Origin of the sequence: Streptomyces sp. NPDC005820 (assembly GCF_040630255.1) — a bacterium.
GTDB lineage: Bacteria > Actinomycetota > Actinomycetes > Streptomycetales > Streptomycetaceae > Streptomyces.
The window spans coordinates 107947-164120 of record NZ_JBEXXE010000019.1 but is presented as its reverse complement, the minus strand read 5'-3'; the positions used below and the strand labels follow the sequence as shown (position 1 = coordinate 164120).

Below are 56174 nucleotides of genomic sequence, written 5' to 3'. Positions count from 1 at the left end.
CTGCCAGACCGCGGAGCCGACCGAGCGCACCGGGGCGGTCTGGGTTCCAGCCCGCAGTCGGCGCATCTCGGTGCGCATCGTGACCAGGGCGTCCTTGCCCGTGGTGGGGTTGGAGAAGCGGATTCCGGCGTGGCCTGGCTCGATCACACCAGGCGCATCTTCGTTCTCCAGTTCCAGCTGCGCGTTCAGGGCGGCGTCGGTGTGTTCCCAACGATAGGCGGCCAAAGGTGAGTTGGGGCGGTCGGGCTGGCTGATCGGACGCAGTCCGGGGTGAGCCCATAGTCGCTCAGCCCGCGAACGCCGCGGGGTGGCGGCGGTGGAGAGTTCGTCAGGGCCGAACTCGAAGAATCCGGCGTCGAGTTGCGAGACGAGTGGGATGTCGAGGCCGTCGAGCCAGGCCATCGGTTCTTCGCCGACGTTCTGGTGTTCGTGGAAAGCCCAGCTCGGCGTGAGCAGCAGATCACCCCGTCGCATCGCCACCGCGTCACCATCAACGTTGGTCCAGACGCCTTCGCCCTCGAGAACGAACCGAAAGGCGCCCTGAGAATGCCGGTGCGAGGGCGCAGTCTCATGCGGCCCCAAATACTGGATCGCGGTCCACAGGGTCGGAGTGGCATAGGGAAGCCCAGGAAGACCTGGGTTGGACAGGGCCATGGCGCGGCGCTCACCACCACGCCCTACCGGCACCAGTTCCCCGGAACGCCGTGCCATGGGGAGCAGCTGCGCCCACCGCCACAGGTGCGGGATCGCCGCGGGCCGGGGCGACATCGGCATGAGGTTCTCAACCTGGGTCCACAGCGGTATGAGACCTACTTCTTCGAATTCTGCGTACAGCTCGTCGAGCAGCTTCTGCTCGGCCTCGCTGGTGGTGTCGGTCACAGAAACCTCCACGTTGTGTGTTCGGCAACCGCCGGAAGCGCATTCGATTCCGGTGCCCCGACGCTACGCGGGTATTTCCTCTCAAAGGAATTAATGACACCCACAATTCCACTGTGAAGAATTCAGTAGCCGTTCATCCAGTTCCACGTCTCCCGTGAGCGCCGCCGGCAACGCCCTGCGGGGCGTCCGGCTGCTGCACGAACTCGACGAACTCCGAGTAACCGGGCTCGTCGCCGAGGGCTTCGCTGTGCAGGACCGCCACAAGGTCTACCGGCCAGGGCCGACCCTGCAGGCGATCCGAGGAACCGGTCAACCCCACACCCCGATCTGATCGCTGTCGCCCACCCACTACCTGCGCGGACGGCGTGGAGGGCCCCGAGGCGCTGCGTGTCAGCCACCGCACCGGCACGCCCAAGAGAGCGAGCATGGAGTGCACGCCGTCGGCACGTGTGTGCGCGACCGTACAGGCGTCGCCGTAGCCGTGGCGGCTCCCTCCGTCCGATGCACCCGCGCTCAGCTCGCGGACCTGGCTCAGCCACTGCTCGCAGCTGTGCAGGAAATCGGTCGGGAAATGTGACGCGCGGCGGCCGGCCATCGGACCGGTCTCCCGGGAAGCAATCCGCTTGGCGGCCGGTGCCAGCCCTGGCACCACGAAGGCGCTGGTCTCGGTCACGCCAACAGCAGTTCACCAAGCCTCACCGGTCGGAGGGCTCCCGCGGCAGCCACAGGAGCATCAGCACCACAGCGGCGGCCATGACCCCCGCTCCTGCCCGAAACACCAGCGCGTACCCCGCCGTCAGCGCGCGAGGGTTGCCGCTGCCTCCCGTACGGGCCGCCGCGATCGTCGACATGATCGCGAGTCCCAGTAAACCGCCCCAGCATCATCAGGATTCCCGGCAGTACGATGTCGGTGAGATAGTCCCCCTTGGAAGTCATCTCGGACTGCAGGAAAAAGCCCGCCGCCGCCACCGCCGCGCCGATTGCCGCCAGGTTCCGTGGCCCCAGCACCCGCAACCGTCAGGGAACTCGGCACCTGCGCGAGACCCGCCTGGAGCGGTGTATACCCCAGCACGTTCTGGGCGTACAGCGTCACGAAGAACCACATGCAGAACACCGCGGTCCCGTTCAGGAACATGGCCACATTCGCCGACGACACCGACCGCAGCCGCAGCAGCCCGAGCGGCATCAGCGGAGCCGCCGTACGCGCCTCGACAAGCAGGAACGCCGCGATCAGAGCCAGGCCGGCGACCAGTGGCAGCAGGGTCGAAGTCGCCGTCCAGCCCTCAGAGTCGGACTGCGAGATCCCGTACGCGAGGGTCGCGAACCCAGCCGTCACCAGCACCGCGCCCGGCAGGTCGAGGCGCCGCCCGTCGCCGTTGCGACTCTCCGTCAACCACCGCAACGAGCCGGCCAGCACCATCGCCCCGACCGGGACGTTGATCAGCAGCACCCGCCGCCATGACACCCCGTCCACCAGCGCACCACCGACCAGGCCGCCCGCGGCCCCACCGCCCGCACCCACCGCGCTCCACGTCGCGATGGCACGCATCCGCGCAGTGCCGTTCGGGACGGCGGAGGTGACGATCGTCAGGGTCGACGACGCAAGCACCGCGGCTCCGAGCCCCTGCACGGCCCGCGCGATCAGCAACTGCCACCTCGTCGGCCCGGCTGCCGCCGCGAGTGCCGCTGCGGTCCTGGCGGCGGCCTGCCCGTCGCGGTCGGCGCTGCCGGGCCACGCACGCCGAGGCATCCCCGTCCTTGAGGAACCCGGTGTCATCGACGATCACGGTCGGCTCGATCACCTGCTGCATCCGCCAGACGAGGCGGACCCGTACATGCGCCGCCTCCCACGGGCTGGTGGTGATGAAGTGGGCCAGTGCGTGCCGGTTGCCGTCCTTGCCCAGCCGTGCGGCCATCGGTTCGACCGACTTGCGCCGCCCGTCCAGCACCGTGCGAACGGTTCGAACATCTCCGCCGCGAAGTCCTTCAGATCGCACCGGACCGCGGCCAACTCCCCACCCAGCACACCCGCTCAGCGACACACCCGATCAAACGGACACGCCACCGGCGAACGAACCTGAACAAGCACCACTAGGCTTTCGCGCCGCGGTCGGTGACAGCGGATTGCTCTTGTCGTTGCTCTGGCTCCCAGGCGTGCGCCCAGGCGGTGATGCCCTCGACGACGGCGCCGAGCGCACGACCCTTGGGCGTGAGCCGGTAGCTGACTCGTGTGGGGGGTCCCTGGTCGACATGCCGTTCGACGATGCCCTCGTGCTCGAGCTCGCGCAGTCGCTCGGTGAGCATCCGCGAGCTCACGCCGGGGATGGCGTGCTTGAGGTCGTTGAACCGCTCGATGTCGTGGAGCAGGGCTCGGATCACCGCTCCCATCCAGCGGCTACCGATCAGCTCGACAGCATGCAGGTAGCGAGGGCAGAACGCGTGCGGTGCGATCGACTCCATGCCTACTAGGTTACCCCATGGCTCTAAGTTATTGAACAGAACTAGGTTGACATTAGTAACCTGCTCTCTTAGCGTTCGTGGCGTAACCCATCCAGCTTCGGAGGAATCACATGTCTCACATGGATCTGCACACGCCTGAGAACAGCGCGATCGTGCTCATCGACCACAACCTCGGCACGTCGCTGTCGGTGCAGTCGATGGACCGCCAGGCGCTGGTCAACAACACCGTCGCCCTGGCCAAGATCGCCAAGCGGATGAACGTGCCGCTCGTCGTGACCAACGGCCAGGACACCGACCCGTCGTCGACGTTGTTTCCCGAACTGCTCAGCGTGCTCGGCGAGACCCCGGTCATCGCCCGTTACGGCACCTTCAACGCCTGGGACGACGCCGACTTCGTGGCTGCGATCGAGCGCACCCAGCGCGGCAGGCTCGTCCTGGCCGGTCTCTGGACCGAGGTGTGCGTGATGTTCCCGGCGCTCTCGGCCCTCGACGCAGGCTACGAGGTCTCCGTCGTGGTCGATGCGTCGGCCGGCGAGAGCGTCCAGAGTCAGGACGCGGCGCTGCGGCGCCTGGTCCAGGCAGGCGCCGTGCCCACCACCTGGTTCTCCCTCGCGGCGGAGTTCGCGCGCAGCTGGGCCAACGTCGACAAGGCGGTCGCCCTGAGCGAGATCGCTGGTGAGCACCTGGCCACGTTCAGCCTCACGAGCCAGTACTTCCAGCACACGCTGACGGTGCCGTCGGCACTCGCCACCGCCTGAGCAGGTCAGCGGGGGCACCATGGCCATGGTTGGCCCGTCCTGGTCACTTTCCGGGCGGGCCTTGTGCTCCCGTGGAAACGGGGTCGCGTCCTTCGTGCTGACGGCGCGATCTTCCCGCTATCTGAGGTTTTCGCTTCGGGGTGTGGTGACCGCTGGTGGGTGTGTCCAGGTGTCATGCGGTATTCCGTGGGTGACCGTGAAGCAGCGGGTACAAGGACCTGCGCTGGCGGGGAACGGGCACGGCGCCCACCGCCGCTCCGCGGCCGACTGCGCCGCCGTGTGCCGAGGCGCTGCGCAACGGCGACTGGCCCGAGGCGGTGACACGGACACCCATCTGGTCGGCTGCCATGATCCAGCGCTACGCCGAGGACGGCGGTGCGCACGAGACTCGTGATCGCCGAAGTCCAGGTACCGGGCGGTCGTGGTCCTTCTCCCCAATGATGAGACTCGCTCTCCATGCCGTTCCTGGCCTGCGGTATCGGCCGCCGAAGCAAGCCCCGGACGGAACAGGCGACGACCCGCCGAGCAGTTTGAGCATGACCCCTGTGTTTCGGCGCATCTCGGCTGGCCCTGCATCAGGCTCGGCTGAGCCGGCAGGCCAACACCACCTTCGCCGAGGACGCCTCACAGCTTCGGACCGGCAGCGCGCCCCGCACCATGGCGACCTGGCGCAACCTCGCCATTGGCGCCTTACGCATCGCCGGCACCGACAACATCGCCGCTGCACTCCGCGCCAACTCCCGCGACCCGAAACGCCCGCTCGCACTCTTCGGCCTCCCGTGATCACGAACCTGACGCCACGCGACTCATCCGAAGCCCTGCCCGGTCGCGGCCCCCGAAGTCGGCAAGCGCCACGTCGAGCGGCGCCTGCGGATCAGGGCTCAGGGACAGGCGTTGTCCGAGAAGACCTCGATCTTCACGCCTGCTGTGCGCCGGTGCTGATCTGCTGGGTGAGCTTCAGCAGTTCTTCGACGTGGTAGAGCTCGGTGATCTTGCCGTCGACGATGCGCATGATGTCCTGGCCGTTGATGTCGACCGGGTTGCCGCTGGCGGGGAACCCGAAGGCGTCTCCGGTGTGGGTCGCGGTCATCCGCCAGTGGAGGACAATCCAGCCGCCGGGAAGCTCCTGCTGGAAAAGGATCCGGTGCTGTGTGTCGGTGAATCCGTCGCGGACCGCGGCGATCGATGCCCGCATGCCGTCGATACCCGAGGCGGCGTCGCTGGCGGGGTTGTGGTCGATCACATCCGGGGCGAACACCTCGTCTGCCCCGGCGACGTTGCCCGTGTCGTAGAGCTCCAGCTCGCGCGCGGCGACCCGCAAGGCGGTGCTCGTCGTCGAGCGCACGATCTCGCTTGCGGTGTTGTTCGTAGTGATTGCGGTCATGAGGCCCTCCAAGGCATGTGGTGCGGGCGGGCTGCCCCGACTACAGTTCCCCAAGGGAACCAGTTCCCTCAAATGAACTAATGGGGAGAGCATGAGTGATCTGGATCACCTTCTGCCGGAATGTCCGATCGCCCGGTTCCTGACCGTGCTGGATGGGACCTGGGCGACGCTGATCGTGCGGGAACTGCTGACCGGCCCCAAACGCTTCACCGAGTTGCGCGCCGCGCTACCGGGGATCAGCCCCAAGACCCTGTCCTCACGGCTACAGCGATTCGTCTCCGCTGGACTGGTCACCCGTACCGCCTACCCGGAGATCCCACCCCGGGTGGAGTACCAGCTCACCGAAGCAGGCACACGACTTCAGACCGTCTTCGACGCCATGGCCGCCTGGGCCGAACAAGACCTTCCGCGCACCGGCATCTTCCGCGTCACAGACCGCTGACCCGAAACGCCCGCTCGCGCTCTTCGGCCTCCCGTGATCACGAACCGGGCATCACACAACTATGCCGAAGCCCTGGGTCCGGACTGGCGAGGTAGTCGCACGCGAAGATGGTGCGCACCGCGCGGCCGAGTTCTTCGAGCGCGGCGTAGGTGGGGTGTTTGGGGCCGCTGCGGGTGAAGCAACGCAGGACCTGTTTCGCCTCCGTGGTGCCCAGACGCAGGGCGGTGGCGTACTTGACCATCTGGGGTCACCGGGCGACACCAATTCCGGATCCTCGCGTCCAGCCAGCGTCCAGAATTCGACGTCCAGACGCTCGCACAGCCCACCCACGACGTCACCCTCCAGCCGCAGGCCGATACGTCTGCGCAGGTCAAAGCGACCCCAACACACACTGACGGCCACGGAGTTGAACTCACGAGCAGCGGATTCAGCCCCGTAACCCAAAACCCTGAATCCACACCCTTGATGAGACGTTTCCGCAGGTCACAGGGGTGCTCGGTGGGGCGGGTGGGACTCGAACCCACGGCCGACGGATTATGAGTCCATTGGGGATCTTGGCGGGCCTTGTCGATCATTGCCGATTCACGCCGTTCTTGCAGGTCAGACGTGCTGATCCGTGTCAGCCCCGTGCAGTGCTTGTCGGCCTGTTCCTGTCCTTGTGGCCCCTCAATGGCCCCTGGCGGCCTTCGAGAGGGACGCTCGCGACAAGAACCGCCTCGTCCGCCCAGTTCAGCCAAGAGGATGGAACCTTCGCCCAGCGGAGTCCCTTTCCAACGCGCGGCGAATCAAGGGCAGGTGGTTAGCCCCCAGGTACGCAGGGCCGACGGCACGGCGGGCGGAAGAGCTGCGGTCGCGCCGACCTCGACCTGCTCCGCCGACGCATACTCGTCGCGGACTGATCCTGTCCGTGCCCGTCAGACGGACAGGCGATCGACCAACAGCCCACCTCGGGAAGTCAGTCCCACCACGAAACGACAGAAAGGACCCGCTCCGAGGCTCCTGCATAGCACTTGCGCAGGGCATCGAAATGGTCCTTCAGGCACGTTCTGGGTCCGTCGACGAGGCCTTCGGCTCCGTAGCCGATCAACGCTCCCGCCTCACGCATGTCGAGTGGCAGCACGCCAGAACGGCCTGGAGGTCGATCTCCCTGAGCAGGCCGGAGACTTGTCTGACTGCCAACGGTTCAAGGGCGGGCCGGTGCAGGCCCGAAAGGCCAGATGGCATGAGGGTGAGCGTTGAGGAAACCGACATCGATCGCCAGACCGCCGTCGGTGGCCCGCTTGAGCGCGGCGAGGTGCAGTTGCGTGACCGGGTCCGCGAGGCAGACGGACGCAACCCTGAACCGAATGCCGGACTGATCGACTCGCAGTCCGTGCGCACTGCCGACACTGTCCCCTCCGCTACAAGAGGCTTCGATGCGGGCAAGAAGGTCAAGGGCCGCAAGCAGTTCATCGTCACCGGCACCCGCGGCCTGCTCCTGGCCGTCCACGTCGTCGCCGCGAACATCCAAGACCGCGACGGCGCCAGGCGTCCGCTGCCGTGGACCCGCCTCGACCGCCCGGGGGTGAAGAAGATCTGGGCGGACCAGGGCTCCGCCGGACGCCTGGTCGATTGGACCGCCCGCTTGTACGCACCGCAGCCGGACAAGCTGTTTGACTCAGCTGAGCGATTCGAGGTCGTCGGGCGTGCCGTCAAGGGCAGGACCACAGCCTGGGGGGCCTCAGGCGTCTGCAGCGCGGACGCGGTCGGTTCCGTAGGCATCAGACCGCCTCGTTCACCGTCATCCAGCGCCACTGGGTGAACTGCTCCAGGTTGGCGGTTCCGCCGATGCGGGAGCCATTGCCCGATACTCCCATCCCGCCGAAGGGGGCGTTCGCGGCGTCCTTTGCGGAGACGTCGTTGAGGTGCACCATGCCGGTGCGCAACTGCTCGGCGATGGCCGCGGCACGCGGCACCGAACGGGAGTGCACAGCCGCTGTCAGGCCGTATTCGGTGTCGTTGGCGATCTCGACGGCCTCCGTGTCGGTGCGGAACGGAACGACGGGGGCGACGGGCCCGAAGATCTCCTCGGTGAAGACGGGCATGGTCCGCTCGACGTGATCCAGGACGGTGGGCGGGTAGAACAACCCGTCGCGGCGTCCGCCGGCCAGCACCCGTGCCCCGGCGGCCACGCTCTCGTCCACGATGCGCTCGATCCTCGCGGCCTGGCGCTCGCTGATCACGGGACCGAGGGCCACGCCCTCCTCGCGGGGGTCGCCGACCCGCAGCGCCTTGGCGTGCCTGATCAGTGCCTCGGTGTACGACTTCATGAGGTCGACATGGACCAGATGGCGCCCGGCGGCTACGCAAGCCTGCCCCTGGTAGCCGAAGGAACTCATCGCCCCGGCTGCCGCGGCGGCGTCGACGTCCGCGTCGTCGAGGACGACGATCGAGTTCTTGCCGCCCAGTTCCAGGGCCACCCGCTTGAGCCCTTCGCCCGCGGCGCGGGCGACCACCCGACCGGCCTCGGTGGAGCCGGTGAACGAGACCATGGCGACGTGGGGATCAGCCACGACCGCCTCGCCGATGCCGGGGCCTCCGGGCAGGACGTGGAGCAGCCCCTCGGGCAGTCCGGCATCCTCGAACAGTCGCGCCACGACGACGCCGCCGGACACCGGCGTGTGGGGGTCGGGTTTGAGCAGGACGGCGTTGCCCAGCACAAGGGCGGGCGCGAGGGCCCGAATGGCGAACAGCAGGGGGGCGTTCCAGGGGTTGATGACGCCGACCACCCCCAGCGGTACCCGCCATGCGTAACTGGCCCGGCCGGTCGGCGGGCCCAGGATCTCGCCGCGGGGCAGCGACGCGAGCCCGGCGGCCTGCGCCAACTGGCTGAGCCCGGCCACGATCTCGTAGTCGCCCTTCGCCGGGACGCCTCCGGACTCCCTGACGATCCACTCGCGGATCGCCCCACTGTTGTCACGCAGTGCCCGGGTGGCACGGAGCAGGACCTCGGCGCGCACCTGGGCCGGCGCCTCGGCCCAGGCCCGCTGAGCCCGTGCGGCCAGGGCACCGGCCCGGGCGACATCCGCGGGCGCCGCCACGCCCACCTCCGCCAGCCGCTCTCCCGTGGCGGGTTCGTTCACCGGTTGAGCCCCGCCCTCGGACTGCCGCCAGCCGCCGCTGTAGATCTTCCCGGCCCATTCGGCCGCATCGAGCCACGTCCCCTCACCGATGGTGCTCATGACGCGACCCTCCATCATTGACACATTAATGGCTTTTTGCGGCTATACCCTTATTGATCATAATATGATCTGCTCTTCCGGCCTTGGTTTGCTCCTGGCCGGACCGGAGCGCACGGTGGAACGACCGAGGCGAGAGCGGATGAGCGCGATGACGGGTTCTGAAACCGCTGCCGGCGACGACCGGGCGGCGTGGCGACCGGATGGCCCCGTCGACGAGTCGGCCACGGCCAGAGCCAGCGTGGATCCGAACGGCATCGTGACCGGATGGAGCGAGGGAGCGCGGCGGCTCCTCGGATACCGGGCCGCGGAGGTCGTCGGCAGGCCTGCGGCGCGGCTGCTCGCCGGGAAGCCGCCCGCCGAGACACTGCGGTCCCTGCGGACGCTGCCGAGGTGGAACGGGGCAGCGACACTCCTGCACCGGGACGGCCACCGCCTCGCGGTGAACCTGCTGGCCCATCGCCGGGAGCCCGACCGCGAAGAGGGAAACGGGGACGGCGAGTGGCTCCTGGTCTCCCCCCTGGTCCGCCCGTCGGCGCCTCTCCAGGACGACGCACTGGTGATGTGGGCGTTCACCCAATCCCCGTCCACGACGGCGCTCTACGACGCCGGCCTGCGGCTGCGACGGGCGAACGCCGATATGGAACGTGCGATCGGCCTGCCCGAAGAGGCAATGCAGGGGTTGCGCGTGTCGGAGATCGTGGTTCATCCGGAGGGTGACCGGACGGAACAGTGCATGCGGCGGGCGCTGGAAACCGGCGAAGAGCAGCAGCTGCAGCAGATCCTGCACCTGGCGGGCCACGAGCGCGAGAGCGTCTGGGCGACTTCACTCACCCCTGTGCTGGACGCCGAGGGGACCGTACGGGGAGTGCTCCTTTCCGCGCACGACACGACCGAGGAGCATCTGGCCCGAAGACGTCTGGCCCTGCTCAACGACGCCAGCATCCGCATCGGCAGCACCCTGGACCTCGCCCGGACCGCGCAGGAACTCGCCGACGTGGCCATCCCGCGGCTTGCGGACTTCGTCACCGTCGACCTGCTCCCCGCCATCGAAGGCGGCGACGACCCGCGCGCCGGCTCGCCGCCCAGCCCCGTCATGCTGCGCCGTGTCGCCTTCCAGTCCGTTCTGGAGGGCTCCCCCGAGGCCGTGGTGGAGCGCGGAACGGTGGCCGCCTACCCGGACGAATCCACTGCGGCCAGGTGCCTGACCAGCGGTCGGCCGCTGATCGAGAACGTGACCGCCTCCGCGATACGCAAGGTGGCGAGCCAGACCCCGGACCGGGCCGAGCGCATGCGACGCTACGGCTTCCACTCAGTGCTGGCCGTGCCGATGCGCGCTCGCGGCATCACGCTCGGCGTAGCCACGTTCTCCCGCCACCGGAGCCCCGAACCCTTCGCGCAGGACGACCTGCTCCTGGGCCAGGAGATCACCGCCAGGGCCGCCGTCTGCATCGACAACGCCCGCCGCTACACCCGCGAGCGCCGCACCTCCCTCACCCTGCAGAGCAGTCTCCTGCCACACCGGCTGCCCCCGCAGGCCGCCGTCGACGTCGCCTCTCGCTACCTGCCCGCCAGCACACGGGCCGGCGTCGGCGGCGACTGGTTCGACGTGATCCCGCTGTCCGGCGCCCGGGTCGCCCTCGTCGTCGGCGACGTCGTCGGCCACGGCATCCAGGCCTCGGCCACCATGGGACGGTTGCGCACCGCTGTACGCACCCTGGCCGATGTCGACCTCCCGCCCGACGAACTGCTGACCCACCTGGATGACATGGTCATCCGCCTGTCCGCTGAGGCCGACAGCACGGCCGACACCACCGCTGACATCGGAGCGACCTGCCTGTACGCGGTCTACGACCCGGTTTCCCGACGCTGCACCCTGGCTCGCGCGGGCCACCCCGTACCCGCGCTGGCGCCCCCGGACGGCGCCGTGGAATTCCTCGACATCCCCGCGGGCCCGCCACTGGGGCTGGGCGGCCTGCCCTTCGAAGCCGCCGAGATCGAGCTGCCCGAAGGCAGCCTCCTCGCGCTGTACACCGACGGTCTCGTCGAGGCCCGGGGCCGCGACATCGACGAGGGTCTCGACGCGCTGCGTGAGGCGTTGTCCCGGTCGGCTCCGTCCTTGGAGAGCACTTGCGACACCGTGCTCCAGACGCTTCTCCCGGACCACCCCGCCGACGACGTGGCGCTGCTGATCGCCCGTACCCGCGCCCTGGACGCGGCCCATGTCGCCACCTGGGACGTGGCGCCCGAACCCGCGGCGGTCGCCGAGACCCGCAAAAATGCCTGCCGGCAGCTGGCCGCCTGGGGCTTGGACGAGGCCGCCTTCGTCACCGAACTGGTCGTCAGTGAACTGGTCACCAACGCCATCCGCTACGGCGGCGCCCCCATCCAGCTCCGGCTCATCCGCGACCGCAACCTCATCTGCGAGGTCTCCGACGCCAGCAACACGACCCCCCACCTGCGCCGCGCCCGCACCTTCGACGAAGGTGGCCGCGGCCTGCTCCTCGTCGCCCAGCTCACCCAGGGCTGGGGCACCCGCCAGACGCACACCGGTAAAACAATCTGGGCCGAACAGGCCCTCGCCATCACCACCTGACAGCGAAGCGAATCAGGTTTTCACGGGCGCGCGGAGAGCGGGGCGGGCCAGCGTGCGGAGCAGAGCGTGATGGGTGTCCCGCCGAGTGGTATCGCCGGTTGAGGGTCGTGAACGCGCGGGTGTCTGCCACTGGCGTGTGCTTTCACTGGCGGCAACTGCTCTTTACCGCATTGCAGGTCCAGCGGCCAGTCGGGGGCGACGTCGCCTGTGGCGGCCACGGAGAGCAGCGCGTAGGTAGCCGTGCCTCGAACTGCCCGTTCGCCACGGAGAATTGCGCGATGGCCGGCCCTTGTTGCAGGCGCCCGTCTCCAACCCCACCTGCCCGACACCGCACTCCGGCATCGGCATCGGCATCGGCATCGGCATCGGCACTGTACGCGATCCAGATCGTGTGCTGACCGCACACGGCTCAGCCCTGATGAACGCAGTGCGCCGTCCATGGGGCAGTTTCCTTTTCGGGCCATTTCCCTGGCCCCGGGCCCGTGTGCCAGACGCAGCGGCATCCGCGCCGCCTCCAGCGCCGGCCCGACACTCGACCGTCCGCGCGGTGGACGGCAGCCCATGGCGCGGAACCAGCAACCGGGACAACAAAATCGGTCCGGAAACACTCTCGGCCTGACCCCGGCCGCGCCCTCCCGGCCCCTGTGCGGCCCCTGAGTCTTGGCATCGACCCTCAGGGCGGTCGCCCGGACGGCGAGCAACAACCTCGAACACCTACTCCGCCGCAGCTCAGAGGGTTGGAGCTCCCCCGACCGCCGTTGGACTCCAAACCCACGAGCAGCGGATTCAGTCCGTTCAGGGAAAGTTGACGATCCGACACCCGAAAATGAACGTTTCCGCAGGTCAGAGACCTGCACAGGTGGGGCGGGTGGGACTCGAACCCACGGCCGACGGATTATGAGTCCTTTGAGGATCTTGGCGGGCTTTGCCGACCCGTGCCGATCCATTACGTTTTCGCAGGTCAAGCGGGCTAGTTGGTGTCGGTCCTGTGCGGTCTTTGTCTATCGGGTTCCAGTCCTTGTGGCCCCTGGATGGCCCCTGAGCATCCTTCAGGGCCGCTCGGAGCCCGCGGCGGCCGACATCCGCTCAGCTCTGCGTAAAGTCGGCGCCATCGCGCAGCGGATCTCCCTTCCAACGCGCAGAGGCGCCGCCGCGGTACTCGGGGGCGGAGTCGACGCCGTCCAGGCACGCGGGCATGCGCATGTCCCAGGACCCGGCACAGGGCGCGCGAGTCCGTGGCGCTCAAAGGGCGTGTCGCAGGGCGGCCAGATCGCGAAACTGATCGACTCAGCCGCCGCTCTTTCGCCGGAACGACCGCTGGCTCGCAGCCGGGCCGTGCGCCCCACGGGCCTTCGACGCATCAACGTCCGCAGCAAGGCCGGCGGCGTCCACCTGTGCACCGCGCTTGCGCGCCAGGGCCTCCCGGAACTTGCGCTTGAGGTCGTACTGGCCGTCGCTGTCGGGCACCAGAGCGGACGTCTCGGGGGCAGCCGGCTCCGAACCTTCTGTGGATGCAGACTCTTCGGTCATGGTGACCTCCTGGGTTCGGGCAGTGGGAAGCACAGCTTGTCATGCCGAGCGCAGTGCGGGGCGTCGGCACCGTCATCATGGCTTCGGCTTCGGCGGGTATCCCCTCGCGACCGGGCACACCACGAGCGCGTTCAACTCGTAGGTGTACGCACGGGAGGGCCTCGAGCCGGGCTGGCTGTTCTCCATCGCGTGGACAGGAATATTCGGCTGTCAGGGCAGCGACTCTCAGCCGCCGCGACGCATCAGGGCCGCCTTGCGGGCCTCCGCGAGCTTGCGGGCCTCGACGACCCTTCGTGACTTGCCGCCGGCGCCGCGGGAGGTGTCCTTGCTCGTGCCCAGGCCGCGGAATGGAGCGTTGGTGTTCTTGGGCCTGGGTGCGGCGGGCCCGCCGTCGAGCGGGGTGCCGGATGGGGCCTTGGCCCCGGTGATCCGGCTCAGCTCCGCCTCGCCCGAGCGCACCTTGGTGATCGTCGGCTCGAAGCCGGCCTCGGCCATCAGCCGGCTCATCTCGCGGCGCTGGCCCGGCAGCACCAACGTGACGACGGTGCCGGACTCACCGGCTCGGGCGGTGCGACCGGCGCGGTGCACATAGTCCTTGGGGTCGGTGGGCGGGTCGACGTTGACCACGAGATCGAGGTCGTCGACGTGCAGCCCACGGGCCGCGACATTGGTCGCCACCAGGACGGTGATCTGGCCGTTCTTGAACTGCGCAAGGGTCCGTGTGCGCTGCGGCTGGGACTTGCCGCTGTGCAGGGCCGTGGCATGCACTCCGCTGGCCCGCAGATGCCGGGTGAGCTGGTCGACGGCGTGCTTGGTGTCCAGGAACAGCAGTACGCGGCCGTCGCGGGCGGCAATCTCCGTGGTGACGGCGTACCGGTCGGGGCCGTGGACGACCAGAACATGGTGGTCCATCGTCGCGACCGCGCCCGCGGAAGGATCGACCGAGTGAACGACGGGGGCGTGGAGGTAGCGGTGGACGAGGTGGTCGACGTCGCGGTCCAGAGTGGCCGAACAGCATCCGCTGGCCCTCGGGGTGCACCTGGTCGAGCACCTCGGTGACTTGCGGCAGGAAGCCCATGTCGCACATCTGGTCGGCCTCGTCGAGGACGGTGATCCGTACCCGTCCCAGGCGGCAGGCTCTGCGCTCGATGAGGTCATGCAGACGGCCGGGGGTGGCTACGACGACCTCGGCCCCGTCGCGCAGCGCAGCGGCCTGCCGGCCGAACGACATGCCGCCGACGACCGTGGCCATCCGCAGCCTGAGCGCGTCGGCGTACGGCGCGAGCGCGTCGGTGACCTGTTGGGCCAGTTCCCGGGTGGGTACCAGGATCAGGGCGAAGGGCTGCTTCGATTCCGCGCGCCGCCCAGCCGTCCGTGTGAGCAGCGGCAGGCCGAAGGCGAGCGTCTTGCCCGATCCGGTGCGCCCCCGCCCCAGGATGTCGCGTCCCGCAAGGGCGTTGGGCAGCGTGGCCGCTTGGATCGGGAAGGGCTCGCGCACACCGAGTTCGCCAAGGGTTCGCAGCACCTCAGCGGGCAGGTCCAGGCCGGCGAAGGAAGCGACCGGGGGCACCATTGGGGCAGTGGTAACGGGCAGGGAGAGCTCGCCGTTGGAGGTGCCGGGGCGGTCGGGGTGATTCATGAAGAGCCTTCCGTATGGGGAACGTACCGAGGAAGGCCCGGTAGGAATGAGCAGCGGACGCAGTAGGTGACAAGCTGACCGTCGTCCGTGTACAGCGTGTCGACGGGCATGGGGACGTCGATCGGCTCGCCCGCCTTGCTGCCGAGCCTGCTGCCGTGGAGGGTGATGGTGATGCTGTTCGCCTCGTACTCATCCCTGGCGCCGCCGGCGACAAGCAGAGCGGCGTACGCCTCCTCACCCGGAGTGATGGTCATGGGTTTCCCCGGGGCCGGGCTGCTGTCTTTGATCACAGGGGTCGGGGCCTGGGCATCACCGATCTTCACGTAGGGATAGTGGTAGACGTTGCAGTTCTTGTCGCCGGCGTTCTGGACGGTGATGAGGAGGTGCCTGGCGTCCTTGCTGTCCGCGGGCTCCTTCGTGGCGGAGACTGCGAGTTCGTCTGCGGTGCAGGCGGCGATGGTGCCACTGTGGCCGTTCCCGCCGCCGTTGTCGTCGCTTCCGCCGGTGTCGTCCGAACCGCCGCCCGGCTTCGCCGAAGCCGTCTCACCCGGCTTCGCCGAACTCGTCGCGCTCGGCCGGTCCGAGGGCTTGGCGTCGTCCGAGCCCTCCGCCGCGCCCGGCTCGCAAGCCGTGGACGCGAGCAGCGCGGCGGCGGCGGCCGCGGCCCCGAGGACGCCGGACTTCCAGCCCCGGGGCTCTTGTGGTCCTTGCGGGCAGCAGCATTGATGGTGTTCCCCCGTAGTCGGCCGTACGCGTCCACTCTCGACTCTCCATTGCGAGCAGAGTCTGTGCCGGCCATCGCCTTCAACGCGCGTGCCTCATAAGTCTGTTACCGGATTCCGCGAGCCTCGCCGGAGGCACTCGCCGATTCCCGGCAGCCTGACGGCGCACTATCCGGTATCGCAGTCCTGGGCCGTGATACAGCGGCAGAACTACCCGACGTACTGCGTAAAAACGCCCGGTGCGCAGTACCCGACGTGGATGCTGCCGTCGCCGGCCCGGACCAGTATGCATTCCTGGAGTTCCCAATAACGCAGGCTGGAGGCGAAGTTGTAGGGGCCTATCGGGACGGTCTTGCCGTAGCCGCGGGTGTTCCACACCTCTTCGTAGCGCACTCCCCCATCGGCATACACTGCCTTGATCTTGAATGCGGCACCTTTGTCGTCGTTGTCCCCGGTGTCCTTCAGCTGGCCATCGAGATTCCAACGACCGTCCGATCCCTTCCAGAAGGTGCCGTGCGCCCAGGCACCTCCGATATCCCCCGTGGTCGGCGTCAGGTCGTACCCGCTGACCGCGTGGGCTGAGCCTGCGAAGGAGATGATGAGTCCGGCGGCCGTGGCTGCGATCACCAGCTTGCTCCAAACGCCTTTGAGCGTGATGCCCTTGACCATGACAGTCCTCCTGGATGTTGGTGGTGTGACCGGCAACTGCTCCCCGCCTGCCGGGCGGACCAGATGGGTGGACGGCACGACCGGAGCTGAAGGCCCGATCCGCTGACCGATGAGCCTGTCCCACCCGGACGGGGTTGGAGCCCGCCCGAGGCGATGTTCCCTCGGTGCTTAGAAAGCTAGAGGAAAGGCCGTTTCCTCTCGCCCAACCATGGGTTGAACCGCGCCTGCAACCAGGGTGGTTGGCGATGTACCACCAGGGGGGTAGTTGGGGTTGAAACCGGGTGGAGCGATCGCTTCGGACCTAGGCTCGGACGATGTTCGCGCAGCACACGTTGAGCACGGCAGTCCGCAGGGCCTTCCCGCAGGTGGCGGACATCGTCTACGCGGTGACGTCGGTCGGCATCTCGAGCACCATGCTGCACAACTGGCCCAATCCTCAGGGCTACTGGCGGCACACCGACGCATGGGCGTACGCCCTGATCGCCTTGGTCTACCTCCCGCTGACCGTGCGCCGCCGGGCTCCCCTGACCGTGCTCGTCAGTACGGCGACCTGCACACTGTGCTATTTCACCCTGGGCTACTACCACGTGGTCGTTGTCTGCGGACTGGGCCTCGCGCTCTATACCGTCGCGGCGCTGTGCCCCCGCAGGGTCGCGGCGCAGTGCGCGGCCGGGTCGCTGCTCGTGCTGCTGTGGGGCACGCGGCTCGCCGAACCCGGGATCGGCCCGCTCAGCGTGGCCTTCGTTACCGTGATGGTCGCCGTCACGTGGGTGACCGGCGACCGCTCCCGCCGGCTCGCGGAGCGCGGCGAGCGGCTCGCTGTGCTCACCGAGCAACTACGCCTGGAGCAGGAGGAGAAGGCCCAGCGGGCCGTCATCGCCGAGCGCATGAAGATAGCCCGTGAACTGCACGACGTGATCGCCCACCACGTGTCCGTGATCTCCGTCCAGACTGGCCTGGCCGGATACGTCTTCACCTCCGATCCGAGAACGGCCCGCACGGCGCTGGACACCATCGCGGGCAGCGCCCACGAGGCGATGGCGGAAATGCGCCGCATGCTGGTCGTGCTCAGGGAAGGGACGGAGCGCGCCCAGGAAGGGGGCGCAGCGAGCGACTACAACTCGCACCCCGGACTCGGGCGGCTGGACCAGCTGGCCCAGCGCGTCACAGCCGCGGGAGTCCCCGTCGACATCCGGCTCACGGGCGCCCCGTTCACGCTGCCGCCAGGCGTCGACCTGTGTATCTACCGAGTCATCCAGGAAGCCCTCACCAACGTCATGAAGCACGCGCCGACAGCGAACGCGAGCGTCACGGTGCACTACGACGAAGCCGCGGTCCGCGTCAGCGTGACCGACGACGGACAGAAGCCAGTTCTGGCCGGCACCACCGCGGGGCCCACTGCCCATGGTTTGATCGGCATGCGCGAGCGGGCCGGTATCTACGGCGGGACGGTGACCGCCGGCCCCCGCCCGCAAGGCGGGTTCGAAGTCGCACTGACTGTTCCCGTGCCCCGCGACAGGTGAGGAAGGGTCTCGGCCACCCGCCGGGCAGCCGCGAGGAAGGCGGAAACCACGCATGCCTACAGTGCTCGTCGCAGACGACCAGTTCCTCATCCGTTCGGGACTCATCGCGCTACTGCGGGCCGCACCGGGAATCGAGGTCGTCGGGGAGGCGCAGGACGGCGAGGAGGCGATCGAGGTGGCCGCGCAGACCAGACCCGACGTCATCCTGATGGACATTCGGATGCCGGGTATCAGCGGGATCACCGCAACTGAGCGGATCCTCGCCCAGGCACCGGCCCCGCTCCCCAAGATCCTCGTACTGACAACCTTCGATCTCGACGAGTACGTCCACGGCGCCCTGAAGGTCGGCGCCTGCGGCTTCTTACTCAAGGACACCCCGCCGGACCGGCTGCTCGCCGCCATCGACACCGTGCACGCCGGCGACATGCTGTTCAGCGCCTCAGTGATCAAAGGGCTCATCGAGACCTACACCCCCCGCCGTGTTGTACCTGAGCCGCATTCCGGGCTGGACACGCTGACCCCCAGGGAGTTGGAGGTCCTCGGGCTGGTCGGGGCGGGCATGTCCAACTCCGACATCGCCCAGCGACTCGTGCTCAGCACAGCGACCATCAAGACCCACGTCCACCGCTGCATGAGCAAGCTCACGCTGAACAGCCGGGCCCAGGCGGTCGTCTTCGCGTACGAGACCGGACTGATCTCCCGCAGCCCCGCAACCTGGGGTACGGAGAACACCTGATCGAGCGTTTGGTCCGCGGATCAGCGTTCGGTTCCGGTCAGGTTCCGCACCAGTTCAGGGTGGCATCGCCGGTGAAGCGGCGGGCCGTGAAGTCGAGGGATGTCGAGCTGTTCTCCTGCGACGGTGAGTGCGTCGACGGGGAGCGGGCCTGTGGGCCGGAGGTGGAGGCGGCCGACGGGTACGTCGGGCTCCAGTCCGGTCAGTGCTGTCATGAGGGCGATGGCGGATGCCGCCGACCAGGCTTGTGGCCGACAGGCGGCCGGGTAGGGACGGGGGCGGGGGCGGGTGTGTCAGCGCGTGCGTCGCCGCTCCAGAGTTCCGGCAGTCGGTAGTCGAAGGCCGGTGCTGCGTCGAGGATGCCCTCGATGAGCCGGGCGGCGGCCTGGGGGTGTGCGGCGCGGGCGAGGATGGCGATGGCGGTGTCGTGCGGCCAGACGGTGCCACAGTGGTAGCGCAGCGGGCCGAAGCCCCCGGACTGGGACGACATCGTGCGCAGCCCGTAGGCGTCGGACATGTCGGGGGCGGCGAGCCGTGCGGCGACGGCGGCACTCTCGTCGGCGTTGAATAGCGGTTCTGCAGGTCCAGTGTCTCGAAGAACTCCGCCGCGGCCGGGTCGGCGGTCAGGGCCACCGTAGCGCGCAGCGCCCATAGGTGGGCGCGGCGGCGTCCAGGTAGCGGTCGTCTACAGCACCGCGGCGTTGAGGACGAGCCCGAGCGAGCCGAGCTGGTTCTCCTGACCCGTCCGGTACGCCTGCATGATCTGCCCGCGCTTGCCGTGGCAGATATCCCGGGCCAGCTTATGGCGGGACTCCTGGACGGTCAGTTGCCGGTTCATCTGCCGCCGGTCGTCGATCGGGTCAGCCGAGGACGTAGGTCTCATCTCCGAAGTCAGCGACGATCTTCAGCTTGCCGCCGAGCGCCTTGACGTAGGCAGCGAGGGTGTCGACCTCGCTGCGCTCCAGTTGGCCCTTCTCGATGCGTGAGACGCGGGCCTGGGTGACACCCATGGCTTCGGCGACCTGGACCTGCGTGGTGTGCTGCCGCTTCCGCAACTCGGCGAGGCGGTGGACACGGGAGGCCAGGACCATCGCCTGCGCCCCCTTCTGGATCTGATCCTTCTCGGCATCGGTGAAGGCGAAATCTTCGGCCAGGTCTCCCCAGGAGACGGCCTGCGGGTCCTTGAGGTGATCAGTCATCGTGCCCCGTCCTCTCCGTCGATTCGCTTCAGATGCTCCGCGTATGCCTGCTCCGCCTGGGGCACCGCAACTCGGTACCAGCTGGACCAGTTGCCCGCCTTGTCGCCGCCGACCAGGATCACGGCCTGGCGGTCCGGGTCGAACACAAACAGCAAGCGCACTTCTGTGGCCCCTGCCGAGCCGGGGCGGAGCTCCTTGAGGTTCGACAGCGCCGAGCCCTTGATCGTGTCCACCAGGGGCCGGCCCAGCGCGGGACCTTCCTCCTGAAGGGCAGTGACAGCCTGGCTCACCTGAATCAGGGTGTCGCGGTCAGTACGGCGCAGGCCGTGAAGCCACGAAAGAGCTGGCTCGACCACGACAATCTTCCAAGCCACGCAAGCGTCCCCCACCTGCAGTTTATTACACTGACAGCATACACCACTGACGTCATAATGGGAGGGCCTGCGGTTCTCGCAGTCACCTCCGTGCTCCACGACACGCCTGCTACCAGCACGGTCAGAGCGGCTGGCGGGTTCGGCCAACGTGCGGGGACGCGTACAGGCGCTGCAGTCGGCGTACGCACAGTGGGAGTGAGCCGGCGTGGGGTCTGGCTGGTCCTCCCGGGGAAGCAGACGCCGACGGCAATCCGCAGCCCGATCAGCTGAACGAGGCCCGCTGCGACCACGACAGCCTGCCCACCGAAATCGTGAGGCACCGCCCGAGGTGGTCGAGCGACTCCCTCGGGGTCGTTTCCTCTTGGGACCGTTTCCGGACAGTCCGAAACGCTCGCCAGCGCCACGATCACCGAGCGGGCGTCGAGCGAAGAGAAGTGCCCCGGCTTGTGGTACGACACGGCTCGGGATCCCACACACGCGACACATCCACGCCGTCCTGGCCCCTGTGTGGCCCCTGGATCTCGGTTTTCGATCCCGAGCGCAGCTGGCCCTCCGGCCGACAGCAATCTCGATCACCTGCTCCGCAGCAGGTGAGAGGCGGCAACGTACTCCCGAACGGCGCACGCCCTCATGAGGAACCGAACTCGCGAGCAGCGGATTCAGTCCGCTGAAGCAAAGTTGACGATCCAACACCTCACGAGGAACGTTTCCGCAGGTCAGAGGCCTACGCTGGTGGGGCGGGTGGGACTCGAACCCACGGCCGACGGATTATGAGTCGGCTGCCGCCGCATTGCGTTCTTTGCCGGAGCTCGCCGATCTTTGTCGGTCAGAGCCGGATTATGCAGGTCACAGCCCTGCCCGACAGCCTACCCCCGCCGAACGCCTATCGGATTTTGTCGGGCTTCGCCGACGACTTACAGGACTTCCGGCCGAGCAATGGCCGAGCAGAAAGGCCCCGCCACCTGCGGCGACGAGGCCCCTAGTTGCGCTCGGGAGTGGAGCCGATCATCCCTGTCGTTGCTCCGAAAGCTGCTGTCGTTCCTGTTGCAGGGCCGCTCGGGCCTGGGACAGTGCCACCGCCTTGGCCTGAAGCTGCTCAACGGACGGCGTGCCGTTCACACCCAGTTCGGCTCGTAGCGCCTCCCGGAGCAGATAAACCGCATCGGAGAGAGGCCCCGCGAACCACCGCTTCGCCTGGATGAGCTGCGGGTCTGCACGGGGGAGAGGCTCCGCTCCGGAGCCGTCCAGCGGCAGGTGCCGGACCAGGTGGTAGCCGGCGCCCAGGCACTGGTTGACTTCGCTGGCCACGTCAAGGGCAGTTGCGCCAAGGACCATCTGGGCTTGCGCGTATTGGTCGTAGTACGTCTGGCGTGTGGCATCAAGGGCGTCCGCGACCACTGTCTCCCCGCGCCTGAGGGCAAGCACCATGTCTCTGCCCGCAGTGCGATAGGCACGGGCGGTCGCATTAAGAGCAGCATAGAGTTCGCGCTTGGCCTGGACTGCCCGGTCCTCCCGGTCCTCCAGTCGCTCGAGCGCCGCACGCCGATTCTGTTCGGCGACCTCCACTCGGCGAGCGCGCTGAGCAAGCACTGTCGCGCCCAACGTGCCGCCGACTCCAGCAACCGCCACAGCGAGGGAAGTCCAATCCGGTCCCGACAGCATCCGTCTCCCCCTACCCCTCCCCAACGCCCCATGAGCGCCAGGTCGCAGGCTATCGCGACCAGTGGCGGAGGCAGGGCGCTACGCACGGATGCGCGGCCGGGAAGGCTACTCCCCCGCAGGGCCCGCGTCACCGCGCCGAGCTCGCGGCACGAGGGAGGCTGCCTTCTCCGCGATCTCCTGGTCCACCTCCTTGAGTAGAGACGTGTATGTGTCCGACGCGAGCTGGATCCCCGAGTGCCGCAACGTCTCTTTGATGGCGTGCAGGTCACCGCCACCCGCGTGAATGAGCGTCGCCGCGCAGTGCCGCAAATCGCGGAGGTTGATCGGCGGGAGGTCCGCGCGCTGGCAGATACGGCGGAACTCGTCCGACACCTTCTCCGGGTGGAGCCACGTGCCGTCAGGCTCGACGAACACCTTCCGCGAGTCCGTCCAGTCCTGCGTGTCCTTCCCCGCGGCCCGGTCCTTGGCAGCCTTCTCGTTCCACGCGTCGCGCTCCGCGAGCTGTCGCACGCGGTGCTCACGCAGAACGGCGACGTTCACGGAGTCCAATGCGATCGTGGCCGCCGAGCCGTCGGTCTTCGGGTCGTCCTCGAACACCTCCCAGTTGTCGACGATGATCTCCTTGGCGATCGCGATCGCCTTCCGGTCGAGGTCGACGTTCACCCAGTCCTGCCCGACGCCCTCGCCCCGGCGCAGCCCACGGAAGGCGATCAGGTGGAAGAACGCGTACAGGCGCGATGTCTCGGCCTCGTCCAGGAACGCGCCGATCTGCGTCGGCGTCCACACCATGACGGCACTCGGCTTCTCGCCGGTCTTGCGCCAGTGCTCAACGTGCTGTTCTGCCCACAGCACAGCCTTCGGACGCTTGCCCGAGTCGAGCTCCACCCACTGCGCCGGATTGAACGTGATGAGCTGACGCCGGATCGCCCCGTTCAGCGCGCCCCGGAGCGTCGCCCGGATGCGCTGCTTCGTGGCCGCCCCCGTGATGAGCCCGTAAGGCGGCATCGCTGCCAGCTTCTCGCGCTCGGCCGCCAGACGCTCGGAGACCTCCCGCGCCGGCCGGCCCCCTTTGGTCCCCGGCCTCCATCTGCACCGCGCCTCTTGTTCCTTACGCGCCGCGTTCTGAGCGGCGACGGCCTCGTTCTGCTCGTCGATCGCGTCGAAGAACTCCTGCACATGGGCGACGCTCAGCCGGTCCAGGCGATAGCGCCCGAGCCCCGGCTTGAGGTGCACGCGGATGTGGGACCGGTAGCCGTTGGTCGTCCGCCGCTTCGTCTTCTTCGACTCGATCCACGTGTCGAGCCACTCCCCGACGGTCATGGCGTTGTCGAGCGGCACGCCGCCGCCCAGACGCCGCTGCACCTCGGTGAGCTCGGGGATGGGTTTGCGCTCCGCCATGACGGTCATGAGGAGGTCCCCAATCCGGCGGGCGGCGTCCTCGTCGTCACCGGCCAGGTCGAGGAGGGCGCGGATGCGGTCGAGGGCTGCTTCCGCCTCCTTCACTCCGCCGTAGCCCGACCGCCGGAACCTACGGCGCGTCGGCTTCTCACCGGGGGGCAGCTCTTGATGGATCTCGTAGTTCCCGTGGTTCCGCTTCGAGAGCTGCGGGCACTTCGTCCCGAGCCGTTTGCCATCCGTGCCGCGGCATTCGCAGCGTTTCGCTATGCCGCCTGCACGCCGCGTTGCGGGCATGCGCGTCCTCCGCCATCAGTGCGCACTACGCACGCACTTCGTTGATGATTCGCCACAGGAAGCTACGCCACCTGTCATTCCTTATCAACCTGTGCCACACTGTGCGCAGTAGCGCGCAGCAATGCGCAGCAGACGGAACCATGTACGGGAGTGACGCGACCATGACCCGCGAGGCGAGCACAGACCCCCAGGGGCTCACCGTCAGCGACCTGCTCAACCTGCCGCCGGTGACCGACATCGTGACGGCCGGGAAGGCGTTCGGGATGGGCAGCACGAAGGCCTACCAGCTCGCGAAGTCCGACCAGTTCCCGTGCAAGGTCGTCAGGGTCGGCGGCTCTTACCGCGTCGTCACCGCGGACATGCTCCGCGTCCTCTGCGTCCCGGAGAACGCCGAGGACGCTGCGGCGGCCTGACCTCCGCCTGGTAGACCACTCTCCATCCCCCCATCAGCGGGTCCGGCCTCCCTCTCCCCCTCCGGAGGCCGGACCCGCTGCCATGTGCCCGACGCGTTCGAAGGGCTCACTGGCCAAGTGCCGCCTCCCGCGCGGCGCGTGACCAGATGGCCTGCTGCCGGGCGTTGAAGCCCATGCGGTTCCAGTGGAAGAGGACGTGCCGGGCCAGAACGCTCCGTAGACCGAGCCCAAGGTGCCCGTCCCTCGCGGCGGTCACGAGAGCATGGCCGCCCCGCTCCATGCCTGCCACCCAGGTGCGCAGCGGCGCGAGCGGCCCGTCGGCGAGTGCTGGACCAGCATCGCGCAGGAGCATCTGCCGCATCGAGTCGGCCAGGCCGCTGACCTTGTCGGCTGGTACGTCCTCGGGCAGCGGCCGTCTGGACTCGACCTGCCCCCACACGTCGCCCTGTTCGCCCCATTCCAGCCCGGCGGCTCGCAGGAACAGGGTGGTGACGAGCAGCGAGGTCGCCTTGGCGTCAAGCAGCGCTGCACTGCCTCTGGTGGCGTGCTGCTGATAGTCGAGCACGCCAACGCTGTCAGCGTGGAACACAGAGTGCGCGATCGTCATACCGGTCGGGCCTCCGAATGCCAGCGTCTCCGGCTCGTACAGGGATGGCCGCCAGTCCTTCACCACGCCCCAGGACACAGCACTGTCGAGAGCCTCGGTGACGTGCGCGATGGCGTCCTCGACCGGCGTGTCCGGGCCGGGTTGGACGCGCAGGCGCCAGCAGGGGTGCTTGCGCAGGAACCACCACTGTCCGATGGGCTCCCCACGCATGGAGGGCAGGAGGTAGGCGCGGAAGGCCGGTTCCGCGGTGGGGTAGTCGGCGAACTCGATATACACCTGGTGCCAGTCCGTGGAGCTGACGTCGAGTGCCGCCCTGCCAGCGGCTCGATACCGCTCAACTGCATCGGCCAACCGGCCGGGGGACGTCCGTGCATGGCTGGCCGCCTCCTCGATCAGCTGTCCTCCGAGAACTGAGAGGACTGCGTCCTCCACCGGGCTGGCGTCGTATGGATCCACCATGTTGTGTCCTCAGCTCAGGAGCAGACAGGCGTCCCAGTCGATGACTGGCTCGGCTCCTGCCTCGGTGCCCTCGAAGGCCAGGGATGCCCCGGCTGCGCCTACGAGGAAGCCGGATTCATCAGGGGGATCGACTGCGAGGAAGCGCTGACGGAGCGCGGGCAGCCTGTCGGTGAACACGTACGGGTTCTCTGCGTCCTCTGCCACCCGCTGCACCGTGCGCAGGAGCCCGCCAACGCCGTGGCACAGGCCGCGGTTCGTGAGCTGGTCGAGTTGGGTCAGATCGTCCAGGCAGTACAGCAGAGCGCGCTCGGCCATCCGTCGGCGGTCCTCGTCGCCCAGGGCTATGGCGGCGAGCTGCTGGGCGCGGGCCAGGCCGGGAGTGCCGTAGCACCAGGACGGCGTGGAAGGGAGAGCTGGCGCCGGGCCCGTCTCGCTGATCCAACGCGGCCAGCGGGTGCCCCGGTGATCGTTCTGACGAATCCGGTCGAGCCAGCGGCAGATCCGGGTCATGGCGGCGTCGTGGCCGGCGACTGTGATGCCCCGCCGTTTGGACAGGGCGAGGAGGGCGAGTGGGCCGGTAATGCCATGGGCGAGGCCCGCGTTGGCGTGGCCGCCCGGCGTGGCGGCCTTGTCGCTGGCAGGGGCATGGTCGACCCACCATCCCGGCAACGGGCCTTTCGGCCCGGTGATCGGCTGGGCGAGTCGGACCAGATACTCCAGCAGGCGCTTCAGCTCGTCGCCGTTCGGCTGGCAGCGCAGCAGGAGGGCGCCCAGGCCGGTCAGTCCACGGAACAGGTCGTACTCGGCGAAGGTGGCGCAGCGGCCTTGGTCGATTCGCGCGTGGGCGGCGTCCAGGCGGCGGCGGGTGTGCGCGGCCACGATGCCGTCCAGGGAGTGTCGGGCTCCGGCATACCGGTCGCTGTCGGCGGCGGCCATGTGCAGGACGTAGGCCATCGCGGGTGCGCCGAGGAACAGGCTGGCGTCGTCTCCGTCGATCAAGGGGTCGATCCTGGCGAGTTGCTGGTGGACGGCTTCCCATGAAGTGAGGCCGTAGTGGGCGCGTTCGATCTGGCGCAGGGCGATCCCGAGGGCGCCGTGTGCGAGGGACTGTCGGGTGGTGACGATCGGGTCTGTGATGGGAGGGGCGGTGGTCACCGCTTGGCTCCTTCGGTACGGATGGTCCAGGACAGTGCGACGGCACGGGCGAGGCGGCGGCAGGTCGCTTCGGCGGCGGGGTCAATACCGGCCGCGCGGTTGTGGTGCATGTGCAGCAGGGACGGCAGCACTGCAGCCGGATCAGTGCCGGCTGCTTTGAGCTCGTGGCGGTAGTCGGACAGGGCGCTGCGCCGCAGTGCCCACACTGCGGCCACGTGATCACCGCGCGGGAGTTCCCGGAGGGCGTGGTGGTGGGGGTCCGCGTCAGCGAGCCGTACGGTCATGGCCTGCACGTCGCGCGGGGAGGCGTCGCCCTCATCTTTCAGGAAGTTGTCCGTCAGCCACGCCCAGCCGGCCGCCGGAGATCCGAGGAAGCCGGTGGCAATGTCCACGATGCTGGCCGCGGTGAGGGCCGGACGGCGGCTGTCCGGGAGCGGGACGACCAGCTGTGCGAGAGCGGCGGCGGAGTCGGCAGCGAAGAGCCGCTCAGCGGCCTCCAGGGTGGGCCCGGAGCCGTAGCGCCCGGTCTCCGGGTCGTCGGTGTCCCACTGCACCCGCTGGATCAGGCCCTCACTGCGGAGCTCGGCTGCCCAGGCGGCGACGCGTGAGGCGGCGTCGCCGAAGGCGTCCGGGGTCGCCAGGCGCATGCGCAGCCGCAGGTGGCTGTCGGGGTCGGCGTAGCGGACGAACCACCAGTCCGGCCCCTCGGCTCCCCAGTCGATCAGCAACCGGGGCAGGTGGGTGGTCAAGACTTCCGTCGTGCGGTCGGCGTTGCCGTACACCTTCAGGTACACGCACGCGGAAGCGCCCGGCAGGCGACCCGAGTTCCGGCCCACGACGGCCGCCGGGCGGAAGCTCGGAGCGGGGACCACGGGCTGGTCGGAGACGAACGGCACGGTGACCTCGTGAGCGCGCCCCAGCCAACCGAACTCGCTCTCGGGAGGCGCCTCGTGCAGCACGACGGTTCCGTGGCGGTTCAACTCCATCCGAAGGAGCTGCTGGTGGGCGGGGACGTCCAGGTCCAAGCGCAGCCGCTGGTCGTCGCTGCCGACGTACACGGTGCGGGGCACGCCGTAGCGGACCCGCCAGTCGGTGAAGTGAAACACCCAGCTGCCGTCACGCAAGTCGCGCGCGCGGAGCCGCCAGCAGGCTGCGGACAGGATGGTGCGGCCTACGCGCACTTCGGGAAGGAAGGGCAGCCGTTCCGCAGCGCCCCAGGCGAAGGGGAGCAGGACGGCTGTGTGTGAGCGGTGCAGTTCGCACACGAAGCGGACGAGCGGGTGAGTGGCGCTACTGAGCTCGACCGCGTTCATGACCGACGGCTCGACGACCTGGCCTGTGCTCAGCGACACCAGGTAGAGGCGTTGGGAGTCGGCGACAACGCCGAGTTCATCCAGGTCGAGCGTGGCTCCGGGGTTGTTCTCCCCCACGGCCAGGACGTTCGCCACGACAGCCGGGGCCCGGCCGACGTTACGGGTCCGGAGGCGCAGCGGCGGGCTGGAGACCTGACCGCGATCAGCGCCCATGGTGAGCGTCGGCAGGCGAGCGTATACAGCGGTCATCCGGTCCCGGTCGGACTGCTCCAGCATCGTCAGGAAGCGGCCCGTGGTGGTGCCGGCCGCCAGCGACAGACCGGCTGTGGTCAAGGTGAACCGGCCCTCGTTCAGGTCCTTGAGGGTGTGCGCCAACACGGTGAAACACAGCTCGACGTGCGCAGGGACCTGGGTGGGTTTGTTGAGGGACAGGGCTTCCAGGTCCTCCTCAGTGAGGACGATCTCGCGCTGGTCGTTGAGGGCGGCGCCCTGGGCGAGGGCGAGTAGATGTTCGTCGCGGAGGCTCGTGCCCAGCACCGGGCGCTTGAGGACGGTGCCGCGGTAGCTGACGGGAAAGCCGAGCCCCGTGTCCGGGTCCGTGAGATCGCGCAGGGGGACGACGGCGCCCATGCTGTAGCGCTCGAGGAACCGCGCCCGGTAGTCCTGCCACGCCGGGGAGCCGTTCGGGAATGGCGTGATGCGAGCCATGGCGTCCAGGGCGCGCGCGGCCTCCCGGGCCACTGCCTCCGGCAGCCTGATGTCGCAGTCCGGGCGCAGATTGACCACCAGACTGCGTTCCGTGACGCCCGTGACGGCGTTCATGCGCGCAGTGGCCTCGGCGCGGAGAGACCGCTGCCCTTGCTGTGGAGCGTCGTCGTGGAGGAGGAGAAGGCTGTGGATCTGCCGCAGATCCTCGGCCGTCGCGGAGGCGACGCCCGCGGTGTCGAGCTGGGCAATCAGATGTCCGAGTGGGTCGTCGCACGTCATGGGGGCCGGGAGGCTGGTCAGCAGCACGCGGTGAGCGACGAGGCTGCGCAGCGTGGCGTCGATCACGGTGGGCGGGGTGTCCGGGTAGTCGCTGTGCAGCTTGGCCGCAATGTCGCCGACCGTGATCGGGGTTCGGGCGATGGCGAGTACCGTCTCGACTGCCGGGGTGCGCCGTAGCGTCGTTTCGGTGGGCCCGTCCCTCCCCGGCTGATGTTGCACGCTGACCCGGGCGCCTCGCACGGTGCAGGTGGGATCGGCCACGACGAGCACTTGGCCCAGCACGTCCGGGTCGCGCTCGAGGGCGGTGACGACGTCGTTGAGCCATACCGCGTCAGCCTGCGCGAAGGCCCGGTGGTCAGTCCCCCAGTGCACCCGGGCACTGCTGTCGAAGCGCACGGGGGCGGGCCCGGCGAACAGGCCGAACGGCGTGGCGCGGTACTGCATTCGCAGTAAGTAGCGGGCCAGGGAGACGGCGGTGCGCTGGAGGGTCCGCGGTCGCTGGCGTTCGCCGCTGAGCACCTTTTGGACGGAGTCGGCGAGGAGGGGAGCGGCAAACTCGATCGCTGCGGCCCTGGTGTCGTCGGCCCAGACCTGGGTGATCCACTCTCGCCATTGGTCAGTGTCGGTGCTGCTGCCGCCGACCAGAGACGGCCAGGGAGGTAGCGGTGCCGCCAGCGGGAACACCGATGCCCTGATCATGCTCGCGTCAACTGCGTGATACATGGCCACGCCTCCTTCGTGGTCGGGGTGGTGTGGGGCCGGGCCGACATCAGGCGCTCGGCCCGGCCCCGCACCTGGTGTGTCAGCCGCCGATGCAGGTGCTGTTGGAGCAGGCGGACTGGCAGGTGGCGCCGCAGCCGTCGCCGGTGTCGTTCAGCAGTGCGCCGACGATCGGGGCGGACGCGACGGTCTCGATGTTGAGGTCGAAGTCCGACCCGCCGTCGGCCGTGTAGTCCGTCGCTGCCTTCAGGGTTGTGGTGCCGGTGCTCTGTGCCATCTCGTTCTCCTCACTACAGAGGTGGGTGGATGTGCATTGCCCGCCTGGTGGCGACGCTGGATGCGTCACGGCCAGGAGATCGTGACCCGCGTGTGTGGCCGCTCGATGATTCGGCCCGCGGGAAGCTGGTCGTCCGGCGTGCCGGCCGGGTAGACCTCGATGTGCGCCCTGTGGTCGCGGTGGTCGCGGTCCCACGCCTGGATCTCCTCGACCAGGAGCTCGGCGACCTTCTGGCCCTCGGGCCCGTGGCCGATCGCGCCCAGCTCGAACCGGTCGGAGTCGTCGGTGGGGCGGACGGTTCGGTAGGCGAAGCTGCCGCCGTCGACGAGGGTCGGCACTCCGAGCGGGGAAGCGGAGGCGACCAGGCCGCGCTGCCGGGCAGTGGGCTTCGCGGCCATCAGAGGGAGGTTGTCCAGGGTTGTCGTCAGCCACAGGTCCAGGTGCTCGCTGGACTCGTCACCCGCAAGCGTCACGCCGGACCAGGCCGTGGTGCGGGGCGTTTGCAGGGCGGCGCTCAGGGCTTCGGTGTTGGGTTCGGGGTGGCCGTCCAGGCGCAGGCCGATCTCCTCGCCCTCGGTGTCGTGGATGAGGGCCAGGCGCACGCGGTTCTCGCCGGCGCCTTGCATCGGCACGAAGCCGCACAGCTCGAACCCGTCGCTGACGAGGCGCTCGCCGTCGCGGATGAAGGCGATGGTGCGGGTCATGCCGCGCATGCGCAGTGGGACGACGAGCCGGCCGCCCTCGGTGAGCTGGTGAATCCAGGCGGGAGGGATGTCAGCCGCCTGCACGGTGACGATGATCCGGTCGTACGGGGCGTGGGCTCCATCGCCGTTCTCGCCGTCGGCGGTGATGACGGTGACTTTCGGGTAGCCGGTCGTCTCCAGGAAGTCCTTCGCGCGCCGCGTGACATCGGGGTCGATGTCCATGGTGACGACGTGGCCCTGGTCCCCGACCAGTTCGGCGAGGTAGGCCGCGTTCACGCCGCCGGATCCGATCTCCAGGACCCTCATGCCCTGCTGGATGTCGGCCTGTTCGATCTGCATGGCCTGGATGCGCGGGGCGGACACCGAGCTGATATGCGTGCCGTTGGCGTCGGTCTTAGTGATCGCGGCCTGTTCGGGCTCGTAGACCTTGGCCATGTCCTCGTCGGGTGCGGCCAGGTGGCGGGGAACGGAGCGGAACGCGGCCACAACGCGGGGGCTGCGCGCTGCGCCGAGTTCGATGAGCTGCTGCACCATCGTGTCGCGCAACTCCTGCTCGGAGGCAGCAGACTTGTCGCTGTTCTCTGTCGTCATGCCGGGGACGTTATCCACGAGCGGTCTCCTTCTCGGCGCCCGAGCGCCGAGGGGGGTAGGGGGCTGATGTTTCGGTAGGCAACGCGGGATGCCGCGCCGTAGGTACGGCCGTCATGCCGCCTCCCTGAGGCACTGGTTGTCCACCAGGAGCTCCAGAAGTTCGTTGACATTCCAGGCCATTCGGCGAAGGTGGCCGACGACTTTCATGTGATCGCCAGGCAGTTCCGCGCAACGCATAGCACGTCCGTTCGCCACGAGTTCGGCGACCTTCTCGTCCTGCTGCTCCACCTTCGAGGTGACCGCGAGGTTCACCAGTCGCATCAGGTGCCCGCGGAGCCGTAAAGCCATGTCGTCGACCTCTTCTTCGCCAGGCGTGTAGTGGTCGAGTACAACCGCGAGGTCTTCCAGCAGGGAGCCGTCCACGTACGGCTGCCATCGCTGAACCTTCTGAAGGACCCACCGGAGCCGGTCCGCGTCTAAGGGCTGGCCGGCCTTCCTCACGGGGTGGTCCCAGCGCGGGACGGTGGGCGTTGCGGTCACGATGCCCCCATCGCTGGAACGTTGAGGCAGCACCAAGTGGTCGCGCCGGCGTCGCTGGTTCCCCAGCTCCCGCCGTTGGCCTCCATCAGGTGCTTGACAAGCAGCAGGCCCCGCCCTGACTCGGCGTCGGCGTCCGCCTGCTTGGGGGCGGCCACGCCCGGCATGCCGTCGCTGACAGCGATGCACAGGGTCTCGTCCTCCTCCACCTTCTCAACGGTGATGGTGAGGGTGATCTGCGTGGTGCCGCTGTGCAGGAGCGCATTCGTGAGCAGCTCCGTGACGATCAACATCACGTCCTCGCACAGCGCTTCGAAGCCGCAGGATCTGAGCCGGTCAGCCGCGATCCGGCGCATGATGCCGATGCGGACGGCGTCCTCGGTGCGGGGCGGCTCGTTGCCGCGGCGGGGGGCAACGCGGACGGTCTCGTTCAGCACGTCGCCGCAACGGCGGGGGAACGCGCGGAACGCGCGTACAGCTGTCGTCGTCATCGCTGCCCCTCGGTGGTTGTCTGCCAAGGCAGGCCCATCCCCCACGGGGCGGGGGGACGAGCCCGCGACACCGGCCGGCGGTGGAGCCCGACGCGATGCGTGTTCAGTTCAACGGGCAGGAGCCTGCAAGGGGCAGGAAAAACGGCGGGGGTGGTGGTCGCAGCCGACCGGAAATTTCCGGTCTTCGCGTTCACCGGCCATCAGCACAGGGCTACGGTGAGTAGGTGACCGGAAATTTCCGCCTCAAGATCGCCATGGCCGAACGGGGCTTTCAGCAAGCCGAGTTAGCCGAGGCCGTCAATGCAGAGCTACTGGCCGCAGGCGAGCGGGACAGTGTGGGGGACCGCACCGTACGGACGTGGCTGACCGGAAAATCCACATGGCCTCACCGTGCCAAGCGCAACGCCTTGGAGGCAGTATTTCGGTGCACCATCGAGGCCCTCGGGTTCTACCCGCCAGGGGCGCCCGCACCGCCGCAGGAGGACCCGGACGTGATCCGCCGCCGCTTCCTTACCGGCGCCGGAGGTACAGCTGCCGCCGTCGCCATACCTGTCGTGTCCGCCCGCCCGTCCGCGGTCGGCACCTCGGACGTGATCCGGCTCCGCAAGGGCATGGACGGCCTGACCGCCCTCGACCAGAAACGCGGCGGACACGCCGGCCTCGAACGCGACGCTCTCGCCGGCGCGGCCGAAGCCGTCGCACTTCAAAGCAAGGCCGCAACGCAGCGGATCAGACAGCGCCTGTTCAGCGTCGCCGCCGACTACACCGCCATGGCCGCCTGGTCCTGCATCGACGCCCGCCAGCTCGACCGCGCACAGACCCACCTCAACGAAGCACTCCGGCTCGCCGGGATGGCACAGGACCCCGTGGCACAGATGCGGGTGTGGAACTCCACCGCCATCCTCGCCCACCAGCGCGGTGACAGCGGAGAGGGCCTCGCCGCCGCTCAGGCCGCACAGTCCACCGCGATCACCCGCCATGATCCGCTGTTCGGCTCCCTCGCTCACGCCCGCGCCGCCGTCGGCCACGCCAACCGCGGCGACGGGCAAGCTGCCATCCGCTCTCTCGGATACGCCGAGGATGCCTTGAGCAAGGCCCAGCAGCAGCCGCGGCCAGGCTGGGTGGCGTTCTACGGGCCGGCGGAGCTTCACGCCCTGGCCGCGATTGTCCGCGAGTACCTGGGACAACCGGCCGATGCTGAGGCCGCTTCATACAGGGCTCTTGCCGCCTTGCCCAAGGAGTACCGACGCAACCGGGCGATGACCACGGTCCACCTTGCCGTCGCCCAACTCCATCAGGGCGACGCCGACCAAGCGTGTGCATCCACCGAGGGCGTGTTCGACCTGATGTCCGGCAGCCCGCTCCCCGGGCGCCTGCGGGTCCTGCTCGGCGACTTCTACCGTGACCTTCTCACCCATGCGCCGTCTGCCCAGGTGGCGCGAGAGTGGGCCGACCGTTACCGATCCGAATGGAGCACCCGTTGAGCACGGCAGTGCAGCTACGCCACTACGGCCATGCCGACCTTCCCGACGTCCGGCAAACCCTGCTCGACGTTCACGCCGACGCCTACGCCGACAGGCGCCATGAGGAGTTCGTGCAACGGTTCCCCTGGTTCGTGGACCACTGGGGCGGCCGGGAAGCGTGGGCGTGTGTGGTCGCCTACGAGGACGGCGAACCCGTCGGGTTCACCTACGGGGCGCCGGGCGAGCCTGGCCGCGAGTGGTGGCGCGAGTACCTGGACGAGGAACCGGCCGATCCGTCCACGTTCTCGGTGTCGGAACTGATGCTCAGGCCGAAGTGGCGCAAGCAGGGCCTCGGGGAGCAGCTGCATGCCGCACTGCTCGCGGACCGGCCGGAGGCCCTTGCCGTGCTCACCGTCGACACCAAGCGGCCACGCCTGCAGGCACTGTACGAGAGCTGGGGATACCGGAAGGTCGGCGAGCGTCAGCCGTTCCCGGACTCCCCGCTGTACGCCGTGATGCTCAAGGAACTGAAGCCCGCAGCTTGACCCCGCACCGCTGCGGCCCGCTCCCCTCGCTCCGCCCGGGGGCGGGTCGCCGGCCGCGTTCAAAGAGATGCCCCCAGGAGAACACAGCCCGATGGGCGCTGATCGGGCCGAGGCTGGCCGCCGACCTCCCCCAGTGAAAGTGGGTCAGGCGTTGTAACCCTTCTGCCTGACGCCCGGCCCCCACTTCGCAGCGACCTCGACGAAGCAGCTACGGCACAGCGGGTTCGCGCCGGTGCCGTACCGCTTGCACTTGGCGTAGCACTTGCAGCACAGGCCCTCCTCCGAGGAGTCCCACACCGAGCTCGGATAGTCCCTCAGTGGGGTCAGTGTGGGTGTAGCCATGGAGCGCGTCCGTTCTGGATGGGCGATGTGCGGCGGTATCGCCTCGAACGCAGAATAGAACACCCCGACCTCGGCTCTCTGTCAGTGCCGCGCCGTACAGTGTTCGTATGCCCCACTCCTTCCGGCCTCACGGCCGGGTGACGCCTGTCCTGGACCAGGTCAACGAGAGCATCCGCCATCTCATGCAAGAGCCCGCAAGCGACGAGCGCACGGCCTCGTACGCTCGGCTCCTCGCAGATTGGGCCGACGTCACGCGGGACATCGTCAACCAGGCCGCGTAACGAACTTCGCCCCCGCTCGGATGGTCGAGCGGGGCGGCAAGGTCCAGCCGAAAAGCGCAGCGAGCAGCCAATACGGATAAGGACTGGCACCAACGTAGCAGCAGCCACTGACATCATCCTGGGGCAGGTTCAGCGGTCGGCGTGCGCCTCGGCGAAGTGGTCCGTGATGGCCCTCTCGACACGCTCGCGAACTGCTTCGGCGCGGGCGTTCGCCAGCACGGTGAGCGCCTCGCTGAGCTCGGGTCGGCGGCAGCCGGAGCAGCCCCATCGGCTCCAGGCCGGGGTGCTCGTCGTGGTGCCAGCTGCGCGCGGTGATCACCGCGCGCGAACCGCACCAGGCCCTGCAACGCGGAGTAGAAGCCGAGGTCGGGAAGCAGACCCGACACACAGTCAAGTGCGTACACGCGCGAGCGCGCGCTGAACCATACCCTGCAACTGGGTGACGATCTGTGTGAGTAGAGTCATGGTTGAGATCAGTAGCTTCCCGGACCGTGGTTGATCGCGGTAACCGGCGTGACGGATGGTGGTTGCCTTGAGCGTGGAAGAGCTTGCCCAGAAGGGGTACCTGACGTCCGACGGGATCAAGGGGAAGCGGTTCGGAGACTTCGAGGTCCTCGAACTCGGAGCTACAACTGTCACCAGGCTTTCGAAAGCAGGCCTGGACTTCACGCCCGCCAGCACGGTCTCCTTCCCTTGCCAGCGCTACAAAGCACCTAAGCGCGCCGGCCAGTGCAAGCCTGACAACATCTATGTGCATCGAGTTGCAGGAAGGGTAGTCCCTGTCGCGGTTGCCGAATGGAAGGACAAGGCGCGTCTTCGCAGGGCAGAAGACGAACTAGCGGCAGCAGAGCAGGCCGTGGTGGGCGCCTTGGCAATGGGCGTCCGTCTCGCCCTCACCACGGATGGTGAGCGGTTTCGCTACATTGATGCAGCCGCTTCGGCCGCATCAGGCAAGATCGTGGAGATTACCGAGAGTCGAGACTTTACACCATCCGTCCTCTCGGATCTCTACCGTGGGGAATCCGATGTGCAGCGAGACCCTCGACCGCTGTCCGAGACTGTCTGGCAAATCATCTGGCACGCCACGAAGGCCGAGCCGAAGGACTGCCTGCTCACCTTCGTTGAAATCTTCATGTTGAAGTTTTTGTCCGACAACCTTCCGCTGTCCGTCCTGCCTGCCGACTACCGGTTCGACGTCCTTTTGTCCGATCCTGAGGAGTTCAAGCGCAATAAGGGATGCTCCCAGATTGAGTATTACGTCAACAGCATCCGCCCCCGCATCAAGCAGATCTTTGCCGAACGACTGATTGTTGATGACGATAAGGTTCGGAACCTCTTCGGTCTCGCAACCGTCACTTCTTACACTTCAATTATCAACGGGTTCGCTTTCCTTCGCTCGTCGGTAACGACCACTATCGCCTCTTACAATCGCACGTTCTGTGAGATCTTGGAGGAATTCCAGAACTTTGGGGCTCTGACGAACATCGACCCAGAGTTCAAGCTGCGCCTCTATGAGACCTTCTTGAAGCGTTCGGCCCGCCAGCAGCGTTTGGGACAGTTCTTCACGCCTCGGAATATCGTGAAGCCCATGGTCAAGATGGCGCAGCTGAACGCCCTTCCTGACGACTCCGTCGTACTAGACCCCGCCGCTGGCGTGGGCGGCTTCCTGCTCGAGCCTCTACTCTTCCCGGACGCACTGCCCGGAAACGTCAGCTTCGTCGATGGCCAGCCACGGCAACGAGTCAAGCTCGTGGGTATCGACGTAGATGCCTCCACGAACATACTGGCGAAAGCCAATATGCTGTTGCACCTTGCTGAATCTGTGCGTGATCCACAGACCACTCCAGAAGCCCTGAATCAGGCTCTCGTTAACACGTTCCTCTTGATGAATGACAACGAGACCCTGGGCGGATTGCTCTACCCGCCCAGGGACTCAGTTGATGTAATCCTCACCAACCCCCCGTACGTCACTCAGGGATCTTCGATCTATCGAAAGGAGATTGAACACGTCGAGGGGAAAAAGAATGGCGTGTACCTGGAGAGCTATTACGATACTGGCGGCCTCGGAGTGGAGGCCCTATTCCTCCGCTACATCTCTGGCGCACTCAAACCCGGGGGGCGGGCCTTCGTCATCGTTCCTCTGGGACTACTCAATCGAACCGCCCAGAGGATGAAGAAAGAGCTACTCCGAGAGTGCAACATCCTGGCAAGTTTGCAGCTCCCCCGCAACGCCTTCTTCAACACTGCTCAGCCTACATATATTTTGATCCTGGAGCGACGCAGGGTTAAGAATCAGTCTCGGCCGCCAGTGTTTTGCGGGATCGCTCGCAGCATCGGCGAGACCCTTGACTATGAACGAGTTCCGACTCCTGACGACAATGACCTCGCAATCCTGGCTGACTTGTTCGTTCATTACGCGAACACCGGCATGGGAGAGAAGGTTCCACGCCCCACTCGTTACGAGGATTGCGCATTCGCAAAGATCGTCCCAGCTAGTGCATTTGCGCCGGACGAGCGGTGGGATGTAATCCGGCACTGGACAGATGCTGAACACATTGAACTTGGCGAGCGGTCGGACACGATCGAGCGCGGAGAATTCATTGACCTGGCAACTGAGACTCTCCAGGAGTTGATCGACGACCTTCGACAGGCCAAGGAGGAACTGGCTCGGCTGCAGACTGGCGCCACAAAGGTATTCGCACTGTCGGATGCAAGCAGATTCCAAGTCAGATCAGGGGTCAGGATTCGCAATGTCGACCTGCGCGACCACCCTGGAGAAGTCCCCGTGTATTCGGTTTTCACTCGCCCGGAGACAGTCAAGGGATACATCGACCGGGATTGGCTCAAGGATCGCGGAGTTGAGTCAGAGACCTACCCCTCTGTGACTGTCATGGCTACTGGAGCATCGGCCGTGGGCACAGTCTTTTATCGAGAAGCCAACTGCGTGATGACTGACGACGTGGTCATCGTCCAACCATGGCCCAGGGAATCCGAGAACGGACAGCTCGAACTGGGAGCCGAAACCAAGGCTGAAGATAAGGGAACGGATATCGGGAAGCTGCCCGAGCATGATATCGATCTCAGTTTCTTGGCTGTCGCCCTGGCTCAAACAATCGCACAAGGGGGCTACCTATATGAAGCGAAGCTCTATACCAGGCGAGTCGCCCAGTTGACCATCGAAGTTCCTGTGGATGGAGCTGGGAATCCAGATTTGGAAAGGCAGCGACAAATTGCAGCTGTCGCTAAGCGACTGGATCAAATTCGGTCGAAGCTGCAAGAAACCGGGACATGGAGCAAGAGTGTTCGCCTAGCCTGAGGCTGGCCTCCCGCGTCACCTTCACGGCCCAGAACGGCAGAGCACCCGCCCCGGAGCGGGAGGGCGGGTGCTCAGTCACAGGTGCGGGCGTCAGCGCACGAAAAGGGCAATCGCGCCTGTTGCCGCGCCCGCAACACCAGACAGGGCGCCCAGGACGCCGAGCGGCCAGCGCCGCGCCTTGAGCGCTTCGACTTCGGTCCCGAGCGCGTCGAGGGCCTTCTGCGTGTCGTCGCGGAGCCTGACGAGATCCTGCTCGTTACGGGTGGATCGCTCGACGAGGACAGCCAAGCTGCCCTTGACCTCAGCAAACCCCGTGGTAACCGTGCCTCGCAGCCGCTCCAGCTCGATCGCGACGGCAGACGCCTCCGGCTCCGGGGCGCCGCTCACGTGCGGCTCTGCCTGAGCAGCTCGGCGACGTCGTCCGTCGCCTGGTACCGCGGGGGCTTCGCGTAGCCGAGCAGCACACCGGCCGCGCCCTTGAGCCAGGCCGGTCCGTGGTACTTCTCGGCGAGCCGCTCGACGAACCGGAACACGACGTAGTACGCGGCGGCGACGCCGAGCGTGATCGCTGTCTGCACCGTGTGGGAGTCGACGGAGAAGCCCAGCCTGGACACGACGACGATCACCCAGCCGGCGAACAGCGGCACCAGCGTGCGCAGTACGGAGGGCAGCAGCATGACGACTCCCTTTCAGACGTTGGGCACCCGGAGCTTGTTCCAGGTGGTCGGGCCGGGCGGCCACTTCGCGGCGGTCCCGCTGTACCCGCACTTGCGCTGCCACGCCTCGTACGAGTCGACGTCGGCCTGGCCGAGCTTGGGCCCGGGGCCGACCTTGTACCGGCCGCACCCCTCCTCGACGAGCCGCTTCCCCATCGCGGTGAAGATCGGCGAACTCTTGCCGAGCGCCGGCCCGTCCCCGTTCATGAAGAACGCTTCACCCGGGAACGGCTCGTGCGTCGGCTTGGCCGGGGCCTTGCCGGTGGCGCGGGCGACGATCCCCGGGAACACCACCTCGCGGAACTGCTTGACGCGAGCGCCGCCGGGGCAGGCGTGGGCGTCGGGGTTCCACGCCGAGAACATTCGGTGATAGCCGTACCCAGGGTCGTCGGCCGACCGGCACAGCCGCAGGGGGATGCCGTGCTCCTGGTGCAGCCACACGCCGAGCCGGATGAGCGTCTCGACCTGCTCGTCCGTCCAGGGGTCGCTCGCTTCGAGGTTCGATGCCGACTCCAGCGACACCGCGCCGGTCCCGTCCGCGCGGCGGTTCGCGGCGGCGTTCGCGTCCGCTCTGGTCTGCGTGCCGATGAACTGGCCGAGCGAGCCGTCGTAGCCGAGCCCGAAGTGCGATTCGAGGTTGGTCGAGTCGCGCCAGTATTCGTACGTTCGCTGCGGCGTCCACGGGGCGACGATGCTGTGCACGATGAACTGGGTCGGCCGGATCGCCGGTTGGCTGTCCGACTCCGGTTGCAGCTCCATCTTCTTGGCGAACGGGCACCATGCCACGGTCAGACCCCCTTCGGGTGAGGAGGCCCGGCCCAAAACCAGCAGCTCAGAACAGGAGTGTAAGTGCTCCCCAAGTCGTTGGCTCAACGCATCGGCTGAGGCGGGGTGTAGCCAGAGAGGGTCTGCGCGACGCCCGTGTCGAATCCGCCCGCCACCAGTGCGTCGTACGCCGCCTTCTTCCGCGCGGTTTCCTGCGCCTGGATGTCGGCCTGGTTCTGCTCTAGGGCTGCCTCGACCGCCTGCCGCTTGCTGTTGTACTCGTCCTCGGTAAGCAGCGTGGCGTCCGCAGGGTGCTGCGGGCTGGCCTCGCTGGTGACGCGCTCCTGAACGGCGCCGCCGGGAAACTCGTAGTAGAACATCTGCTCTGCTGCCATGGCTCGGCCCCTTACTGCGGGTTGGAGAACACCCACGCGCGGAGCGTGGCCTGAATGCGGGGGATCGTGGCGCCGTTGGATCCACGGCCGGCGTCGATGTCCATCGTGATCGTCCGCGTCTCGCCGGGGTTCAGCGTGAACGGGGTGATCTTGTTGTCCTGCGAGTGGACCGCGAAGACCGTGGTGTCACCGCCGTTGGCGAGGTAGTTCATGTCGTCGCCGTCGATGCCGGCCATGGCGCCCGCACCGGGAGGCAGGTTGAAGTCCAGATCGACCTCCCGGAACAGAATCCCCTGCGCGACACGGCACGGGTCCGGGTTGGTCACGGTCAACGTCAGCTGCCGGATGGTCCGCTCGGCCACCGTCGGAACCGCCAGCGCCGGGCTCTGGACCTGGTTGATGGCGTTCGAGAAGTTGTCCTGGCGTACCGGCGGGGCCGTACGCAGGACGCCCGAGCTATCGCAGTAGACGCCGCCGCCCTGGTCGTCGACGTCGCACGCGTACGGCCAGGTCCCAACTGCCGCAGCGAGAGGCGTACCAGTAGAACCGTCGCCCGTGAGCCCGCACCCCGTTGCGGCGACGGCACCGGTTGAGCTGACGACGTAGGGGTTCGAGGTGCTGCCGCTGCCGTCGACCTCGACACCCGACCCCGCAGTAACGGTGCAGGTGCACCCGCGGGCACCACCGCAACAGGCCATGGGGACCACTCCCTATCAGAGCGCCTCGCCCGGCCCAGAACCAGCGGCTACCAGGAGTCTAGCTTTCCAGCACCTGCACACGATCTACGCCGGTCCCCTGGTAGCCGGACAGGCGACGGGCCACTGCTTCCGGCAGGATCGCGACGAGCGCAAGGTACGCGCTCCTCGCCTCGGCCTCCTGTTCCTCCTGGACCGCCGCCTCTGCCGCGGCGCGCTCCTGCTCGATCACGCCGAGCGCGGCCGTGTACTCCTCGGCACTCAGCCTGACCGAGCCGTCGGGGACGGACACGCTCACACCGTCCGACAGCGTCACTTCACGCAGACGCCCGTCATCGAACTGGTAGTAGCGCGTCGTCGTCGTGGTCTCGTCCACAGCACGGGCCCCGATCAGCTCAGAGGGATGGAGAACAGCCAGGCTCGGATGGTGGCCTGAATGCGGGTATAGGTGGCGCCACCGGCACCCCGCCCAACCGTGATGTTCAGGGGGATCGCCTGAGTGCCGCCGGCCGGGATGGTGACGTTGTGCATCACGCTGTGCTGCCCGTGCCATGCCGTGATGGCCGTGCTGCCGGAGTTCCTCATGTAGTTGACGTCGTCACCGTTGATCCCTGACGCTGCCGCGCCTCCGTTGGCCGGGAGGTTGAAGTCCACATCAACCGTCCGGTGCACGATCACGAACGCGGCCCGGCACGGGTCCGGGTTGGCCAGGCTGACACTGATCGTGTCCACCGTCGTCTCAGCGCTCGATACCGTGCGCGCGGCGAACGCGTCGTTGATACCCACCTCGCGGTAGCGGGCCCGAAACGGCGGGTCGGTCTTCAGCTGACCGGTGCTCGGGTCGCAGTAGACACCGCCGCCGTTCGCCGAGATGCCGCAGCTGAACGGCCAGGTGGCGACGTTGGCCTCCACGGGGGCACTTCCGGAACCATCGCCCTGGAGGCCGCAGCCAACGGACACCGTCGCCGCGCCCGTGGGCACGAACAGGCAGCCGTCCGACCCGTACGTGAGGTTGTTGCCCGTGTCGGCCGACGGGCAGGCTGTGATGATGCCCGTCGAGGAGTCGTAGGCGATGCCGTCCCCGGCGGACAGGCACGGCCGGACGTCCTCACAGTCGATGACGGCCGACACCACATAGGGGTTCAGGGTGCTTCCAGCACCCGTCACCTCGGCGTTCTCACCGGCGATGACAACGCAGTTGCAGCCGTCGCCGCCGCACTGACACCTGGCCAAGATGCCCACCCTTTCGAGGTGATCCGGCCCGGCCCAGAACCAGCGGCTGAACGTCAGTCTACGGCGGCCCCTTGTGCCGACATCGGCTGCTCATCACCCGTAGAGCTCGATGATGACGATGCCGTTGCCGCCCGTGCCGCCGTCGATGTCGCCGCCGAAGGAGAGGCCCCCGCCGGCGCCGCCTCCGCTGCCGCGGGGGGAGTCTCCGTTGCCCTCTGTCGTACGGCCACGACCACCCGTGCCGAGCATGCTGTCGCCGCCCTCCCCTGCCACCGCGAAACCGCCGGTCAACCGGATCGAGGCGCCCGAGGCGCCGCCACCGGCCCGGAAGTTGCCGGTCGCCGCGTTCGGCCCGTTGATGCCCGCCGAAGTGTTCGCGGTTGTGCCTGACGGCATGTTCGACGTACCGCCGTACCCGCCAGGTGCGTTGATGAAGCCGCCGAATTGCGACGCGCCGCCGTCATCTCCGTCGGAGCTCGCGCCGCCCGCGTCGCCGCCCGCACCGACGATGATCGTCTCGCTCGTGCCGAGCGCCGACGCGTTGATGAGCGACTCACCGTAGGCGCCCCCGGTCCCGCCCGGCCGTGCGATCGCCTCACCACTGTCCGCGTTCGCACCGGCCGAACCACCACCGGCGCCCTGGACCTTCACCCGGACACGAGCGAGCCACGGATACGACGCCTTGCGGAAGGTGTACGTCCCCGGAGTGCTGTAGTAGAGGATCTGCCGCAGGCCCATCGTCCCCGGCTTCAGGCACAGTTCACCGCTCTCAGAGACAGTGAAGTAGTCGTCACACACGCACGCGCGGGCCACCCGGAATCACCCCATGAATCCGACTTGGTGCCCGGCCCAAAACCAGCGGCACCGAAAGGGTACGTGCCAGTCAGATATCGGCTGGCTCGCCGCTCGCGGTGACGTGCACCTGCACCCCGGCCCCGGCAGGCAGCAGCGGCAGCAGGCCCAAGCCGAGGAGCGGCTGCGTCCGCCACACGCGGACCGTCGCGCTCGAGGCAGTGACCTGTTCCAGGGTCACCGTCACCGTGCGGTCATCGCCCGGGTTGGGGTCGACAGGGAGCGCACTGATCACCGGGGCCGCCGCGAACGGCTTGGCGTACGTCCAGGTCACGCGGCCGTCCGCAGCCGTCGTGATGACTGCGGCAGCAGGCGCCGCACCGCGTGGTCCGGGCGGCCCCTGCTCACCCCGCTCACCAGGCGGGCCAGGCAGTCCCGGCACACCCGCCGGCCCCGGCACGCCCCGTTCTCCGGGCGGGCCAAGTGGCCCCGGTACACCCTGCTCCCCTCGGAGACCTGGCTCACCCCGGGGCCCCGGCACACCTCGCTCACCCTCCGGTCCCGGTACGCCCTGCTCCCCCTGGGGCCCGCGTCTGCCCGGCTTCCTGGACAGCGTCCGGGACTTGCGGTTCAGATCGCGCAGGGCGCCGCCCATGGGGTTGTCCATCGTGCGCCGTGCCGCGGATCCTCTCGCCGCCATCAGTCCCCCAGATCGCTACTCAAGGGCGCCAGCGTGACTTGGACGCTCTCGCCGTCGCCGTCTTCCGAGACCTTCACGCCGCCGATCTTCAGCCGCTGCCGCAGTGGCCGGCAGGTCGCCGCGGTGGCGACGTCCACGCACCAGCCCGGCACGAGCTTGGCCACGTCCACCGCGGCCTCCGGCGACAAGGTCACCTCGTCGGAGTTGAGGAACACCGGCACCGGGTAGGCCGCCGCCCGCTTCGACCGCGCCGCCGATGCCGCCGAGGCGTTCGTCGTCACCGAGGTCTCCTCGACGCTGCGTTCGAGGAGCCCGTAGTAGGAGTCCGTGCCGCCCGAGACGCCCTTGACGCCGCTGTCGTCGTCGCCGTGCACGATGTAGCGGGTCGCGAGGGCGGAGCCGTCCTCGGCGACGACCAGGCCCTCGGGAAAGTCGACGTCCGTGAGCATGCCGACGCTCGCGTCCCAGTCCTCCGGCATGAGGACGATCGTGGAGCCGATGGCCGTGTAGTCAAGGCCGGTGTCCGCGAGATCGCGGAGGTGATCGCCGGTCTGCCCGATGTCCTCGGTGTACTGCCGTCCGCCCTCCACACCGGAGGGGTTGAGGATGTCCACCGTGTGGCCGGGGTCGTCCGGCGCGAACGCGTCCTCGATCAGCCAGTTCGCGATGTCGGTGAGGTCGGAGCCGTCGAAGACGATCGACTGGTGAGGGACTCGCCGGTCAAGCCAGACCAGGATGTCGGAGGCCCACAGCTCCACCTTCCCGAAGGACCACTCGGCTTGGATGATCGGCCCCTCCCACACGGTGACACCATCACGGGCGAGGACCAGCTTGTGTCGCCAGGTGCGGACGTTGCCGAGTTGGGCGCAGCAGTCGCCGTCCGGGATGACCACGACGTGCGCTGTGCTCACGTCGTCCAAGATCCTCGTCCAGTCGACGGACACCAGCATGTTCGCCAGCGTCACGACCGAGCCGCGACGGTCAACGATGTAGGCCGAGTGGACGCCACACCCTGCTGAAGACAACGGGCCCCCTGTGGGAGAAGGAGGCCCGGCCCAAAACCAGCGGCGCCACACCAGGCTAAGGCGTGGTCCGCAGACCGCCCGACCCGCTTACGCGGCGGCGATCACTCGCCCCGAAACAGCTCCCGGCAAAGACGCTCGGACTACGCGGTGCTTAACCGTTACAGGCCCAGCGGCCAGTGATGTGGAACAGCGGCTTCTCCTGGTCGTTCTCCTGCTCCCAAGGGGCAAGCCAGGCGTCCAGAGTGCCGGAGGTCAGTCCGTGGTCGATCGTGACCAACGCTCTGCCCTTATTGTGATCTTCAGGGAGGTAGTAGACGTACTGGAACTTCCCAATCCCGCTACCAAGCACGACGCTGCTTGGAGCCTTGTCCGAGGCAATGTCGAAGGTCAGCACGCCCGACTCGCCGTTCGTATCGGCGTCGTACACCGCAAAGTGCCTGCCTGGCTTCGGAGAACCGAAGGAGGCGCCATTTCCGATGGAGATCTCCCAGCCGATGCCGTTCATGCGCACCGTGAACTGTGCTTCCCAGGCGCCGTCATCAGCGGGCATCACGCACTGCGTGGCACCATCGGGCACGATGTAATCGTAGTGGGCCCCGCTCTTGCCGTGGAGTACCTTCAGCGCCCCGCGAGTGCTTCCCTTAATGTCTCCGCTGAAACGCAAGTCGGTTCCAGCCGGCGGTGTGCTCGGCGAATCACTTGCCTTCGGTCTCTTCTTTGCGGCCGGGTGCTTACTCGCGGCCGGGCCCTTGCTGTTGACGGGATCCTTGCTGCTGGCGGGGGTGGACCCGTGAGCCATGCAGGCCCCTACCGTCGCCAGCGCAATGACAACGCCAACGATCGCCTTCTTGCCAGCCATGTCCGTTCCGTCCCCCAAGTACAGGATCATTCACCTCAAGCGGCACCGGGCCGTGGCCGCGAGGCACGACAAACTCGCCATCCGCTACGACGCAACCGTACTTACCGCAGCCCTCAACGAATAGCTGCGCCCAGTACTTTCGCGACAGATTCCTAGGAACTGAAGGCCAAGGCGCCGAGGATGAAGCCGAACACCATGCCTGCAACGGAAAAGCCCAGGGCCAGGGCGGCGTGCGGCTCCTTCCGCTTCATTGCGAGTACCGACAGCACTATGGCGAGAGGCCCGAGAACGATGGGAAAGAAGAGCAGGGATACTGCCGCGCAAGCAAAGGCGCCCCAGACGAAGCTTGCCGATCTGCCGCCGCCTGGCTCACCATATGCGGTGCCGCACTCATGGCAGAAGGTCTTGACCGTTTGCGTGAGAGTTCCACAAGCGGAGCAGAGCTTGGTTGGGGACTGTTCAACCGGGGCCGCGCTCATTCGAAGCTAGCCTTCGCGGTCGCGAGGATCTTCTTGTTCGGGCTGGCGAACAAGGCATAGAGGTTGTCAACCGCCGCAGTCGAGCGGAGCGTGAGTTGGGTGTGCCCTGAATGTCCACTCGGCACCACAGTGATGATCAACTCGCCATTGGTCGAAAACGTCTTGTATGCGCCAGTCACCTGCCCAAGGACCGTACTCGTCCGTACGTCCTTGAATCCGGCGGTCATGAGGCCCTTGGCGCAGCGGGTGAGCCACTCGTCGCGTTCTCCAGCGACGACCAGGGTCTCCTCCACGCTCTTACGGATTGCCACTTGACTCCTCTGCGGCCAAACATCAACAGAAAGTATGAAGAGTGTGGCGATTGTGGACCTTCCATGGAAGTGCCGTTGCTGTATCGTGATCATGAGTGGCGCGTCACGAGATCCTCCCCTCCACGGCCGTGAGGGTCGTGCGACCCTGTCGACGGAGCGGGCAGCGGCACGGCTTTGTGAGCGAGGCGTTCCTCGGCCAGTCAGTAACCTCGGCCGGTGACCCCGATCGTCAGCCGTGCGTCGTCGGCGGGCGGGTGTATCGCGTCCGTTTCCAGGCAGACGCAGATCGAGGCGCAGTCGAAGGCCGGCCATGTGGGCGGGGCGCCGTCGGCTCCCCACACACTGGTGCTCGTCTCGCACTCTCCGCCGCACTCCACGGTGGCGCGGCCGATCTGCCCGTCCAGGAGGAGCGTCCCCCCTGCGGGGATGAAACTGACCTCGAACACTGCGAGCGGATCACAGCGCTTGCGGTCCGCGATCTCCGCGCACGACGCGTCGCCGTCCTGCTCTGCGCGCTCGTAGAAGGAGATCGTCAGGCGTCGCAGGTCCTCGCTCCCGGCGAAGACCGAGATCACCGGCACGTCCGTGCCCCACGCGGGACGGTTGGACAGGTCGAGCTCGTAGCACTCCCTGTTGGTGGCGAGCGCTTCACAGAAGCAGGAAGAGGGCACGGCCGGTTGCGGGGGCGACGGCGGTGTGCACGCCGGATCCGCGCACGCGGCCGCCACGTCCGGGCAGCCCGCGAGCCTGCACCCGCCGTCGGCGCACTCACCGGATGCTCCAGTGCCGGTGTGCAGACACCACGTGATGCACTCGGTGCCGTCGTCGGTCGGCAGGTGGACGTCCAGCAGCGGGATCTCGTCCGTCCACGCCCAAGGGGTGGCGGCAACGAGAACGAACTCCACGGTGATGACGTCCGCTCCGATGGAGCACCGGCCGGAGCTGCACGAGCCGTCGCCGTGCCGGGTCGTGACCGTCGGCCCCTCCACGAGCGCCACGCGCCGGTAGGTGCGGCGGTGCCGCTCGTTGAACTCCTGCGCTGTCTCCTCTTCTCCGGGACAGCAGTTGAACATGGTCACGCAGTCGCCGCCGCACGCGCTGCCGGTGCAGCCCTGCAACGCCTCTGCCAGGAAGTGCAGTCCGTACTCCACCGCACAGCAGGTGGCGCCGAGGAGGATGCCGGTCACGGTGATGGTGCGCGGCTGCACCCGGGCGGGGCCGAGCGCGCCGCCGCCGATGACGGCGTTCGTGACCGCCCGTTTCACCGGATAGTCGTCGATCCCGTCGAAGGAGAGCGGCAGGAACCCGGCGAAGTCAGCGCTCTCGGGGACGTCAGGGTCGTACCAGGGCGCCGGGTTATCCAGGTCGTCGGGTGTCGTGTACGGCTGGCCGTCTTGGTCGAGGACGACCGGGGCGAGGGTGTCGCAGCCGCAGATGTCCGAGCCGGAGTCCAGCGGCGAGCCGACGGTCTCGAGGTAGGCGCGCAGGCGGGCCGTGTTGATGACCTCGATACCGCCTACCTGGAGGAAGTCGGTCAGCACGTGACACCCCTAGTTCGGTGAGGTGCCCGGCCCACAACCAGCGGCGCCCCTCAGCTTACGGCCGCCCCACCAGGTCACATGCTGTACGTCAGCGCCATGCGGTGCATGACCCGGGCGGCCGTCGTCTCGGTGTCGCCGACCTGGGAGATGTTGAACACGGGCGCGATGGTGACCGCGCTGTCGCCGCCGGACGAGGCGGAGCCGCCACCGGCGAGCATCTCGCTCAGACCTGACTGGGCGGCGAGTTGCCGCGCCCGCTTCGGCTTCGTCAGCGGGATGATCACCTCGGGGCCTGCCTCGCCGACGAGGGCGTGCGTCGGCCCGAGCACGATGCCGCCCTCCGCGAACGGCAGGTACTTGCGTACGGCCGAAGGGAGGCCGCTCTTGATGCTCGACATGATCCGCGAGCCAATGTTGCCGAGAGCGCCGACAATCCTTCCGGGCAGGCCGGAGAACATGCTGACGATCCCGGAGATCATCGAACTCACCGCGCCGGTCACGCTGCCCAGCGCCGACCGGAAGACGCCCGCGAGCCGCGACCCGAGCCCCGACAGGGCAGAGACGATGCGGCCTGGCAGGCTCGAGAAGAACGACACGATGGACGAGCCGACGGAGCGGGCAGCGGACAGCGCGCTGGAGCCGGCCGAGCGGAACACCGACGCCAGTCGGCCGGGCAGCGCGGCGAGCACGCTGACGATCCGGCCCGGCAGCTGCGCGAAGAACGAGGCCGCCGAGGAGATGAACGAGGAGATCGCGGCGCGTGCCGTGTTGAAGGCGGACGTGAACGCGGACAGGATCACCGACCCGAGCGTGGACAGCGCGGTGAGGATGCGGCCGGGCAGCTCGGTGAAGATGAACACGATCCCGGCGATCGCGGTCAGCAGCGCGATACCGACGGCGGCGACCGCCTGGACGAACAGGTTGACGAGCAGCCCTGGCAGCGCGGCCAGCGCCGACATGATCATGCCGGGCAGTGAGGTGAAGAATCCGACGACCGCCTGGAACCCGGTCGTGAACCACGTCGTGACGGTGGTGACGAGCGTCGTGAAGAACGTGGAGATCGTCGTCCCCAGCGTGGTGAGCGCGGTGACGATGAGGGTCGGCAGGTTCGTGATGAACGTGACGGCGCCCGTCAGGATGGAGACGAGCCCGGTGATCGCCCCGACGACGCCCTGAATGATCGGGACGACGACGTTGATCACGGTCCACCCCGCGAACGCGACCGCGATCTGCAAGACCGGCCCCAGGAGCTGGAGGATCTGCACCACCAGCGGCGCCAGCGCTTCGACGAGCCCCACGAGCGATGGGACCAGCGGCATGAGCGCCTGAAGGATCGCGTCGAACGCCTGGACGATCGCCGGGAGGACGGGCAGCAGCGCGTCCGCGAGAGCCTGGTAGACCGGGACGAGCGCGGTCGCCACCTGCACCAGGGCGCCGGCCAGCGTCGACAGGACCGGGGCGAGGCTCTGGAAGAGCTGAGCTATCGCCTGCCCGACACCGGCCGCGAGCGGTTGCATCGCCGTGGCCAGCAGCGAGAACGCCTGGGCGATCTGCGGCAGGACCGGCATGAGCGCGCCGACCAGGGCCTGGATGATCGGCGTGAACAGCGTCGCGAGGTTCTGCAGAACCGGTGCGAGTATCTGCGCCAACGTCGCGACGAGTTGCCCGGCGAGCGGCAGCAGCGGGGCGATCGCCTGAACGATGGAGCCGATCGCCTCGCCGACGGGGCCGAGGGACGGCCCGATGGCGGCGAAGGCCTCCGCGAGCGCGGACGCGACGGTCTGAAGGCTGGGGGCGATCGCAGCCAGGGCGGGCCCGAGCGCGTTGATGACCCCGGTGATCGCCGGGCCCAAGGTCGAGAAGACCGGGGCGAGGGCGGGCGCGATCTGCCCGAGCTGCGTGACGAGCGCGGACAGGATCGGCCCGAGCTGGGCGGCGACCGTCCCGAGCGTCTTGAAGACGTTCCCGATCGCCTCCTGACCGGCCGCGCTCTGGACGAAGCCACGGAACGCCCCCGTGATCGTCTGGAGGTTGTTGAGCAGCCCGCCACCCGCACCGCTCGCGGCGGGGAAGACGCTGGACAGGATCTGCCCGACGTTCGAGGCGATTGCGCCGAGCTGCTGGAAGACGCCGACCGCACCCCGTACCGCTTCGACCGCCCGGCCCGACGCGGCGAACTCCGACAGGAACGTCCCGACCTGCGCACCTACCTGAGCGATGACGCCGGCGACTTGCGACCCGAAGGCCTGCGAGACCGCCGCGGCGACGTCGAGGAAGCCTTTCGCCAGAGGGGCGACTACGGCTTGCAGCCCGGACGCGGCCTGCGTGGTGCCCTGGATGATCGAGCGCAGCGGCCCGACGGCCTGCTGCGAAGCCGCGAACTTCAGGCCCTCGTCGGCGGCCTTCCCGAACTCGGTCGCGAGGCCGGCTAGCTCCGTCCGCAGCGGCAGCAGGTTGGTGATCGCTGCCTTGACGTCACCGGCGAACTGGGCGAAGAACGCCTGCTGGATGGACTGCTGGACCCGCGTCAGCTCCGGCGCCAGGTCGCGGACGGCGATGACGGCCTGCTGCGCGGCCGGGGCGAGCTTCTCCAGCGACTCCTGGAACTTCGCCGCGTCACCCGTGAGCACGGCCGACAGCGCGTCGCTGACGCCGAGGACAGCGAGCCGGAGGGTACCCAGCGCCACCCGGGCCCCGGCGAGCACGGCGGGGAAGGCGGCGACGATCCCGGCGGCCGGTGCGAGAGCCGCCGTCAGCGTGATGACGCCCTGGGCAGCACCGGCCGCCGCGACACCGAGGACGCCGAACCGCAGCGCGGACGTGAGCGCCGCACCGGTACGCCCAGCGATGCCGGAAAGCCCGGCGAGCGCCCGGGTGAACCGGTCGCTGTCGACGTCGACGTTCGCGTGAACGGTGACGTCGGGGACGTTGTGCGCGCGGATCCGCGCGTCGAAATCGTCCAGGTCCGGGATGACCCGGATGCTCACCTCTTCGCCGGCGAGCAGGGCGCGGATCCGCTCGACGAACCCAGTCAGGTCGGGGGCGACCGGGACATTGATCGAGTCGAGCGAGCGGAGCCCGTTGAGGAGCTGCGCGTCGAACCGCCGGAGATCGGGGTCGACTCGGACGGTGACCGAGGCGGCGTTGAGGCCGCGCTGGATGTTCCGCCGGATCTGGTCGCCGACGTTGCGCGTCGCGCGGTCGAGCGCCCGCTGAATGCGGATGCCGAGGTCGCGTGCGTCCCGGACGATCCCGCTGTCGTCCAGCGTGATCGTGATCCGGGCGGACCCGTAGTCCTCGTCCTCGCCGGCCACCGGGCAACCCCGCTTTCGCGTGTGGTTGCCCGGCCCAAAACCAGCGGCTACGGCCGCGCGTGAGCGCCTGCCGTGGTCTCCAGACTATCCGCCTACCTGCGGCTCTGTAGGCGGCCGTCCTCGGCCGCCGCCTGCGACATCAGCGCCCGTGCCTGGCTTGCGTCCATGCGCGCCGCGGTGCGTGGCCTCGCCCCCTCGGCCGGCCGTCGACGGGCCCCCTTCGGCGGGGCGTACAACTGGGCCCGGTTCCGGGCGCGGGCCGCGTCGTCCTCCGCCGCCGCGTCCATGGCCACCTCGGCGGCGTTCAGGAGGCGTCTCAGCGGCCACGTGTGGGGGTCGACGCCCTGGAGGGCGAGACTCCCGTCCCACGCCTCCCAGCCTGCCGCGATGGAGTCGAGAAGGCGGAAGACGACGTAGTAGGGCGGTTACCACCACCCCCGTACAGCTCGACGACCCATTCGAGGAGCTCGACGATGACGCGGGTGGGCAGGCGGAGCGCGTCGGCAACACGGGCGCCCTCGTGCTGGGCGGCGAACTCCTCGGCCTGGTCGAAGTCCTGGAACGTCTCCAGCGTCTCGCCGTCCCTGACGACGTTCAGCCGCAGGAAGAGGTCCGCGGAGTCTTCGAGCATCTGCCGGGCGAGGAACAGGCGCAGGGCGCGGACAGTGCGCCGTACGTCCTTCGGGTCGGCTTCGGCGAGGTTGTCCATGTCCACACCCTTCGCTTTCTGCGCGTCGCGCAGCTCGGCGTAGGCGTCCATGAACTCATCCCCCATGACCTCCGGTTGGAACTCCAGCTCAGTTCCGCCGATATCGGCGACGTGCGGTTCGGTGTGAAGTGCAAACGACTTCCTCACGGGTGGTTCCTTGTCTCCCGCTCCTTGCCCGGCCCAAAACCAGCGGCGCAGGCCAGAGTACGGCTCCAAAGAGCTGGCACAGAGCCTGTTTCAGCGGCAGCCGACGGATCCTCATGGCGGAAACAGCCCATGTTGCGGCCTGTCAAGACTCACCGTCTTCTGTGTCCTCTTCACGAACGCTGCCGGATGCGCGCCGTGACGAACGCTGCTTCCGGCCGCTTCTCACTCCGCCACGCCCTCGAAGCGTGACACCCGCCTCGCTGAGCATCCGGTGAACGAAGCCATACGGGCGACCGGTCTCCTCGGCCAGCTCCCGGATGCTCACACCGGACTTATATTTCGCCGCTAGTTCTTCCGCGAGATCGGCCCGCGCGGTGCCGGTTAGACTCCTGTGCCACTCTGACTCAAACTGCTCCTCCGGTGGATATTCCGCGTCCGATGCATACCCCTCCTCGGATTCCCCCTCCCCTACTGACGGGGTCTCCTCCGCCGCAAATGCCTCGAAGCTGCGCTCGTCAAGATAAGCCGCAGACTCACTTGGTGAGGAAGTGGTACCCCTATGCACTTTTCCCTCTGCCCAGCCGACATATATCGCCAGAGCGAGCAGGAAACCAGCTATAGCTGTCAAGATGACGAGCACCACCATCAACTAGTCACCTCTCTCGGCAAGCCACACGGCATACATTCCACAAGCCGCAGCGAGAGTGAACAACGCGACCGACATAGCGATATAGCCTGCCGACGGGACACCGGTATCCGCAGAGAGGCGAGCGCTGAAACCCAGACTCACAGATCCCAGAAGAACACTGACGAGAACCGTCAAGGCACGAGCACGTGGCCGCCGTTCGGCGACAGCAGAGAGCAGGTCCGTCACCCCGCCAACCATGATGACGATGCCTGCCAAGATGAACTCCACGCCACCAAAAATGAACGCCGGTGTCTTATGACCGGCGCCGGTGATAAGAGGCCAACAGACCGCCATGAGGGAAAATAGGACAACCCCGATGGTCCAGAGGTATAGGCGTGTTTTTCGGGAGGAAGGGCTGACGAGGCTCTTCCTGAGCGCCGCTTCACGGGACCTGAACCAGTCTCGGATCCACTTGATCATGACGCGCCTGCCTCGACGTAATGCCCCCAGCTCCAACCATAAGGTCAGGGCTCCCCGACCGCGACTGACTGAGAGCGGAGGTCAGCGGCCCTGCTGGAGCGCACGCTGGAGGAATTTGTTCGCCCGCGTCCCTGGGTGGCGCACGTATGCGGAGAACACGGTTCGGCCGGCGACGTCAAAGCGGAGGGCTTTCGTGCGGCGGGGGCGGATCATGTGGGGCCGGGTGCCGTCGAGCACGAACCGTACCGCGGGGTGGTCGCAAATGATGACGCCTTCGAGGCCGCGCGGCCCGTCCTGCACCTTCCAGGAGATGTAGGAGCCCATGGACCCGGGCGCCTCTCTCTCGGCGATCTCGGCGACGCGTTCGGTGCGCTGGCTGATCCGCCGGTGGGCGATGCTGCCCCGGGCGCGCAGCAGACGGGCGATCCGGCCGGGCTCGATGCGTACCTCAACACTCACAGTCGGCCTCCGGGCACTTGCAGCCTGGCAGCGCGATCGTCACGCGCTGCTCGACGCCGACGCAGCCGCCCTGCGGGCCGAGGGTCTGCTGACGGCCGAGGATGTACGGCCGGCCGCGCCGTCGTCCTCGTCCTCCGGTGGTGGCCAGACAGCAGGTGATCGCGTTGAAGACGGCGACCGCGTCGATGTGGGTGACCCGGGCCGCCGCTTCGAGGTCCTCGCACGATGGCGGGCAGCCCTCCTCGGTCGGGCCGGGCGCGCACCGCAGCAGGGTCACGACGAGTTCGACGGCCGTCGACAGGGGAGGCGTGCAGCCGCGTACGTTCTGCGGGCTGGTGTCCTCGGCGGGGAAGTTCGTCGAGGCGTACATGCGGGACAGGTTCACCGTCAGCTGCCCGCCGACGTCGCCGGTGCACGGGTCGGCGCACTCGTCCCACGCGGGCAGGCCGGGCACGAGGCAGCGCCGGCAGGTCGGGCAGCCCGGGTAGTCCTCGACCTTCGTCGCCAGATCGTCGAGGGTGGCGCAGACGCAGGCCAGGAGGTTCGAGGCGGCCTCATGGATGGCGAGCGGTAGGAGTGGCACAGCGGTTTCCCCTTCTACGGCCAGATCTGGAGGCGGGGGCGCTTGAAGTCCGGGCTGATGACGCGGCTCGGCGAGGTCTGCCGGTAGGGGTTCACGGCGGTCAGCCACATGTCGACGGCTGCGATACCGGTCCGCATCTCGGAGTAGATGACCGTCGGGTCGGCGAACTCAAGGTCGACTCCCTGCCGCGAGATCCGGCTCAGGTTCTTGTTCGTGGCGACCTTGCAGCCGCAGCCGCCCGAGCAGTCCTTGACGAGGTGGCAGACCAGTGCGCTGAACGCGGCGATCGCTGCCTCGTCGAGGGGCAGGCCGATCCGGTAGGTGACGCAGAAGGTGTTCGGGTCGCCGCACGGTGCAGCCATGTCCTGGCAGTCCGGCCAGCAGCCGCCGTCCGTACGGACGAGGAGCCCGGAGGCGTCGACGCGGTATGCGTCCGTCGGCAGCGTCTCGCCGTCGAGCTCCACCGCCAGGACGTCGTGCACCGGTCCTTCGAGGCGCACTTCGCAGAGCTCGCCGCAAGAGCAGTCGCTGGCGCACCCGCACACGCTGGCGTTGCGCCAGGCCCCGTCGCGGCCGAGGTACGGGATCCACGGCCCGGCTGTGGCCCTGCCCACGGTGAGCGGGTAGGAGTCGAGGCAGCGCTTCCGGCACGACCGCACCGTGTATGGGCAGGACGGGCCCCAGCGTCGGCCGGACAACGCCCACAGGATGAACGTGGCGACGGCCCGCTGGCGGTCGATGGTCTCCTGCTCGACGCCTTCCGGGAGTTGGCAGCAGTCGGGTTCGAACGGCCACGGCTCGCACGGGCCTATCCGCAGCATCAGCGTGGCCTCCGTACCTCGTACGGGCACGGCTGCGGGAACGCGCCGCGGATGTGCCGGCCGACGGCCCCGTTGTGGAAGCTGTCCGGCATCGTCGACAGGAATGGCGACTCCGGGTCGAACTGGGGGCCGCGCCGGGCGACCTTGACGTCCGTCATCGCCGTACCGGTGATGCCGTTGGTCACTCCGTACACGGTCCGCTTGTGGACGTCGTGGCCCTGCCCTACCTCCAGGGCGCGCAGCATGCCGTCTTTGTGGACGGGCAGCGGCACGTGCAGCTCGAAGGACGTAGGGGCCTTGTAGCCCAGGCCGACGAGGAAGGCGTGCGTTTCCCGCATCGCGGCCACGTACCCGGTGGAGCGGGAACCGTACTGGCCGAACACCTCCCGCACCGGGCCGCGGTGGAGCACCGGGAACGGAGACGGCTGCGGGGCCATGACGAAGAAGTCGTCGTTGGCCCACAGGAACGGGTCGGACACCTCCGGGTGCTCGCACGCGGCGCGCACCGCGGTGGTGGTGTTGACGTACGCGGGGAACCCGCGCTGGTGGGTGGGGATGTGGCGGGCACCGGCAGCCCACCACGGCCGGTAGCCGACGATCCACACATGCCGGTGCGGGAGGTGAGCCGTCCACGAGCGCAGCGCGAACCTGAGCTGCTCGTTTTGAGCTCCCTCCCGCACCGGAACGACGATGTCCGGCAGCTCCATTACGAGGCGAGGGACATGGAGTCGCAGGTCACCGGCGTGTAGTCACACGACGGCTCGGGCGGGGCGATGGTGGTGATGAACGTGCGCCGGTGGCAGGACGCGTCGAGCGGGGTGAGCATCGGGCCGGGGGTGCCGGCCGCGTCGAGCGGCTGCACGTCGTACGGGCCCACGCCCCAGGAGCCGCCCGCGCGGGTGGAGCCGGTGATCTGGAGGGTGACCGCCTCCGACCCGATCTCCAGGTCGCCGATGATCCCGTTGGTGACCCACGGCATCAGCCAGTACAGCCACTGGCCCTGGGCGCCGTCCGCGCACTCCTCGCCCAGCACCTCCGCCCAGAGTTCCAGGGCGAAGCCGGTGTTGCACTGGATGGAGCAGGTGTCGAAGCCGATGGGCTGCCCGTCGTAGCCGAGGTACACGGGGTTGCCGGTGAGGATCTCGATCATCTCCGGGGACACGGAGAACACGTTGAGCTCCAGGTCGAGCCCGTTGAACGTCGGGCAGCCCTTCTTGAAGCCGCAGACCTTGCCGTTCGCGGCCTTGTACTGGATGTCGTCGCCGTCGTCGGAGTTGACGTTCATGGCGAGGGAGCTGAAGCACTCGAACACGTAGCCGTTGTCGTCTCCGCAGACCGGGTTACCGCACTGGTCGACTCTGGTGATGCGCATGACGTCGGCGTTTGCAATCAGGGGGCAGGACACGCAGGGACTCCTGGGGGTTGCAGGAGTCCGGCCCTAAACCAGCGACGTTGAAAGTCTAGCCAGCCGACACCCCGGCAAGGGTTCCACGCTGCTCGAACACGCCCCTGGCCAAGTCCTCGACGGCGTCAACCCACACCTTCAGGTCGGTGCGGACCTGGTTCGCGAGGTACGCACTCCTGGCGAGCGCCGCAGCGGAAGCAGCGGCTCGGCGGTCTCCGTCGGCGTACAGGCTCGCAACGGCTTGCGCCCACGCGCGATGGTCGTCCCGGTCGATGAACGTCGCCCCGTCCCCGAGGGCCTCACGCAGGCCTGCCGTGGGATGGGCGATGACGGGGATCCCCGACGCGAGGGCCTCGACGGCCGCCATGCCGTACGACTCATACACGCTGGGCACGAACAGCACCCTCGTGTTCGCCCACACCTCGCCGCGCATGTC

56 protein-coding genes and 6 pseudogenes (2 of these 62 only partly in view) are annotated in these 56174 nt (G+C 68.0%); 13 read left to right on the top strand and 49 right to left on the bottom strand.

What is annotated here, in order from left to right; all coding sequences use genetic code 11:
- On the bottom strand, nt 1–879 hold the 5' portion of the coding sequence (locus ABZ464_RS24215; RefSeq protein ID WP_359279710.1) for a cupin domain-containing protein. The gene continues 195 nt to the left of window position 1, outside the view; only the first 879 of its 1074 coding nucleotides appear in the window; its start codon is at nt 877–879; its stop codon lies off the left edge, out of view.
- A 154-nt stretch (nt 880–1033) separates the two neighbouring features.
- Here ABZ464_RS24215 and ABZ464_RS24210 point away from each other — a divergent pair, with 154 nt between their 5' ends.
- Both ABZ464_RS24210 and ABZ464_RS24205 read left to right on the top strand, forming a co-directional pair.
- Complete coding sequence (locus tag ABZ464_RS24210) at nt 1034–1210, top strand: hypothetical protein (protein ID WP_359279709.1); 177 nt, start codon at nt 1034–1036, stop codon at nt 1208–1210.
- Nucleotides 1211–1213: 3 nt separating this feature from the next.
- Nucleotides 1214–1456, top strand: coding sequence for an IclR family transcriptional regulator C-terminal domain-containing protein (locus ABZ464_RS24205; protein ID WP_359279752.1), 243 nt, complete (start codon nt 1214–1216; stop codon nt 1454–1456).
- A gap of 118 nt (nt 1457–1574) precedes the next feature.
- Here the strand turns inward: ABZ464_RS24205 and ABZ464_RS24200 are convergent.
- The 3 genes and pseudogenes from ABZ464_RS24200 to ABZ464_RS24190 all read right to left on the bottom strand — a co-directional run.
- Nucleotides 1575–2533 (bottom strand): annotated as a pseudogene (locus tag ABZ464_RS24200) (MFS transporter); the annotation flags it as partial.
- A 130-nt stretch (nt 2534–2663) separates the two neighbouring features.
- Nucleotides 2664–2795 (bottom strand): annotated as a pseudogene (locus ABZ464_RS24195) (transposase); the annotation flags it as partial.
- A gap of 175 nt (nt 2796–2970) precedes the next feature.
- Nucleotides 2971–3339 (bottom strand): helix-turn-helix domain-containing protein, encoded by a 369-nt coding sequence (locus ABZ464_RS24190; RefSeq protein WP_359279708.1) that lies wholly within the window; start codon nt 3337–3339, stop codon nt 2971–2973.
- A 119-nt stretch (nt 3340–3458) separates the two neighbouring features.
- Between ABZ464_RS24190 and ABZ464_RS24185 the strand changes: the two genes are divergently transcribed.
- On the top strand, nt 3459–4097 hold the full coding sequence (locus ABZ464_RS24185) for an isochorismatase family protein (protein WP_359279707.1): 639 nt from the start codon (nt 3459–3461) through the stop codon (nt 4095–4097).
- Between the two features lie 916 nt (nt 4098–5013).
- Here ABZ464_RS24185 and ABZ464_RS24180 read toward each other — a convergent pair.
- Nucleotides 5014–5481: an ester cyclase gene (locus ABZ464_RS24180; protein ID WP_359279706.1), complete on the bottom strand. Its 468-nt coding sequence runs from the start codon at nt 5479–5481 to the stop codon at nt 5014–5016.
- Between the two features lie 91 nt (nt 5482–5572).
- Between ABZ464_RS24180 and ABZ464_RS24175 the strand changes: the two genes are divergently transcribed.
- Entirely contained in the window at nt 5573–5923 is a 351-nt protein-coding gene (locus ABZ464_RS24175; protein WP_359279705.1) for a helix-turn-helix domain-containing protein, read from the top strand.
- A gap of 76 nt (nt 5924–5999) precedes the next feature.
- Here ABZ464_RS24175 and ABZ464_RS24170 read toward each other — a convergent pair.
- Nucleotides 6000–6167, bottom strand: a pseudogene (locus ABZ464_RS24170) (Tn3 family transposase); the annotation flags it as partial.
- 984 nt (nt 6168–7151) lie between these two features.
- Between ABZ464_RS24170 and ABZ464_RS24165 the strand changes: the two are divergent.
- A complete protein-coding gene (locus ABZ464_RS24165; RefSeq protein ID WP_359279704.1) occupies nt 7152–7724 on the top strand; it encodes a transposase in 573 nt (190 codons plus the stop codon).
- Here the strand turns inward: ABZ464_RS24165 and ABZ464_RS24160 are convergent.
- Nucleotides 7684–9144: a benzaldehyde dehydrogenase gene (locus ABZ464_RS24160; RefSeq protein ID WP_359279703.1), complete on the bottom strand. Its 1461-nt coding sequence runs from the start codon at nt 9142–9144 to the stop codon at nt 7684–7686. The genes ABZ464_RS24165 and ABZ464_RS24160 overlap by 41 nt on opposite strands.
- A gap of 139 nt (nt 9145–9283) precedes the next feature.
- Between ABZ464_RS24160 and ABZ464_RS24155 the strand changes: the two genes are divergently transcribed.
- Nucleotides 9284–11737, top strand: a complete 2454-nt coding sequence (locus ABZ464_RS24155; RefSeq protein WP_359279702.1) for a SpoIIE family protein phosphatase — start codon at nt 9284–9286, stop codon at nt 11735–11737.
- A 1287-nt stretch (nt 11738–13024) separates the two neighbouring features.
- Here the strand turns inward: ABZ464_RS24155 and ABZ464_RS24150 are convergent.
- The 3 genes and pseudogenes from ABZ464_RS24150 to ABZ464_RS24140 all read right to left on the bottom strand — a co-directional run bounded on the left by ABZ464_RS24150 (nt 13025) and on the right by ABZ464_RS24140 (nt 15364).
- Nucleotides 13025–13267 carry a DUF5302 domain-containing protein gene (locus ABZ464_RS24150; protein WP_359279701.1) on the bottom strand — a complete coding sequence of 81 codons (243 nt, stop codon included), beginning with the start codon at nt 13265–13267 and terminating at the stop codon, nt 13025–13027.
- 225 nt (nt 13268–13492) lie between these two features.
- A pseudogene (locus tag ABZ464_RS24145) lies at nt 13493–14906 on the bottom strand (DEAD/DEAH box helicase).
- The gene (locus ABZ464_RS24140; RefSeq protein WP_359279751.1) at nt 14903–15364 is read right to left on the bottom strand and encodes a DUF4232 domain-containing protein; all 462 of its coding nucleotides are present in this window, start codon (nt 15362–15364) and stop codon (nt 14903–14905) included. The pseudogene ABZ464_RS24145 and the gene ABZ464_RS24140 overlap by 4 nt, the downstream one beginning before the upstream one ends.
- Before the next feature lie 46 nt (nt 15365–15410).
- On the opposite strand from ABZ464_RS24140, the gene ABZ464_RS24135 reads away from it, so the two are divergent.
- The gene (locus ABZ464_RS24135; protein ID WP_359279700.1) at nt 15411–15632 is read left to right on the top strand and encodes a hypothetical protein; all 222 of its coding nucleotides are present in this window, start codon (nt 15411–15413) and stop codon (nt 15630–15632) included.
- A 206-nt stretch (nt 15633–15838) separates the two neighbouring features.
- Here ABZ464_RS24135 and ABZ464_RS24130 read toward each other — a convergent pair whose 3' ends face one another.
- Entirely contained in the window at nt 15839–16297 is a 459-nt protein-coding gene (locus ABZ464_RS24130) for a hypothetical protein (RefSeq protein WP_359279699.1), read from the bottom strand.
- Between the two features lie 314 nt (nt 16298–16611).
- Here ABZ464_RS24130 and ABZ464_RS24125 point away from each other — a divergent pair, with 314 nt between their 5' ends.
- Both ABZ464_RS24125 and ABZ464_RS24120 read left to right on the top strand, forming a co-directional pair.
- Entirely contained in the window at nt 16612–17820 is a 1209-nt protein-coding gene (locus tag ABZ464_RS24125; RefSeq protein ID WP_359279698.1) for a sensor histidine kinase, read from the top strand.
- A 52-nt stretch (nt 17821–17872) separates the two neighbouring features.
- Nucleotides 17873–18556, top strand: a complete 684-nt coding sequence (locus tag ABZ464_RS24120; protein WP_359279697.1) for a response regulator transcription factor — start codon at nt 17873–17875, stop codon at nt 18554–18556.
- 208 nt (nt 18557–18764) lie between these two features.
- Here ABZ464_RS24120 and ABZ464_RS24115 read toward each other — a convergent pair whose 3' ends face one another.
- From ABZ464_RS24115 to ABZ464_RS24090, 6 genes and pseudogenes are all read right to left on the bottom strand, one after another.
- On the bottom strand, nt 18765–19070 hold the full coding sequence (locus ABZ464_RS24115) for a hypothetical protein (RefSeq protein WP_359279696.1): 306 nt from the start codon (nt 19068–19070) through the stop codon (nt 18765–18767).
- A gap of 171 nt (nt 19071–19241) precedes the next feature.
- Nucleotides 19242–19415: pseudogene (locus ABZ464_RS24110) on the bottom strand (Tn3 family transposase); the annotation flags it as partial.
- Nucleotides 19414–19752: an XRE family transcriptional regulator gene (locus tag ABZ464_RS24105; protein ID WP_079662454.1), complete on the bottom strand. Its 339-nt coding sequence runs from the start codon at nt 19750–19752 to the stop codon at nt 19414–19416. The pseudogene ABZ464_RS24110 and the gene ABZ464_RS24105, both read right to left, overlap by 2 nt.
- Nucleotides 19749–20126, bottom strand: coding sequence for a type II toxin-antitoxin system RelE/ParE family toxin (locus ABZ464_RS24100; RefSeq protein ID WP_359279695.1), 378 nt, complete (start codon nt 20124–20126; stop codon nt 19749–19751). The genes ABZ464_RS24105 and ABZ464_RS24100 overlap by 4 nt, the downstream gene beginning before the upstream one ends.
- Before the next feature lie 1005 nt (nt 20127–21131).
- A complete protein-coding gene (locus tag ABZ464_RS24095; RefSeq protein ID WP_359279694.1) occupies nt 21132–21692 on the bottom strand; it encodes a hypothetical protein in 561 nt (186 codons plus the stop codon).
- Nucleotides 21693–21893: 201 nt separating this feature from the next.
- Nucleotides 21894–23480 carry a site-specific integrase gene (locus ABZ464_RS24090; protein WP_359279693.1) on the bottom strand — a complete coding sequence of 529 codons (1587 nt, stop codon included), beginning with the start codon at nt 23478–23480 and terminating at the stop codon, nt 21894–21896.
- Between the two features lie 161 nt (nt 23481–23641).
- On the opposite strand from ABZ464_RS24090, the gene ABZ464_RS24085 reads away from it, so the two are divergent.
- A complete protein-coding gene (locus ABZ464_RS24085) occupies nt 23642–23893 on the top strand; it encodes a DNA-binding protein (protein ID WP_359279692.1) in 252 nt (83 codons plus the stop codon).
- A gap of 106 nt (nt 23894–23999) precedes the next feature.
- Here the strand turns inward: ABZ464_RS24085 and ABZ464_RS24080 are convergent, their stop codons facing one another.
- The 7 genes from ABZ464_RS24080 to ABZ464_RS24050 all read right to left on the bottom strand — a co-directional run bounded on the left by ABZ464_RS24080 (nt 24000) and on the right by ABZ464_RS24050 (nt 31734).
- Entirely contained in the window at nt 24000–24959 is a 960-nt protein-coding gene (locus ABZ464_RS24080; protein WP_359279691.1) for a thiopeptide-type bacteriocin biosynthesis protein, read from the bottom strand.
- A 9-nt stretch (nt 24960–24968) separates the two neighbouring features.
- Nucleotides 24969–26114, bottom strand: coding sequence for a lanthionine synthetase C family protein (locus ABZ464_RS24075; protein ID WP_359279690.1), 1146 nt, complete (start codon nt 26112–26114; stop codon nt 24969–24971).
- The gene (locus ABZ464_RS24070; protein ID WP_359279689.1) at nt 26111–29137 is read right to left on the bottom strand and encodes a lantibiotic dehydratase; all 3027 of its coding nucleotides are present in this window, start codon (nt 29135–29137) and stop codon (nt 26111–26113) included. Before ABZ464_RS24070 ends, ABZ464_RS24075 begins: the two co-directional genes overlap by 4 nt.
- Before the next feature lie 79 nt (nt 29138–29216).
- Entirely contained in the window at nt 29217–29411 is a 195-nt protein-coding gene (locus tag ABZ464_RS24065; RefSeq protein WP_359279688.1) for an FxLD family lanthipeptide, read from the bottom strand.
- A gap of 65 nt (nt 29412–29476) precedes the next feature.
- Nucleotides 29477–30706, bottom strand: coding sequence for a methyltransferase, FxLD system (gene fxlM, locus ABZ464_RS24060; protein WP_359279687.1), 1230 nt, complete (start codon nt 30704–30706; stop codon nt 29477–29479).
- Nucleotides 30707–30817: 111 nt separating this feature from the next.
- Nucleotides 30818–31246: a DUF6415 family natural product biosynthesis protein gene (locus ABZ464_RS24055; protein WP_133909683.1), complete on the bottom strand. Its 429-nt coding sequence runs from the start codon at nt 31244–31246 to the stop codon at nt 30818–30820.
- Entirely contained in the window at nt 31243–31734 is a 492-nt protein-coding gene (locus ABZ464_RS24050) for an ATP-binding protein (protein ID WP_133910410.1), read from the bottom strand. Before ABZ464_RS24050 ends, ABZ464_RS24055 begins: the two co-directional genes overlap by 4 nt.
- Before the next feature lie 224 nt (nt 31735–31958).
- Between ABZ464_RS24050 and ABZ464_RS24045 the strand changes: the two genes are divergently transcribed.
- Complete coding sequence (locus ABZ464_RS24045) at nt 31959–33218, top strand: hypothetical protein (RefSeq protein ID WP_359279686.1); 1260 nt, start codon at nt 31959–31961, stop codon at nt 33216–33218.
- Nucleotides 33203–33742, top strand: coding sequence for a GNAT family N-acetyltransferase (locus ABZ464_RS24040; RefSeq protein ID WP_133909682.1), 540 nt, complete (start codon nt 33203–33205; stop codon nt 33740–33742). Before ABZ464_RS24045 ends, ABZ464_RS24040 begins: the two co-directional genes overlap by 16 nt.
- A 144-nt stretch (nt 33743–33886) precedes the next feature.
- Here ABZ464_RS24040 and ABZ464_RS24035 read toward each other — a convergent pair whose 3' ends face one another.
- Nucleotides 33887–34084: a hypothetical protein gene (locus ABZ464_RS24035; protein WP_359279685.1), complete on the bottom strand. Its 198-nt coding sequence runs from the start codon at nt 34082–34084 to the stop codon at nt 33887–33889.
- An 819-nt stretch (nt 34085–34903) separates the two neighbouring features.
- On the opposite strand from ABZ464_RS24035, the gene ABZ464_RS24030 reads away from it, so the two are divergent.
- Complete coding sequence (locus ABZ464_RS24030; RefSeq protein WP_359279750.1) at nt 34904–37681, top strand: N-6 DNA methylase; 2778 nt, start codon at nt 34904–34906, stop codon at nt 37679–37681.
- A 90-nt stretch (nt 37682–37771) separates the two neighbouring features.
- Here ABZ464_RS24030 and ABZ464_RS24025 read toward each other — a convergent pair whose 3' ends face one another.
- The 24 genes and pseudogenes from ABZ464_RS24025 to ABZ464_RS23910 form a co-directional block, all read right to left on the bottom strand.
- Entirely contained in the window at nt 37772–38068 is a 297-nt protein-coding gene (locus tag ABZ464_RS24025) for a hypothetical protein (RefSeq protein WP_133909680.1), read from the bottom strand.
- Complete coding sequence (locus tag ABZ464_RS24020) at nt 38065–38358, bottom strand: hypothetical protein (RefSeq protein WP_359279684.1); 294 nt, start codon at nt 38356–38358, stop codon at nt 38065–38067. The genes ABZ464_RS24025 and ABZ464_RS24020 overlap by 4 nt, the downstream gene beginning before the upstream one ends.
- Before the next feature lie 12 nt (nt 38359–38370).
- Nucleotides 38371–39183: a peptidoglycan-binding protein gene (locus tag ABZ464_RS24015; RefSeq protein ID WP_359279683.1), complete on the bottom strand. Its 813-nt coding sequence runs from the start codon at nt 39181–39183 to the stop codon at nt 38371–38373.
- A gap of 83 nt (nt 39184–39266) precedes the next feature.
- On the bottom strand, nt 39267–39557 hold the full coding sequence (locus tag ABZ464_RS24010) for a hypothetical protein (RefSeq protein WP_359279682.1): 291 nt from the start codon (nt 39555–39557) through the stop codon (nt 39267–39269).
- Between the two features lie 11 nt (nt 39558–39568).
- Nucleotides 39569–40255 (bottom strand): hypothetical protein, encoded by a 687-nt coding sequence (locus ABZ464_RS24005; protein WP_359279681.1) that lies wholly within the window; start codon nt 40253–40255, stop codon nt 39569–39571.
- Nucleotides 40256–40313: 58 nt separating this feature from the next.
- A complete protein-coding gene (locus tag ABZ464_RS24000; RefSeq protein ID WP_359279680.1) occupies nt 40314–40628 on the bottom strand; it encodes a hypothetical protein in 315 nt (104 codons plus the stop codon).
- 14 nt (nt 40629–40642) lie between these two features.
- Entirely contained in the window at nt 40643–41494 is an 852-nt protein-coding gene (locus tag ABZ464_RS23995; protein ID WP_359279679.1) for a hypothetical protein, read from the bottom strand.
- An 84-nt stretch (nt 41495–41578) separates the two neighbouring features.
- Nucleotides 41579–42223: a hypothetical protein gene (locus ABZ464_RS23990; protein ID WP_359279678.1), complete on the bottom strand. Its 645-nt coding sequence runs from the start codon at nt 42221–42223 to the stop codon at nt 41579–41581.
- A gap of 145 nt (nt 42224–42368) precedes the next feature.
- A complete protein-coding gene (locus tag ABZ464_RS23985) occupies nt 42369–42611 on the bottom strand; it encodes a hypothetical protein (RefSeq protein WP_359279677.1) in 243 nt (80 codons plus the stop codon).
- A 365-nt stretch (nt 42612–42976) separates the two neighbouring features.
- On the bottom strand, nt 42977–43888 hold the full coding sequence (locus ABZ464_RS23980) for a hypothetical protein (protein WP_359279676.1): 912 nt from the start codon (nt 43886–43888) through the stop codon (nt 42977–42979).
- Nucleotides 43889–44153: 265 nt separating this feature from the next.
- Entirely contained in the window at nt 44154–44861 is a 708-nt protein-coding gene (locus ABZ464_RS23975) for a hypothetical protein (protein WP_359279675.1), read from the bottom strand.
- A 152-nt stretch (nt 44862–45013) separates the two neighbouring features.
- A complete protein-coding gene (locus ABZ464_RS23970) occupies nt 45014–45340 on the bottom strand; it encodes a hypothetical protein (RefSeq protein WP_359279674.1) in 327 nt (108 codons plus the stop codon).
- Nucleotides 45337–45651, bottom strand: a complete 315-nt coding sequence (locus tag ABZ464_RS23965; protein ID WP_133909668.1) for a hypothetical protein — start codon at nt 45649–45651, stop codon at nt 45337–45339. The genes ABZ464_RS23970 and ABZ464_RS23965 overlap by 4 nt, the downstream gene beginning before the upstream one ends.
- 200 nt (nt 45652–45851) lie before the next feature.
- Nucleotides 45852–47192, bottom strand: coding sequence for a hypothetical protein (locus ABZ464_RS23960; RefSeq protein ID WP_359279673.1), 1341 nt, complete (start codon nt 47190–47192; stop codon nt 45852–45854).
- A 74-nt stretch (nt 47193–47266) separates the two neighbouring features.
- Entirely contained in the window at nt 47267–50506 is a 3240-nt protein-coding gene (locus tag ABZ464_RS23955; protein WP_359279672.1) for a hypothetical protein, read from the bottom strand.
- 316 nt (nt 50507–50822) lie between these two features.
- Nucleotides 50823–51362 carry a hypothetical protein gene (locus ABZ464_RS23950; RefSeq protein ID WP_359279671.1) on the bottom strand — a complete coding sequence of 180 codons (540 nt, stop codon included), beginning with the start codon at nt 51360–51362 and terminating at the stop codon, nt 50823–50825.
- A gap of 196 nt (nt 51363–51558) precedes the next feature.
- Nucleotides 51559–51750: pseudogene (locus ABZ464_RS23945) on the bottom strand (helix-turn-helix domain-containing protein); the annotation flags it as partial.
- 261 nt (nt 51751–52011) lie between these two features.
- Nucleotides 52012–52470, bottom strand: a complete 459-nt coding sequence (locus tag ABZ464_RS23940) for a hypothetical protein (protein WP_359279670.1) — start codon at nt 52468–52470, stop codon at nt 52012–52014.
- A gap of 81 nt (nt 52471–52551) precedes the next feature.
- The gene (locus ABZ464_RS23935; protein WP_359279669.1) at nt 52552–52929 is read right to left on the bottom strand and encodes a hypothetical protein; all 378 of its coding nucleotides are present in this window, start codon (nt 52927–52929) and stop codon (nt 52552–52554) included.
- Entirely contained in the window at nt 52919–53512 is a 594-nt protein-coding gene (locus ABZ464_RS23930; RefSeq protein ID WP_359279668.1) for a hypothetical protein, read from the bottom strand. The genes ABZ464_RS23935 and ABZ464_RS23930 overlap by 11 nt, the downstream gene beginning before the upstream one ends.
- Nucleotides 53513–53526: 14 nt before the next feature.
- The gene (locus ABZ464_RS23925) at nt 53527–54333 is read right to left on the bottom strand and encodes a hypothetical protein (RefSeq protein WP_359279667.1); all 807 of its coding nucleotides are present in this window, start codon (nt 54331–54333) and stop codon (nt 53527–53529) included.
- A complete protein-coding gene (locus tag ABZ464_RS23920; RefSeq protein WP_359279666.1) occupies nt 54333–55040 on the bottom strand; it encodes a hypothetical protein in 708 nt (235 codons plus the stop codon). Before ABZ464_RS23920 ends, ABZ464_RS23925 begins: the two co-directional genes overlap by 1 nt.
- Nucleotides 55040–55705 (bottom strand): hypothetical protein, encoded by a 666-nt coding sequence (locus ABZ464_RS23915; RefSeq protein ID WP_359279665.1) that lies wholly within the window; start codon nt 55703–55705, stop codon nt 55040–55042. Before ABZ464_RS23915 ends, ABZ464_RS23920 begins: the two co-directional genes overlap by 1 nt.
- Before the next feature lie 88 nt (nt 55706–55793).
- Nucleotides 55794–56174: the final stretch of a glycosyltransferase family 4 protein gene (locus tag ABZ464_RS23910; RefSeq protein WP_359279664.1), read on the bottom strand. It continues 1029 nt past the right edge of the window; the window shows 381 of its 1410 coding nt (coding positions 1030–1410); its start codon lies off the right edge, out of view; its stop codon occupies nt 55794–55796.

Coding starts and splice junctions, on each gene's coding strand:
- ABZ464_RS24190 (WP_359279708.1), bottom strand. CDS start 3,339: ATGGAGTCGATCGCACCGCACGCGTTCTGCCCTCGCTACCTGCATGCT.
- ABZ464_RS24115 (WP_359279696.1), bottom strand. CDS start 19,070: ATGTCCGACGCCTACGGGCTGCGCACGATGTCGTCCCAGTCCGGGGGC.
- ABZ464_RS24080 (WP_359279691.1), bottom strand. CDS start 24,959: ATGGTGGATCCATACGACGCCAGCCCGGTGGAGGACGCAGTCCTCTCA.
- ABZ464_RS24085 (WP_359279692.1), top strand. CDS start 23,642: ATGACCCGCGAGGCGAGCACAGACCCCCAGGGGCTCACCGTCAGCGAC.
- ABZ464_RS23990 (WP_359279678.1), bottom strand. CDS start 42,223: ATGGGCCTGCGGCAGATCCTCTACTACAGCACTCCGGGGACGTACACC.
- ABZ464_RS24050 (WP_133910410.1), bottom strand. CDS start 31,734: ATGACGACGACAGCTGTACGCGCGTTCCGCGCGTTCCCCCGCCGTTGC.
- ABZ464_RS24120 (WP_359279697.1), top strand. CDS start 17,873: ATGCCTACAGTGCTCGTCGCAGACGACCAGTTCCTCATCCGTTCGGGA.
- ABZ464_RS24155 (WP_359279702.1), top strand. CDS start 9,284: ATGAGCGCGATGACGGGTTCTGAAACCGCTGCCGGCGACGACCGGGCG.
- ABZ464_RS24070 (WP_359279689.1), bottom strand. CDS start 29,137: ATGTATCACGCAGTTGACGCGAGCATGATCAGGGCATCGGTGTTCCCG.
- ABZ464_RS24090 (WP_359279693.1), bottom strand. CDS start 23,480: ATGCCCGCAACGCGGCGTGCAGGCGGCATAGCGAAACGCTGCGAATGC.
- ABZ464_RS24130 (WP_359279699.1), bottom strand. CDS start 16,297: ATGGTCAAGGGCATCACGCTCAAAGGCGTTTGGAGCAAGCTGGTGATC.
- fxlM (WP_359279687.1), bottom strand. CDS start 30,706: ATGACGACAGAGAACAGCGACAAGTCTGCTGCCTCCGAGCAGGAGTTG.
- ABZ464_RS23915 (WP_359279665.1), bottom strand. CDS start 55,705: ATGCGCATCACCAGAGTCGACCAGTGCGGTAACCCGGTCTGCGGAGAC.
- ABZ464_RS24105 (WP_079662454.1), bottom strand. CDS start 19,752: ATGACTGATCACCTCAAGGACCCGCAGGCCGTCTCCTGGGGAGACCTG.
- ABZ464_RS23940 (WP_359279670.1), bottom strand. CDS start 52,470: ATGATCAAGTGGATCCGAGACTGGTTCAGGTCCCGTGAAGCGGCGCTC.
- ABZ464_RS23925 (WP_359279667.1), bottom strand. CDS start 54,333: ATGCTGCGGATAGGCCCGTGCGAGCCGTGGCCGTTCGAACCCGACTGC.
- ABZ464_RS24020 (WP_359279684.1), bottom strand. CDS start 38,358: ATGCTGCTGCCCTCCGTACTGCGCACGCTGGTGCCGCTGTTCGCCGGC.
- ABZ464_RS24010 (WP_359279682.1), bottom strand. CDS start 39,557: ATGGCAGCAGAGCAGATGTTCTACTACGAGTTTCCCGGCGGCGCCGTT.
- ABZ464_RS24150 (WP_359279701.1), bottom strand. CDS start 13,267: ATGACCGAAGAGTCTGCATCCACAGAAGGTTCGGAGCCGGCTGCCCCC.
- ABZ464_RS23975 (WP_359279675.1), bottom strand. CDS start 44,861: ATGGCTGGCAAGAAGGCGATCGTTGGCGTTGTCATTGCGCTGGCGACG.
- ABZ464_RS24185 (WP_359279707.1), top strand. CDS start 3,459: ATGGATCTGCACACGCCTGAGAACAGCGCGATCGTGCTCATCGACCAC.
- ABZ464_RS24005 (WP_359279681.1), bottom strand. CDS start 40,255: ATGGCCTGTTGCGGTGGTGCCCGCGGGTGCACCTGCACCGTTACTGCG.
- ABZ464_RS23970 (WP_359279674.1), bottom strand. CDS start 45,340: ATGAGCGCGGCCCCGGTTGAACAGTCCCCAACCAAGCTCTGCTCCGCT.
- ABZ464_RS24175 (WP_359279705.1), top strand. CDS start 5,573: ATGAGTGATCTGGATCACCTTCTGCCGGAATGTCCGATCGCCCGGTTC.
- ABZ464_RS24125 (WP_359279698.1), top strand. CDS start 16,612: ATGTTCGCGCAGCACACGTTGAGCACGGCAGTCCGCAGGGCCTTCCCG.
- ABZ464_RS24180 (WP_359279706.1), bottom strand. CDS start 5,481: ATGACCGCAATCACTACGAACAACACCGCAAGCGAGATCGTGCGCTCG.
- ABZ464_RS24160 (WP_359279703.1), bottom strand. CDS start 9,144: ATGAGCACCATCGGTGAGGGGACGTGGCTCGATGCGGCCGAATGGGCC.
- ABZ464_RS24035 (WP_359279685.1), bottom strand. CDS start 34,084: ATGGCTACACCCACACTGACCCCACTGAGGGACTATCCGAGCTCGGTG.
- ABZ464_RS23920 (WP_359279666.1), bottom strand. CDS start 55,040: ATGGAGCTGCCGGACATCGTCGTTCCGGTGCGGGAGGGAGCTCAAAAC.
- ABZ464_RS24040 (WP_133909682.1), top strand. CDS start 33,203: ATGGAGCACCCGTTGAGCACGGCAGTGCAGCTACGCCACTACGGCCAT.
- ABZ464_RS24065 (WP_359279688.1), bottom strand. CDS start 29,411: ATGGCACAGAGCACCGGCACCACAACCCTGAAGGCAGCGACGGACTAC.